Origin of the sequence: Natronomonas sp. (assembly GCF_046483325.1) — an archaeon.
Classification (GTDB): Archaea; Halobacteriota; Halobacteria; order Halobacteriales; family Haloarculaceae; genus Natronomonas.
Genome location: NZ_JAWODL010000001.1, coordinates 1 through 48,190 on the forward strand (window position 1 = coordinate 1; position 48,190 = coordinate 48,190).

The 48,190-nt window shown below is 65.2% G+C and carries 45 protein-coding genes and 2 pseudogenes; 25 read left to right on the plus strand and 22 right to left on the minus strand.

Annotation, left to right across the window (positions count from 1 at the left end; all coding sequences use genetic code 11):
• The coding region (locus tag R6U53_RS00005) for an SDR family oxidoreductase (protein ID WP_410320327.1) at positions 1 to 367 on the plus strand (367 nt) is incomplete at its 5' end.
• 6 nt (positions 368 to 373) lie between these two features.
• Positions 374 to 502 carry a hypothetical protein gene (locus R6U53_RS00010; RefSeq protein WP_410320328.1) on the plus strand — a complete coding sequence of 43 codons (129 nt, stop codon included), beginning with the start codon at positions 374 to 376 and terminating at the stop codon, positions 500 to 502.
• 4 nt (positions 503 to 506) lie between these two features.
• Here R6U53_RS00010 and cgi121 read toward each other — a convergent pair whose 3' ends face one another.
• Together cgi121 and R6U53_RS00020 are read right to left on the minus strand one after the other, a co-directional pair.
• Entirely contained in the window at positions 507 to 1,013 is a 507-nt protein-coding gene (gene cgi121, locus R6U53_RS00015) for a KEOPS complex subunit Cgi121 (protein WP_410320370.1), read from the minus strand.
• A gap of 13 nt (positions 1,014 to 1,026) precedes the next feature.
• Positions 1,027 to 3,297 carry an ATP-dependent DNA helicase gene (locus R6U53_RS00020; protein ID WP_410320329.1) on the minus strand — a complete coding sequence of 757 codons (2,271 nt, stop codon included), beginning with the start codon at positions 3,295 to 3,297 and terminating at the stop codon, positions 1,027 to 1,029.
• A 135-nt stretch (positions 3,298 to 3,432) separates the two neighbouring features.
• Between R6U53_RS00020 and R6U53_RS00025 the strand changes: the two are divergent.
• Positions 3,433 to 4,493 (plus strand): annotated as a pseudogene (locus R6U53_RS00025) (PAS domain-containing protein); the annotation flags it as partial.
• 150 nt (positions 4,494 to 4,643) lie between these two features.
• Positions 4,644 to 4,868, plus strand: a pseudogene (locus R6U53_RS00030) (ferredoxin); the annotation flags it as partial.
• A gap of 192 nt (positions 4,869 to 5,060) precedes the next feature.
• Here R6U53_RS00030 and mdh read toward each other — a convergent pair.
• Complete coding sequence (mdh, locus tag R6U53_RS00035) at positions 5,061 to 5,975, minus strand: malate dehydrogenase (protein ID WP_410320330.1); 915 nt, start codon at positions 5,973 to 5,975, stop codon at positions 5,061 to 5,063.
• A gap of 239 nt (positions 5,976 to 6,214) precedes the next feature.
• Here mdh and uvrA point away from each other — a divergent pair, with 239 nt between their 5' ends.
• On the plus strand, positions 6,215 to 9,208 hold the full coding sequence (gene uvrA, locus R6U53_RS00040; RefSeq protein ID WP_410320331.1) for an excinuclease ABC subunit UvrA: 2,994 nt from the start codon (positions 6,215 to 6,217) through the stop codon (positions 9,206 to 9,208).
• Positions 9,209 to 9,228: 20 nt separating this feature from the next.
• On the opposite strand, the gene R6U53_RS00045 is transcribed toward uvrA, so the two are convergent.
• Positions 9,229 to 12,366, minus strand: a complete 3,138-nt coding sequence (locus R6U53_RS00045) for a BGTF surface domain-containing protein (protein WP_410320332.1) — start codon at positions 12,364 to 12,366, stop codon at positions 9,229 to 9,231.
• Between the two features lie 91 nt (positions 12,367 to 12,457).
• On the opposite strand from R6U53_RS00045, the gene R6U53_RS00050 reads away from it, so the two are divergent.
• The 6 genes from R6U53_RS00050 (at position 12,458) to R6U53_RS00075 (ending at position 16,399) form a co-directional block, all read left to right on the plus strand.
• Positions 12,458 to 12,862, plus strand: a complete 405-nt coding sequence (locus R6U53_RS00050; protein WP_410320333.1) for a zinc ribbon domain-containing protein — start codon at positions 12,458 to 12,460, stop codon at positions 12,860 to 12,862.
• Between the two features lie 3 nt (positions 12,863 to 12,865).
• Entirely contained in the window at positions 12,866 to 13,402 is a 537-nt protein-coding gene (locus R6U53_RS00055) for an FxLYD domain-containing protein (protein WP_410320334.1), read from the plus strand.
• A gap of 81 nt (positions 13,403 to 13,483) precedes the next feature.
• A complete protein-coding gene (locus tag R6U53_RS00060; protein WP_410320335.1) occupies positions 13,484 to 14,152 on the plus strand; it encodes a phosphate ABC transporter permease in 669 nt (222 codons plus the stop codon).
• A 217-nt stretch (positions 14,153 to 14,369) separates the two neighbouring features.
• Positions 14,370 to 15,455 carry a geranylgeranyl reductase family protein gene (locus R6U53_RS00065; protein WP_410320336.1) on the plus strand — a complete coding sequence of 362 codons (1,086 nt, stop codon included), beginning with the start codon at positions 14,370 to 14,372 and terminating at the stop codon, positions 15,453 to 15,455.
• A gap of 25 nt (positions 15,456 to 15,480) precedes the next feature.
• Positions 15,481 to 16,041, plus strand: a complete 561-nt coding sequence (locus R6U53_RS00070) for a DUF6663 family protein (protein ID WP_410320337.1) — start codon at positions 15,481 to 15,483, stop codon at positions 16,039 to 16,041.
• A gap of 118 nt (positions 16,042 to 16,159) precedes the next feature.
• Positions 16,160 to 16,399: a hypothetical protein gene (locus R6U53_RS00075; RefSeq protein ID WP_410320338.1), complete on the plus strand. Its 240-nt coding sequence runs from the start codon at positions 16,160 to 16,162 to the stop codon at positions 16,397 to 16,399.
• 80 nt (positions 16,400 to 16,479) lie between these two features.
• On the opposite strand, the gene R6U53_RS00080 is transcribed toward R6U53_RS00075, so the two are convergent.
• Complete coding sequence (locus tag R6U53_RS00080; protein ID WP_410320339.1) at positions 16,480 to 17,436, minus strand: alpha/beta hydrolase; 957 nt, start codon at positions 17,434 to 17,436, stop codon at positions 16,480 to 16,482.
• Positions 17,437 to 17,514: 78 nt separating this feature from the next.
• On the opposite strand from R6U53_RS00080, the gene R6U53_RS00085 reads away from it, so the two are divergent.
• The 3 genes from R6U53_RS00085 to R6U53_RS00095 all read left to right on the plus strand — a co-directional run bounded on the left by R6U53_RS00085 (position 17,515) and on the right by R6U53_RS00095 (position 18,949).
• Positions 17,515 to 17,934 (plus strand): acyl-CoA thioesterase, encoded by a 420-nt coding sequence (locus R6U53_RS00085; protein ID WP_410320340.1) that lies wholly within the window; start codon positions 17,515 to 17,517, stop codon positions 17,932 to 17,934.
• 68 nt (positions 17,935 to 18,002) lie between these two features.
• Positions 18,003 to 18,392 (plus strand): hypothetical protein, encoded by a 390-nt coding sequence (locus R6U53_RS00090; protein ID WP_410320341.1) that lies wholly within the window; start codon positions 18,003 to 18,005, stop codon positions 18,390 to 18,392.
• Positions 18,393 to 18,547: 155 nt separating this feature from the next.
• The gene (locus tag R6U53_RS00095) at positions 18,548 to 18,949 is read left to right on the plus strand and encodes a hypothetical protein (protein WP_410320342.1); all 402 of its coding nucleotides are present in this window, start codon (positions 18,548 to 18,550) and stop codon (positions 18,947 to 18,949) included.
• Between the two features lie 11 nt (positions 18,950 to 18,960).
• Here R6U53_RS00095 and R6U53_RS00100 read toward each other — a convergent pair whose 3' ends face one another.
• Positions 18,961 to 21,477 carry an efflux RND transporter permease subunit gene (locus R6U53_RS00100; protein WP_410320343.1) on the minus strand — a complete coding sequence of 839 codons (2,517 nt, stop codon included), beginning with the start codon at positions 21,475 to 21,477 and terminating at the stop codon, positions 18,961 to 18,963.
• A gap of 3 nt (positions 21,478 to 21,480) precedes the next feature.
• Complete coding sequence (locus tag R6U53_RS00105; RefSeq protein WP_410320344.1) at positions 21,481 to 23,097, minus strand: COG1361 S-layer family protein; 1,617 nt, start codon at positions 23,095 to 23,097, stop codon at positions 21,481 to 21,483.
• Positions 23,098 to 23,386: 289 nt separating this feature from the next.
• Here R6U53_RS00105 and R6U53_RS00110 point away from each other — a divergent pair, with 289 nt between their 5' ends.
• The 5 genes from R6U53_RS00110 (at position 23,387) to R6U53_RS00130 (ending at position 28,504) form a co-directional block, all read left to right on the plus strand.
• The gene (locus tag R6U53_RS00110) at positions 23,387 to 23,998 is read left to right on the plus strand and encodes a TetR/AcrR family transcriptional regulator (RefSeq protein WP_410320345.1); all 612 of its coding nucleotides are present in this window, start codon (positions 23,387 to 23,389) and stop codon (positions 23,996 to 23,998) included.
• Between the two features lie 137 nt (positions 23,999 to 24,135).
• The gene (locus R6U53_RS00115; protein ID WP_410320346.1) at positions 24,136 to 26,754 is read left to right on the plus strand and encodes a valine--tRNA ligase; all 2,619 of its coding nucleotides are present in this window, start codon (positions 24,136 to 24,138) and stop codon (positions 26,752 to 26,754) included.
• Positions 26,755 to 26,883: 129 nt separating this feature from the next.
• Complete coding sequence (locus R6U53_RS00120) at positions 26,884 to 27,129, plus strand: FeoB-associated Cys-rich membrane protein (RefSeq protein WP_410320347.1); 246 nt, start codon at positions 26,884 to 26,886, stop codon at positions 27,127 to 27,129.
• Positions 27,130 to 27,283: 154 nt separating this feature from the next.
• Entirely contained in the window at positions 27,284 to 28,162 is an 879-nt protein-coding gene (locus R6U53_RS00125) for an esterase/lipase family protein (RefSeq protein ID WP_410320348.1), read from the plus strand.
• Between the two features lie 60 nt (positions 28,163 to 28,222).
• The gene (locus tag R6U53_RS00130) at positions 28,223 to 28,504 is read left to right on the plus strand and encodes a DUF6360 family protein (protein ID WP_410320349.1); all 282 of its coding nucleotides are present in this window, start codon (positions 28,223 to 28,225) and stop codon (positions 28,502 to 28,504) included.
• A 10-nt stretch (positions 28,505 to 28,514) separates the two neighbouring features.
• On the opposite strand, the gene R6U53_RS00135 is transcribed toward R6U53_RS00130, so the two are convergent.
• The 6 genes from R6U53_RS00135 to R6U53_RS00160 form a co-directional block, all read right to left on the minus strand.
• Positions 28,515 to 29,339, minus strand: a complete 825-nt coding sequence (locus tag R6U53_RS00135) for an aldo/keto reductase (RefSeq protein WP_410320350.1) — start codon at positions 29,337 to 29,339, stop codon at positions 28,515 to 28,517.
• Positions 29,340 to 29,391: 52 nt separating this feature from the next.
• Entirely contained in the window at positions 29,392 to 29,961 is a 570-nt protein-coding gene (locus R6U53_RS00140; RefSeq protein ID WP_410320351.1) for a 5' nucleotidase, NT5C type, read from the minus strand.
• Between the two features lie 45 nt (positions 29,962 to 30,006).
• On the minus strand, positions 30,007 to 31,239 hold the full coding sequence (locus R6U53_RS00145) for an MBL fold metallo-hydrolase (RefSeq protein WP_410320352.1): 1,233 nt from the start codon (positions 31,237 to 31,239) through the stop codon (positions 30,007 to 30,009).
• A 62-nt stretch (positions 31,240 to 31,301) separates the two neighbouring features.
• Entirely contained in the window at positions 31,302 to 31,484 is a 183-nt protein-coding gene (locus R6U53_RS00150; protein WP_410320353.1) for a DUF5786 family protein, read from the minus strand.
• A 59-nt stretch (positions 31,485 to 31,543) separates the two neighbouring features.
• Complete coding sequence (locus R6U53_RS00155; RefSeq protein WP_410320354.1) at positions 31,544 to 31,975, minus strand: universal stress protein; 432 nt, start codon at positions 31,973 to 31,975, stop codon at positions 31,544 to 31,546.
• A gap of 68 nt (positions 31,976 to 32,043) precedes the next feature.
• On the minus strand, positions 32,044 to 32,331 hold the full coding sequence (locus tag R6U53_RS00160; RefSeq protein WP_410320355.1) for a hypothetical protein: 288 nt from the start codon (positions 32,329 to 32,331) through the stop codon (positions 32,044 to 32,046).
• A 101-nt stretch (positions 32,332 to 32,432) separates the two neighbouring features.
• Here R6U53_RS00160 and R6U53_RS00165 point away from each other — a divergent pair, with 101 nt between their 5' ends.
• The 3 genes from R6U53_RS00165 (at position 32,433) to R6U53_RS00175 (ending at position 35,016) form a co-directional block, all read left to right on the plus strand.
• Positions 32,433 to 32,891, plus strand: coding sequence for a PaaI family thioesterase (locus tag R6U53_RS00165; protein ID WP_410320356.1), 459 nt, complete (start codon positions 32,433 to 32,435; stop codon positions 32,889 to 32,891).
• 88 nt (positions 32,892 to 32,979) lie between these two features.
• Positions 32,980 to 33,750, plus strand: a complete 771-nt coding sequence (locus R6U53_RS00170; RefSeq protein WP_410320357.1) for a hypothetical protein — start codon at positions 32,980 to 32,982, stop codon at positions 33,748 to 33,750.
• A 216-nt stretch (positions 33,751 to 33,966) separates the two neighbouring features.
• Positions 33,967 to 35,016, plus strand: coding sequence for a trypsin-like peptidase domain-containing protein (locus R6U53_RS00175; RefSeq protein ID WP_410320358.1), 1,050 nt, complete (start codon positions 33,967 to 33,969; stop codon positions 35,014 to 35,016).
• 11 nt (positions 35,017 to 35,027) lie between these two features.
• Here the strand turns inward: R6U53_RS00175 and R6U53_RS00180 are convergent, their stop codons facing one another.
• Together R6U53_RS00180 and R6U53_RS00185 are read right to left on the minus strand one after the other, a co-directional pair.
• On the minus strand, positions 35,028 to 35,426 hold the full coding sequence (locus R6U53_RS00180; RefSeq protein WP_410320359.1) for a DUF5790 family protein: 399 nt from the start codon (positions 35,424 to 35,426) through the stop codon (positions 35,028 to 35,030).
• Positions 35,427 to 35,503: 77 nt separating this feature from the next.
• Positions 35,504 to 35,854, minus strand: a complete 351-nt coding sequence (locus tag R6U53_RS00185) for a dihydroneopterin aldolase family protein (RefSeq protein WP_410320360.1) — start codon at positions 35,852 to 35,854, stop codon at positions 35,504 to 35,506.
• 103 nt (positions 35,855 to 35,957) lie between these two features.
• Here R6U53_RS00185 and R6U53_RS00190 point away from each other — a divergent pair, with 103 nt between their 5' ends.
• The 3 genes from R6U53_RS00190 (at position 35,958) to R6U53_RS00200 (ending at position 40,274) form a co-directional block, all read left to right on the plus strand.
• A complete protein-coding gene (locus R6U53_RS00190) occupies positions 35,958 to 36,569 on the plus strand; it encodes a translation initiation factor IF-2 subunit beta (protein ID WP_410320361.1) in 612 nt (203 codons plus the stop codon).
• A gap of 142 nt (positions 36,570 to 36,711) precedes the next feature.
• Positions 36,712 to 38,697: an aconitate hydratase gene (locus R6U53_RS00195; RefSeq protein ID WP_410320362.1), complete on the plus strand. Its 1,986-nt coding sequence runs from the start codon at positions 36,712 to 36,714 to the stop codon at positions 38,695 to 38,697.
• A gap of 92 nt (positions 38,698 to 38,789) precedes the next feature.
• Positions 38,790 to 40,274 (plus strand): HTTM domain-containing protein, encoded by a 1,485-nt coding sequence (locus tag R6U53_RS00200; protein WP_410320363.1) that lies wholly within the window; start codon positions 38,790 to 38,792, stop codon positions 40,272 to 40,274.
• A 56-nt stretch (positions 40,275 to 40,330) separates the two neighbouring features.
• Here the strand turns inward: R6U53_RS00200 and glmS are convergent, their stop codons facing one another.
• The 7 genes from glmS to R6U53_RS00235 all read right to left on the minus strand — a co-directional run.
• Positions 40,331 to 42,148 carry a glutamine--fructose-6-phosphate transaminase (isomerizing) gene (gene glmS / locus R6U53_RS00205; protein ID WP_410320364.1) on the minus strand — a complete coding sequence of 606 codons (1,818 nt, stop codon included), beginning with the start codon at positions 42,146 to 42,148 and terminating at the stop codon, positions 40,331 to 40,333.
• A complete protein-coding gene (locus tag R6U53_RS00210; protein ID WP_410320371.1) occupies positions 42,148 to 43,308 on the minus strand; it encodes a sugar phosphate nucleotidyltransferase in 1,161 nt (386 codons plus the stop codon). Before R6U53_RS00210 ends, glmS begins: the two co-directional genes overlap by 1 nt.
• A gap of 254 nt (positions 43,309 to 43,562) precedes the next feature.
• Positions 43,563 to 44,780: a CBS domain-containing protein gene (locus R6U53_RS00215; RefSeq protein WP_410320365.1), complete on the minus strand. Its 1,218-nt coding sequence runs from the start codon at positions 44,778 to 44,780 to the stop codon at positions 43,563 to 43,565.
• 95 nt (positions 44,781 to 44,875) lie between these two features.
• Complete coding sequence (locus R6U53_RS00220; RefSeq protein ID WP_410320366.1) at positions 44,876 to 45,316, minus strand: mechanosensitive ion channel domain-containing protein; 441 nt, start codon at positions 45,314 to 45,316, stop codon at positions 44,876 to 44,878.
• Positions 45,317 to 45,474: 158 nt separating this feature from the next.
• A complete protein-coding gene (locus R6U53_RS00225) occupies positions 45,475 to 46,272 on the minus strand; it encodes an esterase/lipase family protein (protein ID WP_410320367.1) in 798 nt (265 codons plus the stop codon).
• 310 nt (positions 46,273 to 46,582) lie between these two features.
• Positions 46,583 to 47,887, minus strand: a complete 1,305-nt coding sequence (locus tag R6U53_RS00230; protein WP_410320368.1) for an alpha/beta fold hydrolase — start codon at positions 47,885 to 47,887, stop codon at positions 46,583 to 46,585.
• On the minus strand, positions 47,884 to 48,190 hold a 307-nt coding region (locus R6U53_RS00235; protein WP_410320369.1), incomplete at its 5' end, for a poly(R)-hydroxyalkanoic acid synthase subunit PhaE. The genes R6U53_RS00230 and R6U53_RS00235, both read right to left, overlap by 4 nt.

A 48,190-nucleotide genomic window follows, 5' to 3' on the forward strand; every position in this document is an offset into this window, starting at 1 on the left:
CGAGGACGTTCGGTCGGCGGAGGAGGGTCGGTTGATCAATATTTCGAGCGTAGTGGGCCAGCAGGGCAACTACGGCCAGGCGAACTACGCGACCACCAAATCCGGTCTGTTCGGCTTCACCCGGACCCTCGCGCTCGAACTCGCCTCCGAGGGCTCCACCGCTAACTGCGTCGCCCCCGGCTTCGTCGAGACGGACATGCTCGCGGACGTCCCCGAACGGGTCCGAGAGCACATTCTCAAGCGAATCCCCCTGGATCGGTTCGCACAGGTCGAGGACATCACCGGCATCGTTCGGTTTCTCGCCAGCCACGATTCGAGCTACATGACCGGCCAGGTCCTCGGGGTCAACGGCGGTATGGAGTGGTGAGCGTCGATGTCGGGACGCGCCGGCTCGGACTGTCCGGAGTGTGGCGGTCAACTGGTCCCCGAAGACGGCGGCATGATCTATCGGTGTCGCAACTGCTCGCGGGAGTTCGACCCAGCCGACGTCTTCTTGCTGTAATTTATTAGCGGTCGATGACGAGCAACACGACCCGCTCCAACACGAGCGCTTCCAGATCCGCGTCGGTCGCGTCCAGTTCGACGCCCCCGATATCGTAGAACTCCCTGACCCGACGTTCGTCGTACTCCCCGAGTGTCGTCGCCGGAGCGAGCAGTTCGCGAACCGCTTCCCCGGCGCTCCTTTCGTCTCCGGGACCGTCGACCAGCACGACGACCGGCGTCTCGCCGGTCGAAACCCCCATCTCGAGGGCTCGGTCGATCTGTCTCCGTCCCGCGGCGTAGAGGGCGATCTCGACGGCGCGGTCGCGCGCGATCCCGTCGCCGCGATCGCGCTCTCTGTCCGCGATCTCGACGGCGCGGTCGAGATGCCGCCTCGAGACGACACATCGGGCGTCGAACGCCTGCACCGTCACGTTGTGTTCGTCTCCGATCCGTCCCAGCGCCGCGACGAACGCGCCGACGTCGGCGAACCGTTCGCCCCCAACCGTCGCGATCCCCTCGATCAGACGCACCGCCTCACCGCCATCAGAAATCACCGAGATTCGATTGGTCCGGCCTCGCCGACTCGGCGGTCACTTCCTCGCGCTCGTCGTCGGGTTCCGATATCGCCGTCGGATCGGGTTCGATCCCGTCCATATCCGGATCGCGGTGGCCAGCAGCTTCGAGCACGTTCTCGGCGGTTTTTTCTCGCCCGCGGAGAGCGGCCAGAACGACCGCCTTGTCCGCTTCCCGGAGCTCGGACCGCGTCTCGATGCCCGCGTCGTGGAGCCGGCGGGCCCGTTTTCGGCCGACGCCGCGGACCCCCGCCAGATCGATAAGCTCCTCGCCGACGCCGTGTTGGACGCGCTTTCTGGCCTCGGCGACTGCCCGAACGCTGTCGAGGCCGAGTTCGCCCGCCAGCGACTCGGCGGCCCCGAGGAGCCACTCTGCCGTGTCGACCTTCCCGCGGATGTCGCCGGGACCGACGCCGTAGCGCTCCGCGATCTCCCCCTCGTCGACCTCGCTCGCCCAGTCTTCGAGCATCCGGGCGGTCTTCAGCGCCGACAACCAGTCCTCGAAGCGCCCCTCCTCGAACTCGCTCGGCATGTCGCCGAGGAACTCCGATTCGCGCTCGTAGGCCAACATCGTGTACTTCTCGCGGTCGCCCGAGCGGAGGTAGAGTTCGTACATGTCCGGGGTTCGCGAGACGAGGTGGTACAGCCCCATCGAGGTCGGCGACTGCGCCCCCGCCGCTTCGAGGCCGTCGATGATCTCGGCGGCGCTCATCGGATCGAGATACAGCCGCGAGACGGTGTGGCCGAGATTCGTCGCCTCGATCGTCCCGTCCCGATCGACGAACCCGTTCCGTTCCAGATACTCGAGCGTCGAATCGACGATCCGTTCGAGATTGTCGCTTCCCTCCGGGCCGCGTCGATACTGCGTCGCATAGAGGGTTTGATCGAGGAACTCCAACAGCGCCCCGCGCGAATCCGCAAAGCCCGAAGCGATCGTCGCGAGCAGGTGGGTCCGCATCGAGGGTTCGCGCGCGAGTTTCGATTCGACCGGTTCCGGTTCGGCCCAGACGTAGCGGTCGAGCAACTCTTCGAGTTCGTCGTGACTGTTCGCGAGCAACAAGGCTTCACCGTAGGGATCGCGCCCCGGTCGACCGGCCCGGCCCATCATCTGGTGGACTTCGAGCACGGAGAGCGGCTGCATCCCGCCCGCCTCCCCCGAATACCGCCGCCAATCGCGGACGACGACCCGCCGAGAGGGAGTGTTGACGCCCGCTGCGAGCGTCGGCGTCGCACAGACGACCTTGATCAGCCGAGCGCGGAAGGCGTCCTCGACGATCGATCGGTGTTGGCTCGAACAGCCGGCGTGGTGAAACGCCGCGCCCTTCTCGACGCAGTCGGCGAGGTCGTCGCTCGTTTCCGTGTCCGAGACGCCCCGGATCTCCTCGGCCAACTCCGTCAGCCGCTCGCGTTCGTCGGCGTCAAGGCCCTTACGGCTCGTGTTCGCCAGCCGCCTTGCGGCACCTTCGGCATTTCGCCGCGAATTGACGAACACGAGCGTCGAACCCTCCTCCGCGAGCGTGTCCCGGACGATCGCTTCGGTGGGCTTCTCGTTCGATTCGACGCGCAACTCGCGCTGGCTGCCGTCGCCGAAGTGCAGTGCCTGTCCGTACTGGACGCCCGTCTTGAGCTCGATCGGTCGCCACGTCGAATCGATCAACTCGGCGTCGAGCCACTCGGCCATCGTTTCGGCGTTGCCGACGGTCGCCGAGAGCGCGACGACCTGCAGATTCGGGTTGATTCGGCGCAGCTTTGCGAGCGTCACTTCGAGCGTCGGTCCCCGGTTCGGATCGTTCACGAGGTGGACCTCGTCGCTCACGACGCAGTCGAGATCCCGTACCCACGGCGCGCCGTTTCTGACGAGCGAGTCGACCTTCTCGCTCGTGGCGACGATGATGTCCTTCTCGGAGAGCCACTCGCCACTGTCCTCGTAGTTGCCGGTCGAAACCCCGATCGAGACGCCGTGTGCCTCGAAGGCGGAGAACTCCTCGCGCTTCTCGCTGGCGAGCGCCCGCAGCGGCACGATGTACAGCGCCTTCCCGCCGCGCTCGACCGCCGACAACATCGCGAGCTGGGCGATGAGCGTCTTCCCGCTCGCGGTGGGTATCGACGCGACCAGACTGTCGCCGTCGGTGACGCCCGCCTCGACGGCCTCGGCTTGCGGCGGATACAGCGACTCGATACCCTCCTCTCGGAGGTGATCCGCAACCCACGGTGGTACCCCGGAGACCTCGGCAACGTCCATTGATCCTCGGTTGTGCGTCACCGAATGTAAATGATCGTATCGGCCATCCGAATCTCCAGCATCGTTTTTAGCTCCGCGCGAAAACTGTCGGGTAATGCCCCCTCTCCGCGTGAAACACACGCCGGTCGACAGGTAATTCGTGTTCTCCACGTCGAAGACGATCGGTCGGTTCTCGATCTCACTTCGGCCTTTCTCGATAGGGAGTTGCGGAACGTCTCTGTCGCCACCGAGACGACGCCAGACAACGCCATGGCGCGACTCGAAGCGGAACCGTTCGACTGCGTAATAAGCGATTACGACATGCCCAGACAGAACGGGCTGGAACTCTTCGAGGTGATCCGCGAGGAGTATCCGCTGCTTCCGTTCGTCCTCTACACCGGCAAGGGATCAGAAGAGATCGCGAGTAAGGCGGTCAACGCCGGCGTCACCGGCTACTTCCAGAAGGGCGGACCCGACCAACAGCGCCGCCTTGCGAACCGATCCCGTGTCGGGACCACATGGGTGTGTTGCCGTACGAGGCCGAGGAGTTCCGCGGTAGCGTCGGCATCCTGCGAAACATCCGTGAGGAGGTTCGACGCGAGGAGACGCTCGAACGCCGCGAAACCGAACTCGAGCGAAAAACGCGAACGAGTGACGAGGCACCGATCGGGATCACGGTCTCCGATCCGAGTCGCGAGGACAACCCGCTGATCTACGTCAACGATCGATTCGTCGAGATGACCGGCTACCAACGCTCGGAATCGATCGGCGAGAACTGTCGATTCCTGCAGGGCCCCGAAACGGACGAACGACCGGTGATGAAGCTCCGGCGCGCGATCGAAGCCGGGGAGCCGACGACCGTCGAGATCAAAAACTATCGCAAGGACGGCGACCCGTTCTGGAACCGCATCAGCGTCAGTCCCCTGTCGTCCGACGACGGGGAACTCGACTACTGGGTGGGTTTCCAACGGGATATCACGGCGTACAAACGACGCGAACGGGAACTCGAGCGACAGAACGATCGCCTCGAACGCTTTGCGGGCATCGTCTCCCACGACCTCAGATCACGGATAAGCGTCGCCGCCGGTCGGATCGAGTTGGCGAAGGACGAGGCCGAAGTCGACGGCGAGTCGACGAACCTCGACGCCGCCCTCGACGCGCTCGATCGGCTGTCGACGATCGTAGACGATACCCTCACGCTGGCTCGTCAAGGAGATCGCCGGAGCCCACGGCTGGACCGTCTCAGTCGACGAATCCGAGTCCGGCGGCGCGCGCTTCGAAATCCGTGGCGTCGTGACGGTCTGATCGAATGCCGTCACTCCTTTAGCCCCCTCGCTCGAACCCAGGGTATGAAAGTGCGCTTCGACCGCGACACGTGTATCGGGATGTTTCAGTGCGTCGCCGAGTGGGACGCCTTCGAGGAGAACAAAGACGAGGGGAAGGCCGATCTGGCCGATTCGGAGGAAGTCGACCCGAACGTGTTCGAGCGAGCGGTTCCCGACGGTGCGGAACTCGACGCGAAGTTCGCCGCGAGAGTGTGTCCGGTCGATGCGATCGAGATCTACGACGACGACGGCGAGCAGATCGTGTAGGCGATCCGAACCCCTCTAGACGAAACCATTATATGTGTCGATACTGTGTTCTCTACGCGAAGGTGTATCATGATGTCCGATAACGATAGTCTCGACGCTCGGCGACTCCGTGAATGGGCATCGCTGACCGGCGATCGACTCCCCGAGAGATACGGCGCTCATCCCGAACTCGACGGCGAGTAACCCCCGAGATCAGCTGATCTTCTCGTACTGTTCGGCGAGCTTGTCGGCCGCGTCGTCCATGAGTCCCGCCTCGTACTCGTCGAGTTCCCATTCGACGACTTCCTCGACGCCGTTCGAACCGAGCTTGACCGGAACGCCGAAGGCGGTCTCTCCGTAGCCGAACTCGCCGTCGAGGACGAGCGATCCGGGGAGCACTTCGCCCGTATCGCGGAGCACCGCTTCGACCATGTGGGCGACGCCCGTCGCCGGGCCCCACTGAGTCGCACCCTTCCGTTCGATGACGTCCATCGCGGACTCCTGTAGGTCGCCGAGGATCTCCTCGCGCTCGTCGGCCGCGAACTCGGGGTCGGACCCGTCGACGCGGACCTTCGAGAAGACCGGCACCTGTGCGTCGCCGTGTTCGCCGAGAATGGTCGCGTCGACGTTTTTTACGGGGACATCGAATCGCTCCGAGAGAACGTACCGGAACCGCGCGGAGTCGAGCCGACCGCCGAAGCCGATGACCGAGTGTCGGTCGCGGTCGCCCGACTCGTAGAGGTGCCGGTTCAGCAGGTCGACCGGGTTGGAGGTGGTGATCGACACGTAGTCGTCGTTGTACTCGTCGAGCGACGAGCCGATGTCCTCCATGATCGGAGCGTTGTCGCCCGCGAGGTCGATCCGGGTCTGTCCCGGCTGGCGGGGAATTCCGGCGGTGATGACGACGACGTCGGAGCCGGCGGTGTCCTCGTACTCACCCTGTCGAATCGTCGTGTTGGAGTCGTAGGCGACGCCATGGTTCGTGTCGGCAGCCTGTCCGATTGTCGTCTCCCGTTGGTCCGGGATGTCGACGAACACCAACTCGTCGGCGATATCACGCAACGCGATATTGTAGCCGGCAGCGGCCCCGACAGTCCCCGCGGCTCCAATGATGCTAACCTTCGGCATAACTGTTCGAAAGCGGGTGTGGAAGCCGATTAACTCTTGTCTTTTTTGTTGAACGTACGTTCGTCCTAACCCTGCGGTAGCAGTCCGATACGGGCTGTTTTCGCCTTCCGTCGAACTGCCTCACGTCAACCGGCGTACGCCAGAACGGCGTCGTTACTGCGACCTCCCGTCCACGGTGAATCGTCCCGACGAGCGCCGCAACCGACAGCGTTTCACGCTCGCGCCGTCTTCGACCGATAATGACCGACGACATCGTCGTCCGAGGTGCCTCCGAGCACAACCTGAAGGACATCGACGTGTCCATCCCCCGCGAGGAGTTCACCGTCGTCACCGGCCTCTCCGGCTCGGGTAAATCATCGCTCGCGTTCGAAACGATCTACGCCGAGGGCCAGCGGCGGTACATCGAATCGCTCAGCGCCTACGCCCGGAACTTCCTCGGGCAGATGGACAAACCGCAGGTCGAAACCGTCGAGGGACTCTCGCCGGCCATCTCCATCGACCAGAAGAACGCCGCCAACAATCCCCGCTCGACGGTCGGGACCGTTACCGAACTCCACGACTACCTCCGATTGCTGTACGCCCGCGTCGGCACACCGCACTGTCCGGAGTGTGGGCGCGAAGTCGGCGAACAGAGCGCTCAACAGATGGTTCGTCGTCTACTCGACCTCCCCGAGGGAACCCGCGCGAAGCTCTGTGCGCCGGTCATCCGCGACCAGAAGGGCGCATTCGAGGATCGCTTCGACGAGTTCGTCAGCGAAGGGTACACCCGAGTCGAGGTCGACGGCGAGGAGGTCGATCTCTCGCTCGACCGCCCCGACCTCGACGAGAACTACGATCACACCGTCGACATCGTCGTCGACCGCGTGAAACTGACCGACGACGCCCGCTCGCGGATCACGGATTCCGTCGAGACTGCCCTCGAGGAGGCCGACGGCGTTCTGAAAGTCATCTTTCCCGATCCGCCAGAAGACGCCGGCATCGGCGGCTCCAAGACCCGACGCACGGGCGATCTCGCCGGTGAGAGCCGCGGGGTCCATGGCGCCGCGAAGGAAGCGAGCGGAGAGCGGAGTGACCCGCGAGCGGACGACCGACTCGTCGTCGAGTTCTCCGAGGAACTCGCCTGTACGCACTGCGGGATCGACCTCCCCGAGATCGAGACCCGGTCGTTCTCGTTCAATTCCCCGCACGGGGCCTGCCCAGACTGTGAGGGGATCGGCGAGACGAAGGAGGTCGACGAGGACCTCGTGATCCGGGACCCCGACAAGCCCATCAGAGACGTTTTCGAGCCGTGGAGTTACAATCGTTCGTACTACCGGACTCGCCTCGACAGCGTGGCGGCGCACTTCGATGTGAGCGTCGAGACGCCGTTCTCTGAGCTCCCGACTGACGTACAGCGGCAGTTCCTCTACGGCACCGATCGGGAGGTGGTCTTCGAGCGACGGACGAAAAACGGCACCCGGCGGAAGCAAAAGCGATTCGAGGGCGTCATTCCGAACCTCGACCGTCGGTACCTCGAAACCGACTCCGAGAGCACGCGCGAACACATCGCCGAGTACATGGCGACCACGACGTGTCCCTCGTGTGGAGGGACGCGCCTGAAACCCGAATCGCGGGCCGTGCTCGTCGCCGGCACGTCGATCACCGACGTCAATCGGCTGTCGATCGGGGACGCTTTGGATCACTTCGAGGACCTGAACGCGGATCTCGACGAGCGCGAGCGGACTATCGCCGAGGAGATCGTCAAGGAAATCCGCGCACGCCTCGGCTTCATGGAGGAGGTCGGCCTCGAATATCTCACGCTCGATCGGGAAGCGTCGACGCTCTCCGGTGGCGAGAGCCAACGGATCAGACTCGCGACGCAGGTCGGCTCCGGTCTCGTCGGCGTCCTCTACGTTCTCGACGAGCCGTCAATCGGCCTCCACCAGCGCGACAACGACAAACTGCTGGACACCCTCGAGGGGCTTCGGGATCTCGGAAACACGCTCATCGTCGTCGAACACGACGAGGAGACGATGTGGCGCGCGGACACAGTCATCGACATGGGCCCCGGTCCCGGCAAGCGCGGCGGCGAGGTCGTCGCGAACGGGGGCGTCGACGAGCTCATCGACGCCGAGGGCTCCATTACCGGCGACTATCTCGCTGGCAGACGTTCGATCCCGGTCCCCGAGACGCGCCGCGACCCGGACGGCTACCTCACGGTTCGTGGGGCCAGACAGCACAATCTCGACGACCTCGACGTGTCCTTCCCGTTGGGCTGTTTCACCGCGATAACCGGTGTCTCCGGCTCCGGGAAATCGACTCTACTGCACGAAATCCTGTACAAGGGGCTCGTCCGCCGAATGAACGACACCGACGTGTTCCCCGGCGATCACGACGATATCGGGGGCATCGAACACGTCGAAACGGTCCGACTCATCGATCAGTCCCCGATCGGGCGGACGCCCCGATCGAACCCCGCGACCTACACCAACGTCTTCGACCACATTCGCGAACTGTTCGCCGAGACGAAGCTCTCGAAACAGCGCGGCTACGAGAAGGGGCGATTCTCGTTCAACGTCAAGGGCGGTCGGTGTGAGTCCTGTGGCGGTCAGGGAACTGTCAAGATCGACATGAACTTCCTTTCGGACGTGTACGTCCCCTGCGAGGAGTGCGACGGGGCGCGTTACAACGACGAGACGCTCGAAGTCACCTACAAGGGCGCGACCATCTCCGACGTGCTCGATATGGAGGTCGACGAGGCCTACGACTTTTTCGAGGGCCACAGCGGCATTCGTCGCCGACTCGAACTGCTTCAGGACGTCGGCCTGGGCTACATGCGGCTCGGTCAGCCGTCGACGACGCTCTCGGGTGGAGAGGCCCAACGGATCAAACTCGCCGAGGAGCTCGGCAAGCGCGACACCGGTGAGACGCTGTACCTCCTCGACGAACCGACGACCGGGCTTCACAGCGAGGACGAGCGGAAACTGATCGACGTGTTGCACCGACTCACCGACGACGGCAACACGATCGTCGTGGTCGAACACGAACTCGATCTCGTGAAGAACGCCGACCACATCGTCGATCTCGGTCCCGAAGGCGGTGAGGGCGGCGGCGAGATCGTCGCCGAAGGGACGCCCGAGGCGGTCGCGCGTCTCGACGACTCCCACACCGGGCGGTATCTCAGAGATCACCTGCCGGCGATCGAGATCGAGGGGCCGCGCGCCGGCAGTCGGCGCGCCGCGGGTGACGACTGATCGCCGGCTCAACTTTTCGATCAGGTCCAGTGGCCGAGGACGTGTACCGCACCGACGATCGCCGCGCCGCCGATGGCGCTTCTCGCCCCCACGGGCGGTGCGGGGATCATTCCGAGCGGCCCGGATGGCTCATCCGATTCGTCTTCGGTGGGGTCAGCTGGCGTCTCGGTCGGCTCCGTCGACGGCTCCCCTTCGACTTCGTCAGTGTCGTTTTCCTCGTCTCCCTCCCCGTCTCGGTCGCCGTCGACGAGTAACCGTCCCGAGACTTCGTCGTCGTCCGTCGAGACCGTGTACGGGTACTCGCCGGGGGCCAGAGCTGCCGTGCTGTCGCCAAAGTCGAACGTCGTGCTCGCGTTCCCGTCGAGTCCGACAGTCCGATCGCCGAACGATTCACCGTCGATCGAGAGTTCGACGGACTGTTCATCGGCCACGTACCCACGGTTTTCGACCGCAACGGAGAGGTTTTCGAGCCCGCTTCCGGCTGTGATAGCGACGGTTTCGTTGTACTCCGAAATCTCGTAGTTCACCAGCGGTTCGTCCTCGCCGATGACGACCGCGGCCCGCTTATCCACGAGCCGTTGGTCCGCGTAGAATTCGGTCTCGACCGTCGCTCCCGATTCGAGCACCGACAGATCGTGCGTCACGTTGAACGCGCCATCGGTGCCGATCTCCACGTCTTCTATGGTGGCCCGTGCCGATTGCGTCCGGGTCTCGGCGACGAGCTGGATCGCCACGTCAGTACCGGGTGCGAGGTTCGTTCGGCCCGTGATCGTCCCGTTTTCTGAACTCCGGACGATCGGTCGTTGGCGATCGTCCACGCGATCGTATTCGGCCGTCGGTTCCTCGATCGTGACGAACCGCGTTTCCGTGTCGTTGCCTGCGTCGGCGTCAACGTACGGGAAATGCGGCGCTGCGCCGCTCGGATCGACCGCGTCGTGATCGACCGTCCCGAACCAATCCGCCTTTCCGGTCGAGTTGTAGCCGAATCGGAACCGGTACTCGTCGCCCGGCACCGGCTCGCGATCGAACGGTCCTGTTCCGCGGGTATCCAACACGAGATAGTAGCGATCGAACGACTGACTCCCGTGGGTTCCGTTCGTCGGCGCAGGGACGAGATACAGTTCGCCGTCGGTCGATCCACCGATGTCCAGCACGGCGGCCGCTTCGTTTTGCCCCGGATTCGTCTGTTCGCCGTCGATTCGGAAGCCGTCGGGAAATTCGAGCAGTTTCGAAAGCATCGGTGGGTCGATACCGGGACCGTCCGATCCGAGCCGATCGTCCAGCCACGAGACGACGCCAGTCATCCCCTCGGCCTCGATTTCGAAGACGAGCCGATCGCCCTTTGCAACGGCGCTGCGCTCGGTCAGTTCGGTCGTCAGCCCCTTGTCGGTCGCTCGGAGGTCGTCGACGTCGTTCGCGCTTCCCTCGGGTGCGACGTACGTCGTGACGCTCCCGAAGCCGTCCGTATCGGTGATGAGCAGATTCGATCGGGCCACCGGCCGTTCGAACTCCGGCACGCCGTCGTCGCGGACGACGACCGATCCGCCGATGCCCGCGACGAGCCGGTATCGCCCCGGTTGTAGCGGTCGAGGGAGGTCTCCGACCCCGACATCCGATCTGAACTCGCCGATGTCGTCGGCGTCGCCTTCGAACGTCACGTCGTCGAAGGCCTCGGCATCGGGGGCGTGTACATAGCTCGTCACCGATCCCCCTTCGGCGGCGTAGACCTCCTCGCTCGGGACGTTCGTCCCGAGCAGTCGCGTGTTGATACGCACCGTCGTATCTCCCTCGACGTGGAGGATATCGAAGTAGTTCTCCAGAACGGTATCGTCGCTTTCCCTGTCGCCGCCGATCATGACGTACGCCTCCTCGGTATCCTCGAGGCTGATGTCGGCCTCGACGATCGCACCGGCTTCAGCTTCGAACACGTCGCTGCCGAACTCGGCCCCGACGTCGCGTTCCTTGACCGCGATCGAGGAGCTATCGCGCCCGTTCGTGTCGGTCGCCTCGAACTCGAACTCGTAGGTGGCAGCCGAAACCGAATCGAACGTCACTGGGATCGAACCGCCCGACTCGACGCCTGTGATGCGGATCGTCGTCTCCGAGCCGTCGATCCGCTCGACGGCCGGATTCGCCGCACCGTCGAAGACCTCGAACAGCTCCTCAGCGTCGAGTTCGGTCGACGTGACGTTCACGTCGAAGGCCGTCGTCCGAAGCGGGGACTCGAGCGTCACGTTCGTTTCGGCTCCGCCGCCGACCGCATCTACCTCGCCGTCGGCCGGCGTCGCCTCCAACCGGTGCGGCTGTACGCGAAACGCGTTCGCTTCGACGGTGGCGATATCGTCCCCGTAGACGATGTACCAGCCGGCGTCGAGCGGTTCGGCTCCCGTATCGATCGTCCCGGAGCCTTCGGTCGAACCGACCGCCTCGATGGGCTCTCCCAGCGAGCCGTCGTCGGGATCGAACTCGTAGAGCGTGTACGCCGTGTCGGGATCGAGATTCGTCACCGTCGCCGTCTGATTTCGAAAGACGAACTCCGTCGACGGCGGGAATCGCTCCTCGCCGTCCACGTCGTAGGAGAGGCGTTTAATCGGCAGTTCGGTCCCGGTCTCAGCGGTTCCGATCGAATCGGTCACCTCGACATCGATCGCGTACGTCGCCCCATCGAACGACGACTCGGTCGGGTGCTCGAGCGTGAACTCGATGTCGGCTTCGAGGTCGATCTCCGTCATCGAGTCGTCGTCGACCTCGAACGTCGTCTCCGTTCCTTCCGTCTCGACCTCCCCGACGATCTCCACGCCGTCGGTTTGGATCTCGACGTCCGGATCGTCCCCGATCGCCGCCGCGCTCCACCCGGATAGATCCACGGTCACCGTGGCGGGGCCATCGGTGGTATCGATGTCGATCGCCTCGACGGCGACCGTGTGGTCGTCCTCGATGCCGATCCACGATTCGTTGTCCTCGATCGTCACGCCGTCTACCGTCGGTCCATCGGCGGCTACCGGGACACTGCTCACACATGCGACGCCCAGCAGAACGAACACGACCGCCGCGACGAGGCGGACGCTCCGTTGGCGTGGATGGCTGACGCCGAGATCGAAACCTCGGGTGTGCGAATCGTTCGGCATACACTCGTCTACGGCGACGTTCTTCGGCATCACTTATGAACCGTCGGAGGGGGTCAGTTTCCGATGCTGAGCCGGACCGAGCCTTGATGTATAGCGCCCCGGTATGCTCCGTCGATCACCCATGCCGTCGTGCCGGAACTGTGGAACCGACCTCGCGGAGTCCGCTCGCTTCTGCCCGAGCTGTGCCACCCCGCAGACCGAGGAGGCCAGCCGACGGCTCTCGCAGTTCATAAACGAGCGGGCACAGCAGTCGGTCGGTGGCGATGCATCCGGCGACGATGGAGTGGCCGCCGACGCGCTCCGCCATCGAGCGCAGTACGCCCTCGGATATCTCGGCGTTGTCGCCGGTCTTTCGACGCTGCTGGCGGGCGCGGGGGTGTTCTTCCTCCTCGCCGGCCTGTTCGTCCTCCCGCCGGTGCAGGCGCTGTTGGAATCGCGTCTCGGCCGATCCATCGGTCCCCGGCCGACCGCCGCCGCGACGGCCGCGCTCTTCGCCGTCGGCACCGCGGCGTTCGTCGCGGTCTAATCCATGCGCATCACGGGACTCGACGTGTTGGCGATGGCCCTCGGTTCCGTCGCGGTCGTCTTCTCGGGGTTCGTTCTCGCGCACTCGACGTGGGGCGGCGTGGCGCTTCTCGTCGGCGGGCTGCTCGCGCTTTCGATCGCGCCGCTTCGAGCACGGATTCCGGCCCCGGCTCCCGCGGTTTGGCTCTGTTTCCTATTGCTCCTCTCGGCCGGAATCGGGGGCTTTCTCGTCGGCTTCGGCGTCTTCGATTCGCCGAGCGTCGATGGCGAGTGGGACGCGACGCTTCACGACGGCGACACCGGGGACGCGACCGTCGTCGTCACGGGAACGGCAACGAACGTCGGCGACGGCCCGGCCGGGCGCGTGACGATCAGCGTAACGCTGTACGACGCGGCCGGCGAATCGCTAGACTCCGAGGACGTTCGACTCGAAGGTGTTCGTGCGGGCGCGAGCCAACAGTTCTTCGTTCGGTTCGGGCCGGACGATCGGTTGTCGACGTTCGAGGAGGTCGACGTCGAACTGTCCGTGCGCGAACAGTGAGCCGGTATCGCGGCTTCGTATCCGCGACTCCGCCGCCGATACGGCCTCCAAACTTATTCCGGTGGCGTCTGAGAGGCCGGTATGGAACTCGTCGATATCGGATTGGTGCTCGCGGGACTGGTGTTGGTGTTCTTCGGCGCGACCCTGTCGGTGTACGCGACCGCGCTGCTCGGCTTTCTGATCGGGGCCGGCGGCGGCTACGTTCTCGCACCGCAACTCATCGGTGCACTCGGTGCCGGCGGACTGGTCGCGTTCGTGGCCGCGATCGCCGTCGGTGGGGCGTTGGGGGCTGCCCTCGCGTACGTCGCGCTCTCGTTCGCGACGGCGATCCCAGCGTTCGTCGTCGGCGCGTACATCGGGCTATACGTCATTACGCCGATCTTCACCGAGGGGGGCTTCGTTCGGTACCTCGTGATGATCGTCGCCGGCTTCGTCGCGGCGGCGATCGGCTTTACGCTTACCAAGTTCGCGCTGATGTTCATCACCGCGTTTATCGGCGCAGCCTTCGCCTCGAGCGCGGTGACGCTTTCGAACCTGACCGCCGTCCGCGATAGCTTCTCGCCCGATCCGATCCTCTTCGATCCGCTCGGGACGACGCCGCTTTTCGGCTTCGAGGTGCCGCTGTTCGGCGCGCTGTTCGTCCTCGGCATCATCTCACAGATCGGCCTATTCAAACTCGGCTGGGTCGCCCGCTTTGCGACGGTTCTCCCGGGCGTCGGCCGGGTGCTCGGCGACGGTGAGGGAACGTGACATCCTCGCCCGCGGTAAACGGCGGGATTCTCTCGCTGATTAAAGATAGTCTCGCGGTTCAGGCAATGTCGACGTACATGACGGTGATTCCCGGATAGAGAAACGTACTGACTATCCGATCTCCCGTGGTCATCGTCTGAGGACTCTCAAGAAATTTACGCAGGATTCAACGAGACGTTGCGGTGGATATTTGATCGCTGGACGCCCTCCTACGACCATGTACGATGCCGTCGTCGTGGGGGCGGGGCCGGCCGGGTCGCGCTTTGCACGCTCGGCCGCCGAACGCGGATGGGACGTGCTCGCCCTCGAATCGGGCGAGATCGGACTTCCGCTCGCCTGCTCGGGCCACGTCAGCCTCGATGTCTGGGAGTTCGTCCCCGACGACGCCCGCGAGAAACTGCTGCAAAACGAGATCTACGGCGCGCGGTTTCACCTCGGGGGGGCCGACAGCCGGGCCCATCTATTCCACAAGGAAGAGGTCGTCTCGAACGCGATCGACCGCGTCGGACTCGACCGGACGCTGGCCGATTGTGCCCGCGAGGCGGGGGCCGACGTTCGCGCGGGCCACACCGTTACCGGGATTGAGGAGTATTCGGATCGCGTCGAGGTTCGGGCCAACGGTCCCGACGGCGTCGAGACGTTCACCGGACGGCTGGTCTGCGGTGCCGACGGCCCGCGATCGAAGGTCCGGGCGGCGGTCGGACTGCCGGAACCCGGAGAACTGCTGCACGGCGTGTTGGGCTTTTCGGACGAAATCGACGACGACGACTTCGTCGACGTTCACCTGACCGTTCCGCGCTTTTTCGCGTGGCGGATCCCCCGACAGGAGGCCGGCGTCGAGTACGGCCTCGCGGTCGCGCCCGGCGACGACGCCCCGGGGCGGTTCGAGGCGCTCGTCTCCGACTACGGCGTCGAGATACAGCGCCGCTGTTCGGGCGCGATCCCGATCGGGCCGCCCGATCGAACCGTCGGCCGGCGGAGTTTTCTGGTCGGCGACGCGGCGGGGCAGACGAAGCCGTTCACCGGCGGCGGTATCCTCTACGGGATGCGTGCGGCCGACATCGCGGCCCGCGAGATCGATCCCGAGCGTCCCGCGACGCTTCACGCCTACGAACACGCGTGGCGCTCGGAGTTGGGCGGCGATCAGACGCTTGGGGCGGCCATCCGGGCCGGCTACTCGCTGCCGCGGCCGATCCAGCGCGCGGGACTGCGGGCGTTCTCGGGTGAGATCGGCGTCCACATGGATCGGCCGACATCGCTGTTTTCGCGCGCGCAGCTCAGGGCGATGCTGTCGTGGGACTGATCCCCGTCGCCCCCCGAGGGTGGGTATGACGCGTTCTACGACGGGGTCTTTCCGGGTGCTCTCGGGTCGGTCCGGCGAGGAGTGGCTCCTGCTCGACGTCCAGTCGGCCGATCCCGCGTATCTCCCCCGATCGTCGCTGCCGGACGTCTCGGTCGGCAACCGAATCGCGGGCGACCTCGTCTGGGACGGCGAGGAGCCGGCGCTCGTCGATGCGACCGTCGAGACCGCCACTCGATTTCGATTCTCCCGCACGGAGGAGCCGATCTTCGAGGCGGCCCGGAGCTGTTTCGAGACCGCACGCGCCGAGGGCGAGGCGATGAACTCCCGGGTAACCTACGGCACCGATCGGGATCCGAACGGCGTCGTCTACACCTTCGCCGACAGTCCGGGCGGTCCCGACCTCTTTTCGGCGTTCCGCGACGGGCACAAACCGCTCGATCCGCTCGTCGCCCGGGCCGCCGAGGGCGTCGACCCGCCGTTTTCGGTGTGGATCATCGACCCCCGAGAGCCGGTCGTCGTCGTGTACATCGTCCTCGATCCGGACGGACTGCTGGAGCGGACGGTAGCGGAGACGTACGGCCAGTAAGCCCCGATTACTCGACCGGGGTTGAAAATTCATAGAAATAATACATTCTCTTAAACATGAAAATAATTTTATAACAGACCCCTCGGTATGGTCTCCATAACGCCATGAGCGCACACCCATGCCCGTAAAAAAGAAATTCGAATCGGAGAAGGATCTGCTTACCCAACTCACCGGGTTCACCGGTATCGGCTGGACCACCTCCATGCTCGGCTACCTGGGGACGATGATCGGATACGGGAACAACCTCGTGATCCGCTTCGGGGACCCCCAGTCGCTCCTGTATCTCGGTATCGGATTCTTCGTCGCAACGCTCGGTTTGGACCGAATCAGAGACGCTCGATCGAACGACGACGAGTAGCAGGTCGATCCGCGCACCACTATATTTATCAATATTCCATCTATTTTTATATACTGAATAGTCTCGGCGAGAAATCGGTCTCACACACCGACGTCGAGCGCCTCGCGGAGCGCTTCGGCCGCGTCGTCGATCGCCGCCTGGCCCTCGTCGAAGTGCTCGTATAGGCTCACGAACGCGTGGATCTGTGACTCGTAGTGGAGGCGGTTCGTCTCGACGTCAGCCTCGGAGAGCCGTTCGGCGTACGCCTCTCCCTCGTCTCGCAGAGGGTCGTATCCGGCAGTCATCACCGTCGCCGACGGGAGCCCCGAGAGGTCTCGCGCGCGGAGGGGGAACGCGTAGTGGTTGCCGACGTCGGCGGGGCTTCGGTACTGGTCGTAGTACCACTCGACGCTGTCCATCTCGAGGAAGTAGCCGGTCCCGTTCTCGTCGTAGGAGTCGAACCACTGGAGTGACGGAGGGTTCACCGCCGGATAGATGAGTAACTGGTGGGCGAGATTGGGGCCGTCTCGATCCCGTGCCGCGAGCGCGATGGCCGCCGCGTGGTTCCCGCCGGCGCTGTCGCCGCCGACGGCGACGCGCTCGGGATCGCCGCCGAGATCGGCCGCGTGCGTCGCGGCCCACTTCGTCGCCGCGTAGCTGTCCTCAAAGCCGATCGGGAACGGGTGTTCGGGGGCCAGCCGGTAATCGATCGAGACGACGATCGTTTCGGCGCGGTTTGCCAGCCGGCGACAGAGACCGTCGTAGGCGTCGAGTGAACCGCGGACCCAGCCGCCGCCGTGGATAAACGCGAGCATCGGATCCGGTCCGCCCCCCGTTTCGGGTGCGTAGATCCGAAGCGGGATCGGGCCGTTTGGGCCCTGTATCGCGATGTCGATGACTTCTTCGACCGGCTCCGGATCGGCCACGGTGAACAGTTCGTCGAGCAGTTCTCTGCCGCTCTCGACCGACAGCGTCGACGAAGGCGGTGAAATCCCGGAGTCGAGCTGGTCGAGCAGCGCGTCGGCCTGCGGATCGAGCCCATCGTCTCGTGGTGGCATACATCGTGCTCACGAGTGGGGGGATGTTAGTCTCACGGTCCCGGCGGCTTTATTTCGCCCCGAACCGCCCCTCCGAGCATGCACGAGGTGTTCGAAAACACCGTCCGGTTCGAGGAGACCGACGCCCAGGGGATCGTCTTCTACGGCAACTACGCGACCTATCAGGACGAGGCGTTCAACGAGTACATGGAGGCGATCGGCTTCCCGTTCGATGCGGTGGACGACCGCGAGTGGGACGCCCACGTCGTCAACATGGAGTTGCGCTATCGCGGGCCGGCGACGTTCCGAGACCGGCTCACGAACTCACTCCGGGTGAGTCGAATCGGAAACTCGAGCATCGAGTTCGCCTACGAGTGCCGCGACGCCGACGGCGAGCTGCTCGTCGACGGCTCCGTGACCCACGTCGTGGTCGACGAGTCGGGATCGCCGACGCGCGTTCCGGACGGTCTTCGGGACGCGATCGTCGCGTTTCAGGACGAGCCGCCGGAGTTCGCCTGACTGGATCCTGGAATCGGCCGGACGCCGCCGTCGGCAGGTTCTTTTTCCCGGCGACCGTTCGACCGCGCATGGAGTCGGCACCGGAGATCGTCGAACGGCTCGAACGGAACCTGATGAGCCTCGGTGTCTACGTGGAGCGTCACGCCCGCGAGCCGGGGACGATCCACGTCGAGTACGAGACGGCCGCCGCCGGGCTGACGACCGGCGATCTCGGAAACGTCTGCTCGGAACTGCGCGAGGCCCACGAGGCGGGCTGGGAGCCGCGTGACTGCCGATTTTGGGTCTTCGACACCGACGGCGGGTTCGTCGGCCGGTGGGTCGTCCGTGCGGGCTGGCTCCGGGCGCTCGACCGGGGGAACCTCTCGGAGACCGACTTCTCGACGCTCGTGCTCTCGGCGCGCGAGCCGGCGGACGACCCGCCCGCGGCGGTCCCGGCCTTCGGCGACGAGGGCCAGTAGCTCGCGTCGGCAACTTTTTGCTCGCCCCGTGCCTCGGTTCAGCGGACATGGCCGGTTCCGTCGCGCTGCAGGCCGGTGGCTCGATCCCGCCGCTGCAACTGCTGTTGCCCGTCGTGACGACGCCGGGGATCGCCGCCTTCTGGAGGATCTGATCGATGCGCGAGGCAGTCCGCGACCGGCTGTTGGACGCTCACCGCCCCGTCCTCGAACACGCGCTCTCGTGTGCGGACGCGGTCGCCGCCGGCTGGAACGAGGAGACGACGACCGACCGAACCGCCGTCGTCGAGCCCTACCGAGCGACCCTCTCGCGAGCCGGGCTGCTCAACCCGCTCGTCGCGGCGCTCGCCGACGCAGTCGGAGCTGTGGGCGGCGAACTCGCCGCCCGGCCGGTCCCCGACGTTCCCTATCTGGCGATCACGAGCCGCGGCGTCGTGTTGCGTGCGCCGATCGAGACCGGGCGGATAGTCGTCACGCTGGCCGCCTTCGAGATCGACCCGTACCGCCGCGGACCGCCGCTGCCCGAGGCGTTGAGTGTCGAGCATCGCGCCGACCCGTAACCGCGGCCGGGTTACCTCGACAGCGGCGATGTCCGTGTTCGAAGCGCCGGCAGATATCGCGTTTCGAGCGCGTGCCAGACGACGATCACCGAGGGCAGGACGAGTATCGACGCGAGATACGCATATAACACGCCCAGCGCGAGCAGTAGACCGAAGTCCGCGATCAGCGGGATGATGGCCAGATACAGCACGCCGAGCCCGCAGACGGTCGTCAGCATGCTGCCGGTGAGCGCCCCGCCCGTCCCCTGCGCGGTCACGCGCAAGGCGTCGTAAAGCTCCTCGCCGGCCTCGAACTCGTCGACGAACCGATGCATGAAGTGGACGGTGTAGTCGACGCCCAGCCCGATCGACACCGAGAGGATCGGTGCGTTAAATGGCGTCAGTGGAATGTCGAAATACCGCATCGAGCCGGCGAGCACGCCGACGGTGATCAACACCGGGATGAGGTTGATGAGGCCGTAGACGGCTCGCCCTTCGAGCCACCAATACGAAATCATGAGAAACGACGCGGTGAGCAGGAAGGCGATGATGAGGCTGTTGATCGCCGACTCGGTGATCCGGTCGATGACGACCTGATTGACGACGAGGTCGCCCGTCGGGACCGCATCGAGTCGCATGTCCTCGGCGACCTGCCTCGCCGCGAGCGTCGCCTCGGTCTGATCGGCGTCGACGTCGAGTTGGTACTCGATGCGGGTCGCGCTCCGGTCCTCGGTCAGCGAGTTGCGGGTCCGGTCGCCCGCCGAGGAGGCCAGAAGCTCCCCGTACACCTCGTCGACGTTTCGATCCGGAATGCCGTTTCCGGTCGTATCGTAGCGCTCGACGGTTCGTTCGAACTCCGGATCGGACTCCGCTTGCGATTGCATGACTCCGACGACGCTCGTCGCCTCCGCCCGGCGATCCTCGCTTTCGAACGCCGGCGGCGGGTCCTGCAGCGCCCGGTCGATGTCCTCGAGCGCCGCGTCGGATCGCACGTTCCTGTCCTCGACGTATAACGTGACCGTGCCGACGAACCCCTGCTCGAAGTCCTCCTCGAGGTATCGGAGGACGGCCATGAACGTGTACTCCGATGGGGCGAACGGTTCGGGAAGTGCCTGCATCCGCTCGACCCGATCCTCGTCGGGGAAGAACGCCTCCTGTGAGAACTCGGTGGCGACCCCGGTACCGTATGCCCCGCCGGCCGCGCCGATCGCGAGCGCCGACACGAGGACGATGGCCGGCATCGCCCGTGCCGCCGTGACGCCGATCGGGAGGATCGACCCGAGGATCGACCCCTCGCGACCGAGGGCGTTCCTCCCGAAGTCCGGAAATCGCGTTCCCTCGCGGAGTTCGTCGGAGGCGACCTTGCCGGCCGGCAAGAAGACGCTGAAGATGAGGAAGGTGAAGACGATACCGGCGGAGGCGACGATGCCGAAATCTTGGAGCTGTCCCAGCGTGCTCGTGAGATTCGCCGCGAACCCGATCACCGTGGTGAGAGTGACGATGAGAAGCGCCGTCGAGAGCTGTCTCGTCGTGATCTTCATCGCGACGGCGATCTCGCCGCCTTTCGTGCGCTCCTCGCGATATCGGTTGATGATGTGGATCCCGAAGTCGATCCCGACGGCCAAAAGCAGCGGGAAGACGGTGACGAGCGAATCGGAGAACGGGATGCCGGCGTAGCCCATGAACCCGAACGTCCACACCAGCGTCATGAGGAGGGCGATCACGCCCAACCCGAAGTCGATCGGATCGCGGTAGGCGACGACGAGGAAGAAGGTGATGAGGAGCAACGCCGCCGGGAAGACGAGGATCGCGGTGTCCGTGAGCAGCTGATTGACCTCCTGTTCGATGATCGCGTCGCCGAAGACGACGACGTTCTCGCCGGACTCGTAGCCGTCGATCCCGGCGACGACGTCGACCGTTCGGAACTGGAGGCTCGCCCGGTCGTCGGTGTCGGCCAGCGGCGGCGTGTCGTAGCTGACCGCGAGTTGGGCGACCGACGCGGAGCCGTCTGCCGGGTTGTAGTCGGTGCTGACTGGGAGCCCTGCACTCTCGTCCGCGTCGGCGAGCGCTCCTCGGATTCGCCGTTCGGAGGCCCCTTCGAGCACCCGACGCTGTGCCTCGGCCGTCTCGGCCGTCGGATCGAGCTGTCGGGCGGCGAGCGACGCCGGGCTCGTCGTCGAACTGACCCGGAGGGTGTCGTGGGTCTCGAGCCGGTACTGCGCCTCGAGCATCCGCAGCAGGCTCGGCTTCGAGAGGACGTTTTCCTCCTCTAAAAAGAGGTTCGCGCTGGAGCCGCCGCTCGCCCGTCCGCCGTCGTCGAAGTTCTCCTGCATGTCCTCTAAGGCCTGGGACTCCTCGAGATTCTCCGTGAACTGGTCGGTCCCGGCCTGCTGTTCGCCGCCGCCACCGATCCCGCCGGCGAAGATGGCCGTGAGGACGAGAAACGCGAGGATGACTGTCTTGGGGCGGTCGGTGATAAGCGGATTGACGCGTCTGGTGAGGGGATCCGATCGCGCTCTCTCCGCCGGATCGGTGTCCCGGTCGGCCATCGGTCAGTCCCTGCGCCGCCACCAGAGGCCGCCTCCGGCGAGCAGCGCGATCAGTGCGACGACACCGACCGCGACGACGAGCGTCGAGGGTCTGTCGTCGCCGTCGTCGACCCGTTCTTCGATCTCGACGGGATGTTGGTAGGTTCGAGAGAGTACCGTCTCACCGCCCTCGGTGTCGTACTGGAAGTCGAGTTCGACCCGGTGCGTTTTCGCCATCGCGCCGCCCTCCGCGGTGAGATCGAAGCGTATCTCGTCCGTCTCGCCCGGTTCCAACTCGTCGACGAACGCCTCGTCGCTCGACGTCGACAGCGGGCTATCGGTGTAGAGCTTCGCGTTGATGTTCCGGAGGGTCTCGGGGCGATCGTTGGTGATCGAAAGCGTGAGTTCCGTCGTTGACCCCTGCGTCACGCTCGCGTCGCTCCCGTCGATCGTGAACTCGTTTCGGCTGTCGTCGACGACGACCCGCTCGGAGACCGGGCCGACCGTCGTCGTCGTGCGTCCGCCGTTTGCGTATTCGAGCGTGAACCGGACCTGTCTGGGGCCGGGGTCGGCCTGTCCGCTTACTTCAGTCGGGTATACGAAGTCGATCGTCTCCCCGGCCACGAGTTCCGGTAGCGCGACGCGGCGTTCCTCGATGACGAGCGAGTCGCTAGCCGGTTCGACGATCAACACTCCGTCGGTGATCGCCGTCGGACCGTCGTTTCGAAGCGCACCGGAGATCCGGCCGTCGTAGCCGACAGAGAGGGTGTCATCGAGTTCATCGATCGTGATCGACTGCTCGTCGATCGGCACGAGACTTCCAGTCGCTGTTCTGGGTTCTTGTTCGATCCCGCTCCCGTCTTCGTACTCGAAGACGGCTTCGATCGGCTTCTCGCCGCTCACCACTGACTCGGCGACTCGAACGTCGACATCCACCGTTCGGCGGTCACCGGGATCGAACTCGCCGATGAACGCCTCGGCGCGCTCGCCGTCGATCGTCACGCCACCGCCGCCCGTGATCGTCGCCGTGGTGGCATAGGCCGGTTCCGACCCGACGTTTTCGAGTTCGATCTCGGCCTCGCCCGTCGTGCCTGGCTGGACGTCCGTGCTCACGTTGCCGATCGCGAAGAGCGCGTCGTCGGTCACCCGCACCTCGAGCGTCTCCTCGGCGCTCCGGCGGAGCCGCTGATCGTCGTTCGCCGTTTGTCGGTTCGTCACGGAGTATCGAACGCGGACATCTATCTCGTAGGTGCCGGGCTCGACGTCCTCGGGAACGACGACGCCGAACTCGGCGTTCGAGACGGCTCCGTCCCGAATGGTTCCGATCGGGCTCTCGCCCGTCCGCACGTCGAATGGCCCCTCGTCGGTGATCTCGACGCTGACGGCGCGCGCCGTCGTCACCGCCTCGGTCGCGGTGCCGGTCCGGACGGAGGCGTCGTTTTGTACGTTCACGACGAACTCCGATTCGGTGCCGGGGGCGACCTCATTCGCGGGGAGGTACGCGTCGAGTTCCGGTTCGCCCTGGCTCGTCTGTCCGGCGGCCGTACCGGCGAACAGCGTGGTGGCGACGAGTAGACAGACGACGAATCCGGCTGCCGCCAGCGCGATCGGTTGAGTACGAGGCGATCGCACGCGAATCACCGAGCTACGTCGAGAACGCTGCAGTTAGAAAGATCGAGGGGGGAGGTACCGAACCGTTCGAATCGGATATCCGATGTCGCGTCAGCGGGAAGGAGGGACCAATCCATCACGTCCACAGAGTCGTGGGTCGGGTTTAACGCTTTTGATTGAACGTTTATTCAAAACCGTTAACGTGATCCGTACCCTCTCCCGACCATGTGGTCCTCGCCGCCCTCCCGGTGCGTTCGCGGTATCCAGTTCCCAACCGAATTCGGGACCGTCTTTACCCCGCTCCCCCGAGGTGTTCGAAATGGACATCTTTGAGGATCCCCAGTCGACGCGCGAGGAGATCCTCGCCGCGGCCTACCGAGCGCTCTGTGCACACGGCTACGCCGACCTGACGATGGAGCGGATCGGCGAGGAGTTCGAAAAAAGCGTCTCGCTCGTCTACCACCACTACGACGGCAAGGACGACCTGCTCCTCGCGTGTCTGGAGTTCATGCTCGAGAACTACCGGGTCGACACCGACACCGGGCCGCCGTCCGATCCCTCCGCGGCGATGGAGGCCGTCTGCGATCGACTGCTGCTCGTCGACGCCCCTCCGGATGTCCAGCAGTTCGTCCGGGCGCTCATCGAACTCCGGGGACAAGCGCCGCACAACCGGGCCTACCGCGACTACTTTACGCGGAGCGATGCCTTCTTTCAGGACCGCATCGAGACCATCGTCGAGACCGGCGTCGAACAGGGCGTCTTCCGCGACGCCGATCCCGAGCGGACCGCCGGGATGATTCATACGGTGCTCTCGGGGGCGTTCTTCCGGTATGCCACCGTGGAGGGTGACGATTGGCTCGCGGACGTCCGCGAGGAGCTTCGACGTTACACCGAGCAAACGCTGTACCTCCCCGACGACGACGCGCCGTAAGCGAACCTTTTTATCCGGAACGGCCGCACACGAGGTATGAGCGCGACCCGGTCTGTAGTACGCGGGCTGTAACCGCGCGCCTTCTTCGTCGCGCGCACGTGCTTCGTGACTACCGATCGGTCTACGCGAGATCAATCATGAGTGAGGTTCCAGACAGCTACGACCCAGGGGAGGCGGAGCGCAAATGGCGTGAGGAGTGGCTCGACTCGGACGTCTACAGCTACGCGGACGACGACGAGCGTCCGGACTACATCATCGACACGCCGCCGCCGTACCCGACAGGCAATCTCCACATCGGAAACGCCCTCGGCTGGTGTTACATGGACTACGCCGCCCGGTATCACCGGCTGCAGGGCGACGACGTCCTCTTCCCGCAGGGGTGGGACTGTCACGGCTTGCCGACCGAGGTGAAAGTCGAGGAGACCCGCGACATCCACCGGACGGACGTCTCCCGCGAGCAGTTCCGCGAGTGGTGTATCGAACACACCGAATCGCAGATCGGCGCGATGAAGGAGACGATGTTGACGCTCGGATTCTCCCAGGACTGGAACCACGAGTTCCGGACGATGGACGACGACTACTGGGGTGAGACCCAGCGCTCGTTCGTCGAGATGGCCGAGTCGGAGTACGTCTATCAGGACGAACACCCCGTCAACTGGTGTCCCCGATGTGAGACGGCGATCGCCGACGCGGAGGTCGAAAACGAGGATCGCGAGGGAACGCTCTACTACATCACCTTCGAAGGTGTCGGAAACGACGACATCGAGATCGCGACCACCCGTCCCGAACTGCTCTCCGCCTGCGTCTCGATGGCCGTCGATCCCGACGACGAGCGCTACGCCGATCGAGTCGGCGACGCCTTCGAGGTGCCGCTGTTCGGCCAGGAGATCGAGCTGATCGCCGACGAGGACGTCGATGGCGAGTTCGGTACCGGCGCGGTGATGATCTGTACGTTCGGGGACAAACAGGACGTCACTTGGTGGGCCGAACACGATCTCGACCTCCGGGCGGTCATCACGGAGGACGGCCGCCTCAACGAGCTGGCCGGCGAGTTCGAGGGCCTTTCGATCGACGAGGGGAAGGAGGCGATCGCCGACGCCCTCGACGACGCGGGCAACCTGAACGACCACGAACACACCGAACAGTCCGTCGGCTGCTGTTGGCGCTGCGATACGCCGATCGAGATCCTCTCGAAAGAGCAGTGGTTCGTCGAGGTGAACCAAGACGAGATCCTCGAAGCGGCTCAAGAGATCGAGTGGTTCCCGGACCACATGTACACCCGCCTCGAGGAGTGGACCGAGGGGATGGAGTGGGACTGGGTCATCTCCCGCCAGCGCGTCTTCGCGACGCCGATCCCGGCCTGGGAGTGCGCCGAGTGCGGCCACGTCGAGATCGCCGGGACCGACGAGGTTCCGGTCGATCCGACCGCCGAGGACCCCGCCGTCGGCGCATGTCCGGAATGCGGGTCCGAGGAGTGGATCGGCGAAACTGACGTGATGGACACGTGGATGGACTCCTCGATCTCGGCGATGTACGTCGCCGGCTGGCCCGGGGAGGCGTTCGAGCCGGTTCAGTTGCGAGAACAGGGCCACGACATCATCCGGACGTGGGCCTTCTACACGATCCTCCGGACCGTCGCGGTCACCGACGAAATTCCGTGGGAGCAGGCGCTCATCAACGGGATGGTCTTCGGCGACGACGGCAACAAGATGTCGAAATCCCGCGGTAACTTCGTCCAGCCCGAAGCGGTCGTCGACGAGCACTCCGCGGACGCCTTCCGGCAGGCGATGGCGCTCGGCGGCCAACCCGGCACCGACATCCAATTCCAGTGGAAGGAGGTCACCTCCGCGACCCGATTCCAGACGAAGCTATGGAACATCACGCGCTTTGCGTCCGAGCACGTCGACGAGTCGGCCCCCGAGATCGCGGACCCGGCCTATCGGGACGCCGATACGTGGATCCTCTCGACGTGCGCCCGCGTCGCTGACGAGGTGGCCGCCGACATGGACGAGTACCGCTTCGACAGCGCGCTCCGGAAGGTTCGCGAGTTCGTCTGGCACGACCTCGCTGACGACTACCTCGAACTGATAAAGGGTCGCCTCTACGAGGGCCGCCCCGGCGAGCGACGCGCCGCACAACACGCCCTTTATACGTCCCTGAGCGCCTCCCTCCGTATGCTCTCGCCGTTCGCACCGTTCGTCACGGAGGAAGCGTGGAGCCACCTGCCGACCGAGGGCAGCGTCCACGGTTCCGCGTGGCCGGACCTCCCGGATGGCGACGCCGACGCCGAGGCGCGCGGCGAGTTGATCGCGGAGATCGCCGCGACGATCCGCGGGTGGAAATCCGACGAGGGGAAACCGCTCAACGCCGACATCGACCGCGTCGAGGTGTATCTCGACGAGAAGCGCCCCCTCGACACGTACGACCTCGCCGACACCGTCAACGGCCCCGTCTACGTCGAGGAGGGCTCGCCGAACGTCGAGCTCGTCCCCGTCGGCGTCGACGTCGACCACAGCGAACTGGGTCCCGTCTTCCGTGATCGGGCCGGCGCGGTCGTCGGCCAACTCGAGTCGGCCGATCCGGTCGAGCTACAGGCGGAGCTCACCACGGCGGGTCACGTCGAGTTCGAGATCGACGGCGAGACGGTGACCGTCGAGTCGGACATGTTCGAGATCGTCGAGGAACAGCGCGCCGAGGGCGGCGAGGAGGTCACGATCCTCGACGCGGGCGAGGCGACGATTCTCGTGTTCGAGTAGTCGGTCCGGTTCGAACGCGCGGTGTACGCACTGTTGTTCGCACGTTCGCGCGACCGAACGATCCTGCGGGACCGGGCGTGGCTACTGGAGGGAAAACCTCTATATCGATTCTGTGTGACCGCTCTATCCATGTCCCCGTTTCCGTTACAAGTCCCCGGTGGTCCCGAGTTGATCATCATCTTCTTGATTCTGTTCGTAGTCTTCGGGCTGGTCGGTCGATGGGTCTACCGTGATGCGAAATCCCGTGGGAGCGACTGGGCGTGGCAGTGGGGTGTGGGAATCGCACTGCTCTTCTTGGCGGGCTTGGTCCCCGGATTGCTCGGAATACTGATCTACGTCTCGGTACGAGGCGAGCGCGTCGAACCGACCCCCTAACCCGCCCTATAACGCCCTCAGGTGTTTATGTACTCCCTACCGTGGCGAAACCGCCCGATTTTTTCCTCGGACGCTGATTATCCCAGTTGTTTATATACTAACCGCGCGACGAAAGCCGAAGTTTAAATATCCCGGAATGTTTTGATATACTACTGTGTCAACCGGTGTACCACCACAAGGGCTGTCGGTTCCGTGGGGCATACTGCGGGGGGTCCGGAAGTTCCGGAGCGCACAGCAACGCGACGGCTGTGCGGTCGGCTGTGCCTTCGATCGGATGGACGATGGTCGGCTCCCGTGGTCGACCGAGGACGCCTACGGCGGGTGGGGCGGGCACGAGTATCACGGCACCGACGCCGAGAGTGAGAGCGACCGCCGTCCTGTCGTCTTCGCACACGGCAACCAGCGTGACGCCTGCGATTGGGGGCCACACGCCGAGTTCTTCTTAGAACGCGGCTACACCGGCGACGACCTCTGGGCGATCACCTTCCGCGAGGGCACGCCGAGCCACGAATCAATGGCCGACCAACTCGACGCCTTCATCGGCGATATCCGCGAACATACGGGGGCCGAATCGGTCGACGTCGTCGGCCATAGCCTCGCCGTTACCGGGCTCAGATACTGGCTCGCGACCCGCGGCCGCTTCGAGTGGGTCGACACCTTCGTCGGCCTCGCGGGCGCGAACCACGGCACCGTCCTAAGCACGTGGTGCGTCGAGACCGGCCTCCAGCGCGGCCCGTACGGGAGCAACCGGTTCCTCCGCGCCGACTACGACGAGATTCCCGGCCACCCGCTCGCCAGCCTGAACGCCGACGAGACGCCGGGCGACGTCGACTACTACACCATTCGCGGCACCGAGGACACGATCTTTTGGCGCTGTCCCGACAGCCCGATGCTTGAGGGGGCGACCAACCTCGCGCTCGAAACCGACCACGACGGCGTTCGTGTGGACCTGCGGGCCATGGAGTACATCTTCGAGTGGGTCTCGGGGACTCACCCCTACAACGTCCAACATCAGGTCTCGCCGCCGAAATAGCCCGTCTCCACGGATGTCTGTCGCCGTCATCCTTACGCTGTCCGGCGCCTTTCGTCCGACATGGCCGACCGCATCATGAAGGTCAACGCGTACACGACGTTGGATCTCCTCGACGGCGAGGTCGAGGGCCACGACTTCACCGAGGAGGCCTACGCCGTCGTGGACGTCACCAGCCCGCGGACCGATCCGGATCACGTCTCCTTGCAACTCGAACTCGACAACACCGAACTCGAGCGGTTGGAGCCGCACGCCGACACGGTTCGGCTCTCGCCCGACGAGGCGCGTTCGCTCGCTGCCGATCTCGAAAAGCACGCAGAGAAGGTCGAGGCGGCGAGCAAGTAGCCGGCCTCGATCAGACGAGCCGGGAGAACTCCTCGTCGCTCAACTCGGTATCGGCCGCGGCGACGTTCGCCTCGAGGTGGTCAACGCTCGACGTTCCGGGGATGGGTAACATCACCGGCGATCGCTCGAGCAGCCACGCCAGTGCGATCGACTGTACCCCCGTATCGTGTGCGTCCGCGATCTCGGCGAGCCCGTCGACCGAGTCCAGTTCGCCCGCCGCGAGCGGAAACCATGGAATGAAGCCGATCCCGAGCTCCTCGCAGGCGTCGAGCACGTCGGCTTCCTCCCGGTCGGCGACGCTGTAGCGGTTCTGCACCGTCGCGATCTCGACGTGATCGCGGGCCGTCTCGAGCTGTTCGACGCTCACGTTCGAGAGCCCGACGTGTTCGATCACGCCGTCGTCTTTCAGCTCCGCGAGCGCCGCCACGCTCGCCTCGAAGTCGACCTCCGGATCGGGCCGGTGGAGTTGATAGAGGTCGATCCTCTCCGTTCGAAGCCGATCGAGGCTACACAACACCGCGTTTCGGAGGTAATCGGGGTCGCCGCGCGGCAACCAATCGCCCTCGCGGTTCCGCAACAGCCCGCCCTTCGTCGCGACGACCACGTCGTCGTACGGCGCGAGCGTCTCGCCGATGAGTCGCTCGCTGACGCCCGGCCCGTAGGCGTCGGCGGTGTCGATCAGATCCACCAGTTCCGCCGCACGCCGAAGTACCTCGCGTGCGGCCTCGGGATCGTCCGGTTCCCCGATGATGTTCTCACCGGTGATACGCATCGCGCCGAATCCGAGCCTGTCGACCGTGAGGTCGCCGCCGATGTCGAACGTGTCCGTGCTCATGTATCGTGTCGGCTTCGAGCGGACGGATTATAAAACGCCGGTCGACGCGATTTCAGACCGAAAACAGCGTCCGAACGTCGTCCCACGACTCCACGACGTGCGCGCCGTCGCAGGCGGCCGGATCGCTGTAGGGCTGTCGCATCAAGAACCCGGCTTTCCCGGCCGACAGCGCGTTAGCGACGTTCCCGTGGTAATCGTCGATGAGCGCGTCGCCCGCGAGCGCACCCTTGTCGCGGGGAACCTCGTCGTGAAAGGCGTCGTACGCGATTCCGTGCTCGTCGAGCCACGCCTTCGAGACGTCGTGCGTCTCGGGAATCCGGTGGGTCGCGATCTCGATACGATACGCCGAGCGGAGCGTCGAGAGCGTCTCCGCGACGCCCGGTCGCGGCTCCATGCCGCCGAAGTACCACTCGGCGTGATCGGTCATCAACTCGCCGATGACGTGGCCGACGTGACCGTCGACGCCGGGCACCTCGTAGGACCAGCTATCGATCTCGTTCGGTTCGACGTCGTGGTCGTACTCGTGGCGCAGATACGTACAGAGCCGGGGGAGCTGTTCGGCGACGACGCCGTCGAGATCGACGAGCAGCGTCGAGCCGGTCGGGAGGGGGCGGTCGGTCATTGCCGTCGCTAGGGTTCGAAGCGATTTAAATGATGCTCGCCGGCGTCAGATCTCGATCCCGTCGCCGATCGATGGGGCGGTCGCCTCGAACCCCGCCGTCCGTAGCTCCTCGGCGAACCACGCACAGCTGTCGCCGTGATTGACGAGGATCGGCGTGTCGGCGTATGAATCGAGGAACGTCCGGAGTCCGTGGCGGTCGGCGTGCGCCGAGAAATCGTACCGTTCGAGCTGTGCGGACACCTGCAGGTGCTGGCGGCCGATCTCGGCGCTCCCTGTGTCGAGGAGTTGTCGGCCGGGCGTCCCCTCGACCTGATACCCCGAGAAACAGATCTTGTTGACCGGGTTCGCGTGGATCTCCGGAACGTACGTCATCGCCGGGCCGCCCGAAAGCATCCCTGCCGTGGTGATGATGACCGTCGGCTCGTTCGCGATCCGCTTTCGCTGGCCGTCGCGACCGGTCACGATCCGAGCGTTCGATGTCGCCCGAGCCATCGCTTCCGGATCCCGAAGGAACCCGGGATACCGGCGGACGAGGCGGGTCACCTCGACGCCCATCCCGTCGACGTAACAGTCGATGTCGTGCGCCGCACAGATCAACATGAGCTCCTGTGTGCGGCCGATCGCGAAGGCGGGTACGACAACCGTGCCGCCCTCCCACAGCGTCGTTCGGACGCTCTCGACGAACCGTTTTTCGACCCGCTCGCGGGGTTCGTGCTCGACGTCGGCGTAGGTGCTCTCACAGATGAGGATGTCGGCCTCGGGGCGAGCCGTCGTGGCCGACACCAACCGTTGGTCGTCGGTGTGGAAATCGCCCGTATAGAGCAGTCGCGTCTCCCCGTCGTCAATGAGGACGTGCGCACTGCCCGGAATGTGTCCGGCGTTGAAGAACTCGACGCGGTGGCCAGCCGCCTCGAACGACTCGCGGTAGCCGTGCGTCCGTGACACCTCCGTGACGCGGCTGCGCTCCTCCTCGGTGAAGGGACACAGCGGCGTTCCGCCGCGCAGTTTGAGCGTGTCCCGCGCCAGCCTCATCGCCAACTCGTACGTCGGCGGCGTCCAGTGGATCGGCGGCCGATCGTCGCCGGACAACAGCGCGGGGATCGCCCCCACGTGATCGAGGTGGCCGTGGCTGACGACGACCGCGTCCGGGGATACGTCGCCGACCGGATACTGCGGCGGGGCGTCGGTTTTCGTCCCGAAATCGAGCAAGAGCGTATCGTTGATCGAGACCGCGCTGCGACCGACTTCACCGGCGCCGCCGAGAAACTGGACGTTCACTGTCGGTGGCTACCCCGTCCAAACGCTTGCAGCCATCGGTTCGGATGAAACGCCGAACCCGATCACTCGCCGCCCTCCGCGGCGTCTTTCATCTCCTGGAGTCGGTCGATGAGCGACTCCTCGTCGTCGAACTCGAACTCCACGCTACCGTCGTGGTCGTTCTCGTGGACGTTGACCGCACCGCTGTCGTCGGTGTCGACGTTCTGGTTCTTCTGCTCGGATTCGTCGTAACTACCGAAGCCCATACGTGCCGATCGAGGGCTTCCCGACGGAAAAACACCTCGGGATCGTCGAACCGGCGCGCCTATCGCACGACGGTGACCGGAACCGGCGAGCGCCGAACGACCGTCTCCGCGACGCTCCCGAGCAACACTCGGCTCGCGCCCGTTCGGCCGTGACTGCCGATGACGATCTGGTCGACGTCGTGTTCTTCGGCGTAGGAGACGATCTCTCTGGCCGGCTTACCGGTCTCGATCGCGGTGTCTATCTTCGACCCCAGCTCCTCACCGCGCCCGCGGATCTTCTCGATGAGCGTTTCGGCGGCTCGTTCCCTCGTCTCGCGAAGCTGTGCCACGTCCGTCGTGATCCCCGATTCGATCCCCTTCGCGGAAAAACTTCTCGGATCGATCACGTGGAGAGCCGTGACGCTCGCGTCGGGGACGTTCTCGATCGCGAACTCCAGCGCCTTCAGCGATCGCTTCGAGTCGTCGACCGGGACGAGTACGTTCCGTGTCATAGCTCGACGATGAACGCCGAGGCTGTTAAAGCGGTGGAGGGTCTACGCCAGTGAGAACGAGTCGACGCTCACCCGAACCGGCGGATCTGAAACTCGGCGTACCCGCCGTAGGCGAACTCCAGCGAGCCGATCCACCAGTTCCAGCGGTCCGCTGGCCCGCCTTCGGGGGCGTCCGCGAGTTGCACGGCGACGTGTTCGGCGGTGAGTTCGATCTCCGCATCCTCGGCGTAGCGGCCGCTATCGGCGAGGTCGCGGGCGTGTCTCGCGACGGCTCGGCGCTCGGCGTCGTCGCCGCCGAACGCCTCCAGCCCCGACACGAGCGCGTCGACGTCGATTTCGATCTCCGGATCGCTCACGGCCGACGTAGCGTCCGGATCGACTTGAGGGTGTGGGCGATCCGGACGTCGGCGCGCCCGTACTCCAAGCCTACAAGCCGATTCCGTCCTGATCGCCCGGCATGACCGCCCCCGAACCGAGCGATATCCCCGATGACGCCGTGGAACTACTCCAGACGTATCTCGACGCCGAACACGGCTTTCTCTCGTGGCTCGATTTCACCGTCGACCGTCTCGACCCCGGGCGGATGGTGGCGACGATTCCCTTCGACGAGAAACTCACCAATCCGACGGATCCACCGACCGTGCAGGGTGGCATCGCCTCGACGCTCATCGACGTGGTCGGCGGCATCGTCCTCCGGCCGTACCTCACCGACCCGATACACGACGATCTGGCGACGATCAACCTCAACGTAAACTATCTCCGGCCGGCCGCGGGCGACCTGACCGCGACTGCGGAGGTCGTCAGAGCCGGCGGCAGCGTCGGCGTCTCCTCCGTGGAGGTCGAGAGTCGAACCCACGAGGGCGAGGAGTGTCTCGTCGCCGTCGGACAGGGCGCCTACCGGCTCTTTCGGAGCTGATCGCGCTACTGGCATCGGTCTCGGTCGGCCGTCGCACGGGCTGGGAAACGGACGAACACATATGGACCACGGGGACGAACCGCCAGCTATGGGCGCGACATCACCCTTCGTCGGCAGCGGCGATCCGGCCGGGACGGTCCTCGTCACGCGACTTCTCGCACACGCCTCGATCGCGGTCGCTGCGGCCATCTTGCTCGTCTTTCTCGGAATCTACGTCCGCCGCGTTCTCGCTGAGGGGTTCGAGTACGAATGGGGGTATCTAGCCGTCGGTATCGGCGCCGCGATCGTCTACGGAATCGCCGGTATCGCGACCGATCTGACCGGGTACGCCTGGATCGCCGCGTTCACCGAGGGTGCGGTGCTGTTTTTTATCCTCTTTATCGCGCTCGGACTCCGTGCGATGTATCACGCCGACCGACCCGCCGGTGCCTCGGGTCGGCTGCTTCCCGTGTGGATCGACGGTCTCGTCATCGTCGGATTCATCGCCGCGTGGTGGATCGGCTACGTCGCCGCCGGCGCGTGGACGCGTCCTGTCGTCGCCGTCGGCTGGATCGGCGCGTCGATCTGGGCGGTCTTCTACGGCGTTCGAACGACACGCGCACACGAGGGAACGACCTTCTCGGCGATCACGCGACACCTGCTACCGGCGATCGTCTGTATCGTCGCGGTCATCGTGGCCGATCTGGCCGGAGGCCTCGCTGTTCTCGATCGAACCGTCGTCGATGCGGTCTGGATCGTCGGGACGATCCTCGTCGCGGCGTTTCTGTTCAACACCGCGACCGCTATCCGCCAACAGGAGGGGGAGGTCGAGCGGATGTTCGATCGGACGACCTGGCGCCAACAGCGACTGGACGATTAAGCAACCTAGGCTCGCTCTACACGCCCGAGGCCGAACCGTTCGGTCACCGGGTTACTCGGACGCCCACCACCCCCAGTGACACGATACAGCGCGTCACCGGACTCGTCTCACTCGGAGTCGTCGCTATCTTTTCGGCCGTCCCATCGTCGACCTAACGGCGAGTGGCCGTCCCCTCCGGAGCCCAACATACTTTCGAGATGCAATCGTAGAGCCAGTATGCAACGGCAGACACGCCGTCGATTTCTCGCCGGTGCGGCTGGAGTCGCTGTCGGACTCGCCGGATGTACGACCAGCGCCCGGGATCCGCCCGAACCGATCGAACCGCTCGAGTCGCCGGCCGACAGCGATTCGCAGTACGCCACCGTGTACGAGCGGACCATCCGGTCGGTCGCCTTCGTCGGCGACGAATCCGGCGGTGGCTCGGGGTTCGTCCACGACGGTGTCGTCGTCACGAACCAACACGTCGTCGGCGACGCCGAAACGATCGACGTCCGCTTCGAAAACGGCGAGTGGCGGAGCGCCGGCGTCACCGCGACGGACGTTTACGCCGACCTCGCCGTCCTCTCGACTGACATCCCCGACTACGCTCGACCGCTGTCGTTCGTCGCTTCCATCCCGGCGGTCGGAACCGAGGTGCTCGCGCTGGGCAGTCCGTTCGGCCTCGAATCCTCCGTCTCCTCGGGGATCATAAGCGGGAAGAATCGCTCGCTTCCCAACGAGCAGACTGGGTTTTCGATCCCAAACACCGTCCAGACTGACGCCGGATTGGATCCCGGCAACAGCGGCGGTCCGCTGGTCACGATGGATGGTCTCGTGACCGGCGTCGCAGTCGCCGGCGCGGGCACGAGCGTCGGCTTCGCCGTCTCGCCGCTTCTCGCTCGCCGGGTGCTCCCGGAGCTGATACGCACCGGCCATTACGATCACCCGTTCCTCGGCATTCAACTCGTGGACGTGACGCCGACGATCGCCGAGGCGAACGGTCTCGACGACGCTCGCGGCGTGCTTGTCGTCGGCACGGCCGACGGGACACCGGCCGACGGGACGTTCCGAGGCGTCACCGGTGAAACGGAGATCGACGGACGATCGGTTCCCGTCGGCGGCGACGTTCTCGTCGAACTCGCGGGCAACGCGATCGATTCGGACGCCGATCTGGGGACGACGCTGGCGCTCGAACTCTCGCCCGGCGACCGCGTTCCGGCGACGGTGATCCGCGACGGGGAACCGCTGGAGCTGACGGTCGGCATCGGTGCGCGGCCGGAGCCGTGAGCCAGATCGGACTACTCTTCGTTCTCGTCGCCTTCGAGCAGTCCGCGCAGTTCCGGAATCGTCGCCGTCAGTTCGCTCACCTGCTCGTGAGCCGCAGTGATCCGTTCGAGGGTCTCTCCGAGCTCGGCGAGGTCTGATTCGAGGTCGTCGGCGTCCCCGAAGGCGTCCGCTTTCTTGCCGATCGCGAACCACTTTTTCGCGTCTCTGAGGTGCGATTCGGCGTCGCCGGTGTCGAGGGCACCTTTCAGGCCGTTGAGGACGCCGAGCGTGTTGTCCGCCTCGGCCTCCCAGACGGCGCTGGCTTCGGGGAGGGCCGCCCTCGCCGCCTCGATGCTCGATTCGACGTCCTCGCGCATCTCCGTCGCGGCTTCGTCGAACAGTTCGTCGTCGTCGAGTGTCGCCTGACTCATATCGGATATTTCGTGCGCCCGCGGTTAAAAAACACGCCGCGAAGCGAAAGTGAAGGATCCGGCCTCAAGCCGGGCCGCTACGGGCGCTCGACCCGATCGAGTTTCATCCGCGGGTAGTCGCCGTCCATCGCCATCGACGCGACGACGGTCGCCCCCTCGTAGTCGATCGTGATCTCGACTTTCATGAATCGCCCCGTGAGTTCCGTGTACTCTGCCGACTGCGCGGCGAGCGCCGCTTCGAGCTTGTCGTCGAGAATCTCGACGTCGACGGCGGTGCAGAACGGCTGGTTCTCGATCGACTCCCCTATCGCGCGTTCGAGGCTCGCGCTACTGTCCGGCGACACGGGCGTGCCCGCGAACTGGTGATAGAGGCTTCCGAACTTGATGCCCGCCTCGAAGCAGGCGATTTCCGGCGTCGTTGAGTCCATGTAGACCGCTGGACGGCCGACCACTAATCGGTTCGCCCTCGGCGTCCCACCCGATCGCTCGCCGTCTCGGAACGCATTTAGGCGTCACGCTCGTTCACAGCGTATGGAATACGAAGCGAGTCTCGACCGAGCGCTCGAGGCCGTCCCCGATATCGGGTCGGCCGGCGAGCGGCTCTCGGTCCCTGACGCGGTCGCACAGACGGACGGCGCGTTCACGCGGTTCACGAACCTCGATGCGATCGCGGACGCGCTGAACCGCGACACCGATCACATCCACCGCTACGTCCAGCAGACGCTCGCGACGTCCGGGAAGCTCGACGAGGGAGTCGGCCGGTACAACGGGAACTTCGACGCCCGCGACTTCGAGCGCGTGATCGACGATTACACCGAGGAGTACGTCCTCTGTAGCGAGTGCGGGCTGCCCGATACCCGCCTCGTCCAGGAGAACCGGAACCTCATGCTCCGGTGTGACGCGTGCGGCGCGTTCCGCCCCGTCTCGAAGAGCAAGCGGACGAGCACGGCACAACAGACCCAAGACGACGTGCAGGCCGGCAAAACGTACACCGTGAAGGTGACCGACACCGGCCGGAAGGGCGACGGTGTCGCCCACCGCGGCGACTACACGATATTCGTCCCGGGGGCCAGCAAGGGCGATGTCGTCGACATCTACATCGAGAGCACCAGCGGCAATCTCGCATTCGCTCGGCTCGCGTGAGCTATTTCTGAACGATCGTTCATTATATAGGCCGATTAGCGACTAAAATCCGACATACGTTCCGCGCGAATCTTGCCAAACCGCCGGATGCGGGGCGAAACACGCCGGATTTATATCCGTGGACAATCGACTAACGGACGATATGGGACAGACGCTTACCGAAAAAATTCTCGACGACCACCTCGTCGAAGGTGAACTCGAAACCGGAGAGGAGATCGGTATCGAGATCGATCAGGTGCTGACACAGGACACGACTGGGACGCTCGTGTGGCTGCAGTTCGAGGCGCTCGGCCTCGACGAAGTCCAGACGGAACTCGCCGCCCAGTACTGTGACCACCAGACGTATCAATTCGACTTCAAGAACACGGACGACCACCGGTTCCTCCGCAGCGCCGCGGGGAAGTTCGGGGCCTACTACAGCCGCCCCGGCAACGGAATCTGTCACAACGTCCACAAGGAAAACTTCGCCGCGCCGGGCAAGACGCTCCTCGGCTCGGACAGCCACACGCCGACGCCCGGCGGCCTCGGCCAGCTCGCGATCGGCTCGGGCGGACTCGACGTCGCCGTCGCGATGGGCGGCGGTGCCTACTACATCGAGATGCCCGAAGTCGTCAACGTTCACCTGGAAGGCGAACTTCCCGAATGGGCGACCGCCAAAGACGTCGCGCTCCACTTGCTCGGCGAACTCTCGGTCAAGGGCGGCGTCGGCAAGATCTTCGAGTACACCGGTCCCGGCGTCGAGTCGTTGACCGTCCCCGAGCGCACGACGATCACGAACCTCGGCACGGAACTCGGTGCCACCTCCTCGATCTTCCCGACCGACGAGAAGACGAAAGACTGGCTCTCCCGCATCGGTCGCGAGGACGAGTACGTCGACCTCCAGCCCGACGAGGACGCCGAATACGCCGACACGATCGAGGTCGACCTCTCCGAGCTCGAACCGCTCATCGCCTGCCCGTCGATGCCCGACAAGGTCGTTCCCGTCCGCGAGGTCGCTGGCACGGACGTCGAACAGGTCATCATCGGCTCCTGTACGAACGGCGCCTACGAGGACATCCTCCCCGGCGCGAAGATGCTCAAAGGCCGTACGATGGACAGAAAGACCGAGATGATCGTCGCCCCCGGTTCCAAGCAAGCATCCGAGATGCTCGCCCGTGAGGGCTGGACCGCCGAGATGATGGCCGCGGGGGTCAACTTCTCCGAGGCGACGTGTGGTGCCTGTATCGGCATCGGTCACGTACCATCCTCCGACTCGGTCTCACTGCGAACGTTCAACCGTAACTTCGAAGGCCGCTCCGGTATCGAGGACGACAACGTCTACCTCTGCTCGCCCGAGGTCGCCACCGCGGCGGCGCTGGCCGGCGAGATCGTCGACCCCCGGGATCTCGCCGCCGAGCTCGGCGATCTCGAGGCCCCCGAGTTCGAGATGGCGGATAAATACAGCGAAGGCATGGGACGGGACGACCCCGACATCATTGCTCCCGACGAGGCCGTCGACGACGACCTGATCAAGGGTCCGAACATCGGCGACGTGCCGTTGAAGGACGAACTCGACGCCGACATCGAGGGACCGGCCCTCCTGAAGATGGAGGACAACATCACGACCGACCATATCATTCCCGCGACACAGGACATCCTGATGTACCGGTCGAACATCCCGAAACTCTCCGAGTTCACGCTCTCGCGCGTCGACGAGGACTTCGCTCAGCGCGCGCTCGACAGCGACGGCGGCTTCCTCGTCGCCGGCGAGAACTACGGCCAGGGGTCCTCGCGTGAGCACGCGGCCCTGTGCCCGATGTATCTCGGCATCGAGGGCGTTCTCGCACAGAGCTTCGCCCGCATCCACAAGGCGAACCTCTTTAATTTCGGTCTCCTCCCGCTGGAGATCGACGCCGACGACTACGAGAAGATCGAGCAGGGCGACGATATCGAGATCGTCGACGACGTCGCCGAAGCCGTCCGCTCCGGCCAGGAGGAGTTCACCGTCCGCGTCAACGACGAGTGGGAACTCACGGCCACCCTCGACGCCTCCGAGCGCGAACGCCGCATCCTCGCTGACGGTGGCAAGCTTTCGCACACGAAAAAGCAGGCCGAAGACGGCAGCGGCGCGGCACCCGCCGACGACTGATACGGACCGTTGCACCGACTTTTTATTTGCGACCGATCCGTGAGTGGCATCGTCGTCCCGACGCTCCGAAACGCCGGACGCGCCCGCTCACCATGATCCCCGTCTCCCGCGACTCGATTCCGTTCGCCTCCGCGATCGCGGCGCGACACGTCCGTCGGCGCTTCGAGGTCGACACGCGGGCGCTCGCGTCGCTACGGATCGCCCTCGGCGGAATAGTCCTGTTCGACCTCCTCAATCGGGCGGGGTCCTTCGACCTGTTTTACACCGCCGCCGGGGTCTATCCTCGCTCCGCCCACGTCGCCACGCACGGGTCGTCCGGAACGGTCTCGGTTTACGCGCTCTCGGACGCCGTCGCGTTTCAGGCGGCACTGTTCGCGCTAGCGGTCACCTTCGCCGTCGCGTTCACGCTCGGCTACCGGACCCGTCTCGCCGGATCGGTCTCGCTTCTGTGCTTGGTCTCGCTACACGTTCGGTATCCAGCAGTGCTCAACGGTGGCGACCGTCTGCTCCGGGTTCTCCTCTTCGTCGCCCTCCTGACGCCGCTCGGCGAACGGTGGTCGATCGACGCGCTCCAGCGCGGGCGCCCCGCGCGACGAACCGCCGCGAGCGTCGGCACGGCCGCCCTCCTGTGTCAACCGGTCGTCGTGTTCACGACGAACGCCGTCGAAAAACACCGCGGCGAGTATTGGTACGCCGGCGACGGACTCGAACTCGCGCTCTCGGACCCGACGATGACGACCGCGCTCGGGACGCAACTACTCGAATATCCCTCCCTCTTGACGGCTTTGAACTACGCGTGGGTGGCGCTTTTAGCGGGGTCGATTCCGCTCCTTTTGTTCGCCGTCGGCCGTCTCCGAGCGCTCGCTGCGTTCGTCTATCTCGGGACCTTCGCCGGTATGGCCGCAACGTTCTCGGTCGGCCTGTTCCCGCTCGCCCTCGCGGCGTCGGTGCTGCCCTTTTTGACGTCTCCGTTCTGGAATCGCCTCGAGTGGCTGTCCCGAATTGATCGGCTCTCCGGGTTCACGTCCCCCCTCGTCTCGCTCGCCCCGTCGATCGGACACCGACGCTCGCGTTCGGGTCTCTCCGGCGATCGATCGCTCACAACCCTCCTCGCGACGGCCGTCCTCGCATGGATGCTCGCCTTCTCGGGGATCGACGCCGCCGGTCTCGAACCGCCCGAGCCGCTCCATTCCGAGCACCTCGATCAACAAGACTGGGGGCTGTACGCCCCCGATCCGTCCGAATCGTACAGCTGGCACGTCGTCGTCGCCGAACGCGCGGACGGATCGACGTTCGATCCGCTCGACGACGGGGCCGTCTCGTTCGATCGCCCACCGAACGCGGACGCGGCCTACGAGACGTTTCGACATCGACGGTTCCTCACGGCGGTCGATCGTTCGACACGAAACGCGGGCGAGCTCGCCGATCGGTACGCCGAGTGGAGCTGTCGGCGGGCGGTCGCGGTCGACGACGCGACCCGCCGAGTGGTCGTCTACCGACTTCACCGACTCAAACCGACCGACGGCGGCGACGAGGAGACACGGCGCGTCACGGTCGTCGAGCGGAACTGTCGATGAAACGTGCCCACAACGTCGAGAAACCCCCGACCGATCGTCGCGTCCTGCCTCGCCGTTCACTCGACTGTGACGCTCTTTGCGAGGTTTCGCGGCTTGTCGATCGGCCGACCGAGGCGGTTCGCGGCGTGATACGAGAGCAGTTGCAACTGCACGTTTGCGAGGACGCCGCGCAGTTCCGGGATGGTCTCCGGAACCGACAGCACGGCGTCCGCCACGCCCGCGATATCGCTTCCTGGGTCCGATGCGATCGCGACGACCGGCGCGCCCCGGGCGCTGACTTCCTTGGCGTTGTGGAGTGTCTTCGTGTCGTTTCGTCCCGTGAACACCACGAACACGGGCGTCTCCGGCGTGACGAGCGCGAGCGGCCCGTGTTTGAGTTCCGCCGCGGAGAACCCCTCGGCGTGTTCGTACGTTATCTCCTTGAATTTCAGCGCGCCCTCACAGGCGACCGCGTGGCCGACGCTTCTGCCCAAAAAGAAGTACGCGTCGCTACCGTGGTACGTCTCGGCGACGCTCGCGGCGTCGGAGGTGTCGAGCACCCGCTGGACGTTCGTCGGGAGATCCCCGACGGCTTCGAGGAACGCGTCGGTCGTCCCGCCGCTGGCGGCGGTGTCCACCGCGATGCGCTCGGCGAGCAGCCCCAACACCGCGACCTGCGAGGAGAACGATTTCGTCGCCGCAACGCCGATCTCCGGGCCGGCCCGGATGGTGACGGTGTCGTCGCACTCGCGGGTGATCGTCGAGCCGACGACGTTCGTCACCGCGAGCGTTCGCGCGCCCGTCCCCTGGATGCTCCGGATCGCCGAGAGCGTGTCGGCGGTTTCGCCGCTTTGGGTGACCGCGACCACGAGCGTCCGATCGTCGAGCGGCGGCGGTGCCGTGGCGTACTCCCCGGAGAGGTACGTCTGCGCCTGCACGCCGCGATCGGTCAACAGCGACTCCGCGTACATCGCCGCGTGGTAGGAGGTCCCCATCGCGACGAGTTGGACGCGCTCGACTCCACCCAGCGATCCCATCGGAAGCTCTTCGATGTCCACCCGCCCGGAGAGCGTGTCGGTTCGCCCTCGAATCGCCCCTCTGAGCGCCGTCGGCTGTTCGTAGATCTCCTTCAACATGTAGTGGTCGTAGCCGCCGCGGCCGGCCGCCTCGGCGTCCCACTCGACGGTCTCGACCGGCCGCGAGATCGACTCGCCATCGAGATCGGTTATCTCGTAGCCGTCCGGATCGATCGCGACGATATCGTCGTCGTGGAGGTAGACGACCTCGTCGGTGAACTCGCGGAACGCCGGCACGTCGCTGGCCAGGTAGTAGCCCTCCGACGACCGGCCGAGGACGAGCGGCGAGCCGTTGCGGGTCGCGTAGATGGTGTCTCCGTCGTCGAACACCGCCGCGAGCGCGTAACTCCCCGAGAGTCGCTCGACCGCTTCTCGGAACGCGTCTTCCGGATCGTATTCCGCCGCCAGCGCCACTTCGATGAGGTGGGCCGCGACTTCGCTGTCGGTTTCGCTCGTGAATTCGTGATCGGGAAGCGCCGTTTTCAGCGCTTCGTAGTTGTCGATGATCCCGTTGTGGACGACCGCGACGCGTCCGTCGCAGCTGGTGTGTGGGTGTGCGTTCTCGTCGCTCGGCGGCCCGTGTGTCGACCATCGCGTGTGCCCGATACCAACGGTTCCTTCGGGCGTTCTCGCCCCGATCGCGTCGTCCAGCGCGTCGATCGCTCCCTCGCGCTTTATGACGTTCAGTCCGTGCCCGTTCTTGACGGCGATGCCAGCGGAGTCGTAGCCGCGGTACTCGAGGTTATGGAGGCCGGTCATGAGCGTCCCGACCGCGCCCTTTCGGCCGTTCCGATCGATGCAGGCGACGATCCCGCACATTACCTGACCACCTCCGCGGTCTCGCGGACGTCCCCACACACGGTGACGCCCGACCCGACGGTCGCCTCCGCGCCGACGCGCGCCCCCGGTTCGAGCGTGACGTTCGCGCCCACACCGGCTCTGTCCGCGACGATGCTTCCGAGCCGTCGGCCGGCGTGCTCGCGGCCGTTGATGACGAGCGTGGCGCTGCGGCCGGGTGACACTGTCCCGTCGCCGATCCGCGCACCGCTTCCCACGATCGTGTCCCTGAGGAGGACGTTCGCCCCGACGCGAACGTCCGGGCCGAGTATCGAGCGCTCGATGACCGCGTTCGGTCCGACCCGCACGTTCTGGTCGACGCACGTTCCCCGCCCGAGGACGGCCCCGGCGCGGATATCCGATCCCTGACCGATCCGGACGTGATCCTCGACGACGGCCGAGTCGTGTATCCGTGCCGTCGCGTCGATCGCGTCGTCCCGGTTGAGTTCCGGATGGCCGCTCAACAGCGCTTCGGTCGCCGACAGGAGCTCCCACGGATAGGAGGGGTCGTACCAGACGCCCTCGGGGACCGCGGCGACGACGCGGCCGCCGATCCGATCGAGCGCCGCGGGCAACGGTCGTTCGCCGTTCCGGAACGGCGTTCGTTCGAGCGCGTCGAACACCCGGCGGTCGAAGACGTACAGGCCGGCGTTGATCCGGGCCGACGTGACGCCGTTCGGCTCGTCGATCCCGGTTACTTCGTCCCCGCGCGTTCGGACCCGATCGTAGCCGTGCGGCTCGCCCGAGGTCGCGACCGCGAGACACGCCGCGGAGTCGGTCTCGCGGTAGTGGCGTACCGTCTCGCGTATCATCCGATTGTCGACGACGGTGTCCCCGTTCACGACGAGAAACTCCTCCGGGAGTTCGGTGGCGGCCTGTTCGAGGGCGTGACCGCTCCCGAGTTGCGTCTCCTGTGTGACGTACGTGAGTTCGACGCTTCGGTGTCGGTCGCCGAAGTGGTTCTGTACGCGGTGGCTCCCGTGACCGATGACGACGACGACGCGTGCGACTCCCGATTCCCACAGCGCGTCGAGCACGTACTCGAGGACCGGGCGGTTCCCGACGCGAAGCATCGGTTTGGGCTGGTAGGTCGTCAACGGCCACAGCCGGCTCCCCTCCCCGGCGGCCAGCACGACCGCGATGTCGAGTGACGCCGGAGTCCGAGCATCCTCGTCGAGTGACGTTGTGGCCCCTGCATCCGAGATATCCACACGTCCGTGTTGTTTTATCGATTCGGAAGGCTGATTCATCGTCTCTTCGGAGGAAGTTTACAGACATTGTAATACGGAGCCTGACTCGTTTGGTAGCTCCTGACGAGACGGTATGCCGAGACTACCGCCCCGAGTTACGCCTCACCGCCGCGCCTCTCAGTCGGCTTGACGCGTCGGCGGCAGCCTCATCCGCCGAGCCACCAGCCGTAGAGCTGTCGTTGCTCCTCGGGCCCGATCGGCTTTTTCGATTGCCCGTACGTCTTCCCCTTGAGCACCTGCCGTTCGATGGCGTTCGCGGCCAACCGAATGGCATGCGATGCGCCGTACCCCTCCCCGTCGGCGGTGAAGTAGCCGCGATCGGTGACCAATCGGATTCGAGCCAACACCAGCGGGACGCCCCGGGTCTGCTCTTTGTGTTCTTGGAGTTGGATGCTGGCTTTGACGACCGTCATGTCCCCGTACTTCGAGGTGATCCCCTCGATCAGGTTCGCCACGTCGTCGTAGCTCATATCGTCGAGCAGATCGAGTCCGAACACCTGTACCCCGCGGCGGTCGTCTTGCCCCCACGTGAGCGATTCGATAACGTCAGTTTTGGTGACGATGCCGACCGGGTCGTCGTCCTCGTCGGTAACGACGAGCGAGGAGATCCCCCGGCCGAGCATCGCCTCGACGGCCTCGTCGAGCGGCGCGCTCCGTCGGATCGTCTCGACGGTTTCGGACATGACGTTCCGAACGGGGAGATCGAGCATCCGATCCGAGTCCCCCTCGCGGGAGCCGAAGCCGCCCGAGGGTCCGCCCGCGGACTGGCTCCCGCCGCCACGTCCGCCGAAGCCGCCCGAGGAGCCGCCCTGGCTCTTGCGCTCGTCACGCGTCGTGAAATCGATGACGTCGTAGAGGCTCACTATCCCGACGAGATCGGTCCCCTCGACGACCGGGAGGTGGGCGATGTGCGCCTCACGCAGCGTGTTGAGCGCCTTCCCCAGCGTCGTCTCCGGCGTCGCGCTGGTCAACTCCGAGGTGTACGCGTCCTCGACAGTGACGGCGTCGAGATACGGCCGTACGGCGTCGAGGACGGCGTCCGCGGTCACTACACCGACGATCTCCCCGCCGTCGAACACCGGCAGCGTCTTGGCGTCGCTGCCGATCATGAGCCGTGCGACCTCCCGGACGTCCTCCGTGCGCTCGACCGTCGGGACGTGTTGTACCTGCGTGCCGACCTTCGCGGACGGCTGATTCGACGAGGTGGCCAGCTGTCGGCGACTGACGATACCTTGGTAGTCGTCTCCGTCGGTGACGATGACGGCGTCCAGTCCCTGATTCTCGAACGCTCCGGCGACCCTCGAGAGCGGTGCCCCGATGTCGAATTCGGTGAAGTCCGTCGAATGAATGTCGGCGATGTCCATAGATGGTATATAAAAATATGTTCGCCGGACGGTTATCTTTACCCCACCGTCTCACTTTCCGGTAATCCCGGTCGTGTCGACCCACCGACTGGAACCTACTCACCCGTCTTCTCGTTCGCTCGCCGCATCCGCTTCGATTCGACGTCCCGATTCGCCAAGACGACGGTATCGCCCGTGTCCAGCGCGAACCGACTTTTTCGCAGTTCGCTCGCGTTGACCGTTCCCTCCGTATTTCCGACGACGACTCTGTCCCCGACTTCGAAGTCCGGATCCCGGAGCAGGTATACCCCGGCGACGGTGTCCGCTATCATCTCCGAGAGCGCATAGGAGACGCCCAGCGCGATGAAGCCGACCGCGGTGCCGAGACTCGCCGCGATATCTCCGAAGCCGACGATCTTCAAAAACGCGAGCGCCGCGCCGAACCACAGGAATATCCCGACGACGGTCACGCCGAGTTGTGCGACGAGCTCCTGTCGGCCGGTATAGTACCGACGGAGGACCGCGCCGAGTGTGGTCAAAGTGAGCCGAATCGCCACGTAAGCCACGGTCGCGAACACGATTCCGGAAACGAGCCGCGGGAATCGCGGTCTCGATCCCTTCGAGGATCTCGTTGAACGTTCGCTGGACGATCCACGTCGCGATCTGAAGCGACATACGCTTTCCGGGGACGCGACCGTGATAGTACTTGTCGTGACTAGCGCGAAACGCTCACTTGGTGGCGGAGGTCGTACGGATGTTCGCCAGTGATCCACGAGAACAGGTACTCCTTCGTGGCCGGATCGGTGCGGACGCCGTCGTGACCGGTCTCGATGGCGACGTTGGTCGCCCCGTCGAGTTCGGGACTTCGCGCACAGCGCCAGTAGAGTGCGTCCTCGGTCCCGCGGATGGTGTAGTAGTCGACGTCGCCCGGCGTCTCGTCGGCGTTCAGGCTGGCGAGCGGGTGCTTCTCGAGCGTTTCGTAGTCGGCCCGCAAAAACGGGCTCACCCGATACTCGTCGGTCACCATCCCGGCTTCGCTACACCAGGTGTTGAACACCGTGCCGTGGTTCGGACCGGCGAGACCGACGACCGTCTCGACCCACTCGTAGCGTCCCTTGGTCGCGAGCCAGTAGCGGATGCCCGTAACGCCGAGGCTGTGGCCGACGATCGCGACGGTGTCCGCATCCGTGTGCTCGCGAACGCGCCCGACGAAGTCGTCGAGTTGGTCGGCCATCTCGGGGTGCGTCGACGCGCCGTTCCGCAGCGTGATCGCCCAGAGGTCGTCGCCGCCGTAGCCGCGCTCCAAGAAGAACTCGGCGTGCTCCTCCCAGTCGCAGGCGTCGCGTTGGGTGCCGTGAACGAACACGATGGGCGTCGCTTCGCGCTCTCCCCCGAACGTCCCCGTTGGTTCGCCGACGCCGTGGAACGCCCGGCCCCCCCAGCCGCCGTAGGCGCCGTCGGTCGACCACGGGAGCCGACTGTCGTCGGTCCGGTCGTGGTCACAGTCGGCCACGCACCCGCCGTTCCGCCGCGAGCGACGAATTCGTCGCATAATGCGGAACAGCGTCGGCGAGAACGGCCACCCCTGTGGGGACGCGCCCGTGGACACGGTCTACGGCCCCCTCAACCGCATACCGTCGCCGTCGGTGCGGTCGAACGGCTCGACTTTCCCGATCGCGGCGGTATCGCTTATCAATCCGTACACGTCTGATTTCTATAACGATAGTTTATTATTTATATGCTGCGGTATGAGAACATCTCGTAACTTCGCCTCTCGACGCGGACGTTTCGCCGACCGTCGGCGGCGAACTCCATTCTCAGCGCTATGAACTCCGTATCCGTGCCTGCTCGATCCACCCTTCGAGACGGTTCGCGGGGACGCCGGCCGCGTCGGCGAGCGCATCCGGCTCGGCCTCCGCGAGGTCGGCCACGGTCTCCGTGCCGGCCCTCCGAAGCCGTTCGGCGTAGGCCGGTCCGATCCCGTCGATCTCTTCGAGACCGTCGCCGGTCCCGGGTTCGTCTGTCGACTGATCGTCCGTCCCATCGACCGTCGGCCGCTCCTCGAACCACGCACAGACGTCCGGCCACAGTTCGGCGTGGGCGCGTCCCGAAACGGCCAGTCCCATGTGTCCCGTGTCCGACTCGAACACCGCGGTTCGATCGGGGAGCACCTCGTTGAACTTCCGTTGGGCCTCCGGCGGGACCACGTGGTCGTAGTTGCCGATGATCTGCGCGATCGGCATATCCAAATCCCTGAGATCGGCGTGTTCGCCGTCGATGTACATCTCGTTGTTGTAGATCTTCTGGTCGTCGTAGACGGTCTCGACGAACTCGACGAACACCCGCCCGGGGATGTCGATGCTCTCGTCGACCCACCGCTCCATGCGAGCGAAGTTCTCGACGAAGTCCTCCTCTTCGATGCCGTCGAAGAAGCGGAGATACTTCGAGAGGTTGTCCCGGACGGGCTCGCGCAACGAAAAGCCGGCGTCGACGAACTCCGCCGGCGCGTTCCCGTAGGTGTCGACGAGCTTTTGTACGTCGAAGAAGCCGTCCCCGACCCACTGATCGAGGACGCTATCCGTGTCCCGAAGGCTCGCGGAGACGGCCATCAGCGCGAGGTTTCGGACCCGGTCGGGATACAACGCCGCGTAGATGACTGACATCGCCCCGCCCATGCAGTAGCCGAAGAGGTCGATCGCGTCCCGTCCGGAGCGTTCGCGAACGACGTTGACGCAGTTGTCGAGGTACCGGTCGACGTAATCGTCGAACCCGAGGGCGTGGTCCAAAAGCGACGGCTCGTTCCAGTCGATCATGTACACGTCGAATCCCTGATCGAGGAACGTTCGGATCACCGATCGATCCGGCTGGAGATCGAGGATGAACGGCTTGTTAAACAGCGCGTAGACGAACAGGATCGGCACGTCCCGTTGCTCCTCGGTCCTGGGTTCGTAGTGGAGGAGTTCGAGTTTGTTCTCCTCGTAGACGACCTCGCTCGGCGTCTCCCCGACCTCCACCTCCGCGATGCTCCGATTCGCGTCGTCGACGTGAGAGAGCTTCTCGACGAAGTCCGAGGCGTTCTCCCACGTCTGCCGCTGGAGGTCGAACGCGGTCTCGGATGGGTTCCTCATGTTCCGTCCCCTAGGTGCTCGAGCACGCGATCCAGTTTCCGCTCCACCTCGTCGAGTCGTTCGAGCTCCCGTTGGACCTTCTTTTCGCGACGTTCGAGTTCGACGAGTCGCTCGCCGACCTCCCGAACGTCGCGCTCGGTCGCAAAGCCCAACTCGTGTAGCGTCTCCTGTGCGTTCTCGTCGGCCATCCGTCTGAAGTCGAGAGCGTCTTCGACGGTCTGTCCGGTCATCGCCGCGAACGTGTCCGTCGAGATCACCTTTTTGAACGCGTCGTTGGCCGCATCGAGCCACAGGTCCCGAAAC

What these genes read in the sequence shown, in the direction of transcription:
- R6U53_RS00010 (WP_410320328.1), top strand. Translation starts at nt 374, where the DNA reads ATGTCGGGACGCGCCGGCTCGGACTGTCCGGAGTGTGGCGGTCAACTG.
- R6U53_RS00020 (WP_410320329.1), bottom strand. Translation starts at nt 3,297, where the DNA reads ATGGACGTTGCCGAGGTCTCCGGGGTACCACCGTGGGTTGCGGATCAC.
- mdh (WP_410320330.1), bottom strand. Translation starts at nt 5,975, where the DNA reads ATGCCGAAGGTTAGCATCATTGGAGCCGCGGGGACTGTCGGGGCCGCT.
- uvrA (WP_410320331.1), top strand. Translation starts at nt 6,215, where the DNA reads ATGACCGACGACATCGTCGTCCGAGGTGCCTCCGAGCACAACCTGAAG.
- R6U53_RS00045 (WP_410320332.1), bottom strand. Translation starts at nt 12,366, where the DNA reads ATGCCGAAGAACGTCGCCGTAGACGAGTGTATGCCGAACGATTCGCAC.
- R6U53_RS00050 (WP_410320333.1), top strand. Translation starts at nt 12,458, where the DNA reads ATGCCGTCGTGCCGGAACTGTGGAACCGACCTCGCGGAGTCCGCTCGC.
- R6U53_RS00055 (WP_410320334.1), top strand. Translation starts at nt 12,866, where the DNA reads ATGCGCATCACGGGACTCGACGTGTTGGCGATGGCCCTCGGTTCCGTC.
- R6U53_RS00060 (WP_410320335.1), top strand. Translation starts at nt 13,484, where the DNA reads ATGGAACTCGTCGATATCGGATTGGTGCTCGCGGGACTGGTGTTGGTG.
- R6U53_RS00065 (WP_410320336.1), top strand. Translation starts at nt 14,370, where the DNA reads ATGTACGATGCCGTCGTCGTGGGGGCGGGGCCGGCCGGGTCGCGCTTT.
- R6U53_RS00070 (WP_410320337.1), top strand. Translation starts at nt 15,481, where the DNA reads ATGACGCGTTCTACGACGGGGTCTTTCCGGGTGCTCTCGGGTCGGTCC.
- R6U53_RS00075 (WP_410320338.1), top strand. Translation starts at nt 16,160, where the DNA reads ATGCCCGTAAAAAAGAAATTCGAATCGGAGAAGGATCTGCTTACCCAA.
- R6U53_RS00080 (WP_410320339.1), bottom strand. Translation starts at nt 17,436, where the DNA reads ATGCCACCACGAGACGATGGGCTCGATCCGCAGGCCGACGCGCTGCTC.
- R6U53_RS00085 (WP_410320340.1), top strand. Translation starts at nt 17,515, where the DNA reads ATGCACGAGGTGTTCGAAAACACCGTCCGGTTCGAGGAGACCGACGCC.
- R6U53_RS00090 (WP_410320341.1), top strand. Translation starts at nt 18,003, where the DNA reads ATGGAGTCGGCACCGGAGATCGTCGAACGGCTCGAACGGAACCTGATG.
- R6U53_RS00095 (WP_410320342.1), top strand. Translation starts at nt 18,548, where the DNA reads ATGCGCGAGGCAGTCCGCGACCGGCTGTTGGACGCTCACCGCCCCGTC.
- R6U53_RS00100 (WP_410320343.1), bottom strand. Translation starts at nt 21,477, where the DNA reads ATGGCCGACCGGGACACCGATCCGGCGGAGAGAGCGCGATCGGATCCC.
- R6U53_RS00110 (WP_410320345.1), top strand. Translation starts at nt 23,387, where the DNA reads ATGGACATCTTTGAGGATCCCCAGTCGACGCGCGAGGAGATCCTCGCC.
- R6U53_RS00115 (WP_410320346.1), top strand. Translation starts at nt 24,136, where the DNA reads ATGAGTGAGGTTCCAGACAGCTACGACCCAGGGGAGGCGGAGCGCAAA.
- R6U53_RS00120 (WP_410320347.1), top strand. Translation starts at nt 26,884, where the DNA reads ATGTCCCCGTTTCCGTTACAAGTCCCCGGTGGTCCCGAGTTGATCATC.
- R6U53_RS00130 (WP_410320349.1), top strand. Translation starts at nt 28,223, where the DNA reads ATGGCCGACCGCATCATGAAGGTCAACGCGTACACGACGTTGGATCTC.
- R6U53_RS00135 (WP_410320350.1), bottom strand. Translation starts at nt 29,339, where the DNA reads ATGAGCACGGACACGTTCGACATCGGCGGCGACCTCACGGTCGACAGG.
- R6U53_RS00140 (WP_410320351.1), bottom strand. Translation starts at nt 29,961, where the DNA reads ATGACCGACCGCCCCCTCCCGACCGGCTCGACGCTGCTCGTCGATCTC.
- R6U53_RS00150 (WP_410320353.1), bottom strand. Translation starts at nt 31,484, where the DNA reads ATGGGCTTCGGTAGTTACGACGAATCCGAGCAGAAGAACCAGAACGTC.
- R6U53_RS00155 (WP_410320354.1), bottom strand. Translation starts at nt 31,975, where the DNA reads ATGACACGGAACGTACTCGTCCCGGTCGACGACTCGAAGCGATCGCTG.
- R6U53_RS00165 (WP_410320356.1), top strand. Translation starts at nt 32,433, where the DNA reads ATGACCGCCCCCGAACCGAGCGATATCCCCGATGACGCCGTGGAACTA.
- R6U53_RS00170 (WP_410320357.1), top strand. Translation starts at nt 32,980, where the DNA reads ATGGGCGCGACATCACCCTTCGTCGGCAGCGGCGATCCGGCCGGGACG.
- R6U53_RS00175 (WP_410320358.1), top strand. Translation starts at nt 33,967, where the DNA reads ATGCAACGGCAGACACGCCGTCGATTTCTCGCCGGTGCGGCTGGAGTC.
- R6U53_RS00180 (WP_410320359.1), bottom strand. Translation starts at nt 35,426, where the DNA reads ATGAGTCAGGCGACACTCGACGACGACGAACTGTTCGACGAAGCCGCG.
- R6U53_RS00185 (WP_410320360.1), bottom strand. Translation starts at nt 35,854, where the DNA reads ATGGACTCAACGACGCCGGAAATCGCCTGCTTCGAGGCGGGCATCAAG.
- R6U53_RS00190 (WP_410320361.1), top strand. Translation starts at nt 35,958, where the DNA reads ATGGAATACGAAGCGAGTCTCGACCGAGCGCTCGAGGCCGTCCCCGAT.
- R6U53_RS00195 (WP_410320362.1), top strand. Translation starts at nt 36,712, where the DNA reads ATGGGACAGACGCTTACCGAAAAAATTCTCGACGACCACCTCGTCGAA.
- R6U53_RS00200 (WP_410320363.1), top strand. Translation starts at nt 38,790, where the DNA reads ATGATCCCCGTCTCCCGCGACTCGATTCCGTTCGCCTCCGCGATCGCG.
- glmS (WP_410320364.1), bottom strand. Translation starts at nt 42,148, where the DNA reads ATGTGCGGGATCGTCGCCTGCATCGATCGGAACGGCCGAAAGGGCGCG.
- R6U53_RS00215 (WP_410320365.1), bottom strand. Translation starts at nt 44,780, where the DNA reads ATGGACATCGCCGACATTCATTCGACGGACTTCACCGAATTCGACATC.
- R6U53_RS00230 (WP_410320368.1), bottom strand. Translation starts at nt 47,887, where the DNA reads ATGAGGAACCCATCCGAGACCGCGTTCGACCTCCAGCGGCAGACGTGG.